45 protein-coding genes (1 of these 45 only partly in view) are annotated in these 57,671 nt (G+C 45.5%); 26 read left to right on the top strand and 19 right to left on the bottom strand.

The window, feature by feature from the left end:
• From AB4493_RS11145 to AB4493_RS11120, 6 genes are all read left to right on the top strand, one after another.
• A protein-coding gene (locus AB4493_RS11145; protein ID WP_017059411.1) for an ABC transporter ATP-binding protein crosses the window boundary here: on the top strand, positions 1-357 show its end. Its footprint begins 639 nt before the window's first position; the window shows 357 of its 996 coding nt (coding positions 640-996); the start codon falls outside the window, past its left edge; the stop codon is at positions 355-357.
• A gap of 98 nt (positions 358-455) precedes the next feature.
• Positions 456-2,177 carry a glycoside hydrolase family 9 protein gene (locus tag AB4493_RS11140; RefSeq protein ID WP_372154980.1) on the top strand — a complete coding sequence of 574 codons (1,722 nt, stop codon included), beginning with the start codon at positions 456-458 and terminating at the stop codon, positions 2,175-2,177.
• Positions 2,178-2,179: 2 nt separating this feature from the next.
• Complete coding sequence (locus tag AB4493_RS11135; protein ID WP_017066804.1) at positions 2,180-3,064, top strand: N-acetylglucosamine kinase; 885 nt, start codon at positions 2,180-2,182, stop codon at positions 3,062-3,064.
• Between the two features lie 12 nt (positions 3,065-3,076).
• The gene (locus AB4493_RS11130; protein ID WP_372154979.1) at positions 3,077-5,053 is read left to right on the top strand and encodes a beta-N-acetylhexosaminidase; all 1,977 of its coding nucleotides are present in this window, start codon (positions 3,077-3,079) and stop codon (positions 5,051-5,053) included.
• A gap of 127 nt (positions 5,054-5,180) precedes the next feature.
• Complete coding sequence (locus tag AB4493_RS11125) at positions 5,181-7,586, top strand: GH36-type glycosyl hydrolase domain-containing protein (RefSeq protein ID WP_102319895.1); 2,406 nt, start codon at positions 5,181-5,183, stop codon at positions 7,584-7,586.
• Positions 7,587-7,660: 74 nt separating this feature from the next.
• Positions 7,661-9,073 (top strand): phosphoglucomutase/phosphomannomutase family protein, encoded by a 1,413-nt coding sequence (locus AB4493_RS11120; protein ID WP_372154978.1) that lies wholly within the window; start codon positions 7,661-7,663, stop codon positions 9,071-9,073.
• Positions 9,074-9,223: 150 nt separating this feature from the next.
• Here the strand turns inward: AB4493_RS11120 and AB4493_RS11115 are convergent, their stop codons facing one another.
• The 6 genes from AB4493_RS11115 to AB4493_RS11090 all read right to left on the bottom strand — a co-directional run bounded on the left by AB4493_RS11115 (position 9,224) and on the right by AB4493_RS11090 (position 15,633).
• On the bottom strand, positions 9,224-10,252 hold the full coding sequence (locus tag AB4493_RS11115) for an ABC transporter ATP-binding protein (protein ID WP_372154977.1): 1,029 nt from the start codon (positions 10,250-10,252) through the stop codon (positions 9,224-9,226).
• Positions 10,252-11,877: an iron ABC transporter permease gene (locus AB4493_RS11110; RefSeq protein ID WP_017059418.1), complete on the bottom strand. Its 1,626-nt coding sequence runs from the start codon at positions 11,875-11,877 to the stop codon at positions 10,252-10,254. Before AB4493_RS11110 ends, AB4493_RS11115 begins: the two co-directional genes overlap by 1 nt.
• A gap of 244 nt (positions 11,878-12,121) precedes the next feature.
• Positions 12,122-13,135 (bottom strand): Fe(3+) ABC transporter substrate-binding protein, encoded by a 1,014-nt coding sequence (locus AB4493_RS11105; protein WP_171732443.1) that lies wholly within the window; start codon positions 13,133-13,135, stop codon positions 12,122-12,124.
• Positions 13,136-13,430: 295 nt separating this feature from the next.
• Positions 13,431-14,660, bottom strand: coding sequence for an ammonium transporter (locus AB4493_RS11100; RefSeq protein WP_017059420.1), 1,230 nt, complete (start codon positions 14,658-14,660; stop codon positions 13,431-13,433).
• A gap of 27 nt (positions 14,661-14,687) precedes the next feature.
• Positions 14,688-15,026: a P-II family nitrogen regulator gene (gene glnK / locus AB4493_RS11095; RefSeq protein WP_004738200.1), complete on the bottom strand. Its 339-nt coding sequence runs from the start codon at positions 15,024-15,026 to the stop codon at positions 14,688-14,690.
• A gap of 238 nt (positions 15,027-15,264) precedes the next feature.
• Positions 15,265-15,633: a YacL family protein gene (locus AB4493_RS11090; RefSeq protein WP_019824378.1), complete on the bottom strand. Its 369-nt coding sequence runs from the start codon at positions 15,631-15,633 to the stop codon at positions 15,265-15,267.
• 131 nt (positions 15,634-15,764) lie between these two features.
• Between AB4493_RS11090 and AB4493_RS11085 the strand changes: the two genes are divergently transcribed.
• The 3 genes from AB4493_RS11085 to AB4493_RS11075 all read left to right on the top strand — a co-directional run bounded on the left by AB4493_RS11085 (position 15,765) and on the right by AB4493_RS11075 (position 19,462).
• A complete protein-coding gene (locus AB4493_RS11085) occupies positions 15,765-16,919 on the top strand; it encodes a sugar diacid recognition domain-containing protein (RefSeq protein WP_017066809.1) in 1,155 nt (384 codons plus the stop codon).
• Between the two features lie 127 nt (positions 16,920-17,046).
• Positions 17,047-18,312 carry a GntP family permease gene (locus tag AB4493_RS11080; protein WP_017059423.1) on the top strand — a complete coding sequence of 422 codons (1,266 nt, stop codon included), beginning with the start codon at positions 17,047-17,049 and terminating at the stop codon, positions 18,310-18,312.
• A 16-nt stretch (positions 18,313-18,328) separates the two neighbouring features.
• Entirely contained in the window at positions 18,329-19,462 is a 1,134-nt protein-coding gene (locus tag AB4493_RS11075; RefSeq protein ID WP_102394604.1) for a glycerate kinase, read from the top strand.
• Positions 19,463-19,563: 101 nt separating this feature from the next.
• Here the strand turns inward: AB4493_RS11075 and acnB are convergent, their stop codons facing one another.
• From acnB to hrpB, 4 genes are all read right to left on the bottom strand, one after another.
• Positions 19,564-22,152: a bifunctional aconitate hydratase 2/2-methylisocitrate dehydratase gene (gene acnB, locus AB4493_RS11070; protein WP_017059425.1), complete on the bottom strand. Its 2,589-nt coding sequence runs from the start codon at positions 22,150-22,152 to the stop codon at positions 19,564-19,566.
• A 272-nt stretch (positions 22,153-22,424) separates the two neighbouring features.
• The gene (locus AB4493_RS11065; RefSeq protein ID WP_372154976.1) at positions 22,425-24,758 is read right to left on the bottom strand and encodes a patatin-like phospholipase family protein; all 2,334 of its coding nucleotides are present in this window, start codon (positions 24,756-24,758) and stop codon (positions 22,425-22,427) included.
• Between the two features lie 38 nt (positions 24,759-24,796).
• Positions 24,797-27,196, bottom strand: coding sequence for a penicillin-binding protein 1B (mrcB, locus tag AB4493_RS11060; RefSeq protein WP_372137592.1), 2,400 nt, complete (start codon positions 27,194-27,196; stop codon positions 24,797-24,799).
• Complete coding sequence (gene hrpB, locus AB4493_RS11055) at positions 27,193-29,691, bottom strand: ATP-dependent helicase HrpB (protein WP_372154975.1); 2,499 nt, start codon at positions 29,689-29,691, stop codon at positions 27,193-27,195. Before hrpB ends, mrcB begins: the two co-directional genes overlap by 4 nt.
• 34 nt (positions 29,692-29,725) lie before the next feature.
• Here hrpB and sfsA point away from each other — a divergent pair, with 34 nt between their 5' ends.
• The 7 genes from sfsA to panC all read left to right on the top strand — a co-directional run bounded on the left by sfsA (position 29,726) and on the right by panC (position 35,825).
• Positions 29,726-30,451 (top strand): DNA/RNA nuclease SfsA, encoded by a 726-nt coding sequence (sfsA, locus tag AB4493_RS11050; protein ID WP_017066814.1) that lies wholly within the window; start codon positions 29,726-29,728, stop codon positions 30,449-30,451.
• A 135-nt stretch (positions 30,452-30,586) separates the two neighbouring features.
• Positions 30,587-31,033 (top strand): RNA polymerase-binding protein DksA, encoded by a 447-nt coding sequence (gene dksA / locus AB4493_RS11045; RefSeq protein WP_004738189.1) that lies wholly within the window; start codon positions 30,587-30,589, stop codon positions 31,031-31,033.
• A 179-nt stretch (positions 31,034-31,212) separates the two neighbouring features.
• Positions 31,213-32,088, top strand: a complete 876-nt coding sequence (gene gluQRS, locus AB4493_RS11040; RefSeq protein WP_017059431.1) for a tRNA glutamyl-Q(34) synthetase GluQRS — start codon at positions 31,213-31,215, stop codon at positions 32,086-32,088.
• A gap of 183 nt (positions 32,089-32,271) precedes the next feature.
• A complete protein-coding gene (gene pcnB, locus AB4493_RS11035) occupies positions 32,272-33,627 on the top strand; it encodes a polynucleotide adenylyltransferase PcnB (protein WP_019819797.1) in 1,356 nt (451 codons plus the stop codon).
• Positions 33,624-34,109: a 2-amino-4-hydroxy-6-hydroxymethyldihydropteridine diphosphokinase gene (folK, locus tag AB4493_RS11030; RefSeq protein WP_004735459.1), complete on the top strand. Its 486-nt coding sequence runs from the start codon at positions 33,624-33,626 to the stop codon at positions 34,107-34,109. The genes pcnB and folK overlap by 4 nt, the downstream gene beginning before the upstream one ends.
• A gap of 22 nt (positions 34,110-34,131) precedes the next feature.
• Entirely contained in the window at positions 34,132-34,926 is a 795-nt protein-coding gene (panB, locus tag AB4493_RS11025) for a 3-methyl-2-oxobutanoate hydroxymethyltransferase (RefSeq protein ID WP_017059433.1), read from the top strand.
• Between the two features lie 8 nt (positions 34,927-34,934).
• Entirely contained in the window at positions 34,935-35,825 is an 891-nt protein-coding gene (gene panC, locus AB4493_RS11020; protein WP_017059434.1) for a pantoate--beta-alanine ligase, read from the top strand.
• Between the two features lie 85 nt (positions 35,826-35,910).
• Here the strand turns inward: panC and AB4493_RS11015 are convergent, their stop codons facing one another.
• The 3 genes from AB4493_RS11015 to AB4493_RS11005 form a co-directional block, all read right to left on the bottom strand.
• Positions 35,911-36,681, bottom strand: coding sequence for an ABC transporter permease (locus tag AB4493_RS11015; RefSeq protein ID WP_010435987.1), 771 nt, complete (start codon positions 36,679-36,681; stop codon positions 35,911-35,913).
• Position 36,682: 1 nt separating this feature from the next.
• Positions 36,683-37,600, bottom strand: coding sequence for an ABC transporter ATP-binding protein (locus AB4493_RS11010; RefSeq protein WP_017059435.1), 918 nt, complete (start codon positions 37,598-37,600; stop codon positions 36,683-36,685).
• 336 nt (positions 37,601-37,936) lie between these two features.
• A complete protein-coding gene (locus AB4493_RS11005; RefSeq protein WP_017063247.1) occupies positions 37,937-39,568 on the bottom strand; it encodes a SulP family inorganic anion transporter in 1,632 nt (543 codons plus the stop codon).
• Between the two features lie 286 nt (positions 39,569-39,854).
• Between AB4493_RS11005 and can the strand changes: the two genes are divergently transcribed.
• Positions 39,855-40,523 carry a carbonate dehydratase gene (gene can, locus AB4493_RS11000; RefSeq protein WP_017063246.1) on the top strand — a complete coding sequence of 223 codons (669 nt, stop codon included), beginning with the start codon at positions 39,855-39,857 and terminating at the stop codon, positions 40,521-40,523.
• A 74-nt stretch (positions 40,524-40,597) separates the two neighbouring features.
• Here can and hpt read toward each other — a convergent pair whose 3' ends face one another.
• The gene (gene hpt / locus AB4493_RS10995; protein WP_017059438.1) at positions 40,598-41,128 is read right to left on the bottom strand and encodes a hypoxanthine phosphoribosyltransferase; all 531 of its coding nucleotides are present in this window, start codon (positions 41,126-41,128) and stop codon (positions 40,598-40,600) included.
• 337 nt (positions 41,129-41,465) lie between these two features.
• Here hpt and AB4493_RS10990 point away from each other — a divergent pair, with 337 nt between their 5' ends.
• Positions 41,466-42,071: a LuxR/HapR/OpaR family quorum-sensing transcriptional regulator gene (locus AB4493_RS10990; protein ID WP_019824386.1), complete on the top strand. Its 606-nt coding sequence runs from the start codon at positions 41,466-41,468 to the stop codon at positions 42,069-42,071.
• 191 nt (positions 42,072-42,262) lie between these two features.
• Here the strand turns inward: AB4493_RS10990 and lpdA are convergent, their stop codons facing one another.
• The 5 genes from lpdA to ampD all read right to left on the bottom strand — a co-directional run bounded on the left by lpdA (position 42,263) and on the right by ampD (position 50,455).
• Positions 42,263-43,693, bottom strand: a complete 1,431-nt coding sequence (gene lpdA / locus AB4493_RS10985; protein WP_017059440.1) for a dihydrolipoyl dehydrogenase — start codon at positions 43,691-43,693, stop codon at positions 42,263-42,265.
• Positions 43,694-43,935: 242 nt separating this feature from the next.
• Positions 43,936-45,858 carry a pyruvate dehydrogenase complex dihydrolipoyllysine-residue acetyltransferase gene (gene aceF / locus AB4493_RS10980; RefSeq protein ID WP_372134658.1) on the bottom strand — a complete coding sequence of 641 codons (1,923 nt, stop codon included), beginning with the start codon at positions 45,856-45,858 and terminating at the stop codon, positions 43,936-43,938.
• A gap of 26 nt (positions 45,859-45,884) precedes the next feature.
• Positions 45,885-48,548: a pyruvate dehydrogenase (acetyl-transferring), homodimeric type gene (gene aceE, locus AB4493_RS10975; protein ID WP_017059442.1), complete on the bottom strand. Its 2,664-nt coding sequence runs from the start codon at positions 48,546-48,548 to the stop codon at positions 45,885-45,887.
• Positions 48,549-48,610: 62 nt separating this feature from the next.
• The gene (gene pdhR, locus AB4493_RS10970; protein ID WP_029225519.1) at positions 48,611-49,372 is read right to left on the bottom strand and encodes a pyruvate dehydrogenase complex transcriptional repressor PdhR; all 762 of its coding nucleotides are present in this window, start codon (positions 49,370-49,372) and stop codon (positions 48,611-48,613) included.
• A 483-nt stretch (positions 49,373-49,855) separates the two neighbouring features.
• A complete protein-coding gene (ampD, locus tag AB4493_RS10965) occupies positions 49,856-50,455 on the bottom strand; it encodes a 1,6-anhydro-N-acetylmuramyl-L-alanine amidase AmpD (protein WP_048664507.1) in 600 nt (199 codons plus the stop codon).
• 83 nt (positions 50,456-50,538) lie between these two features.
• Here ampD and nadC point away from each other — a divergent pair, with 83 nt between their 5' ends.
• From nadC to yacG, 8 genes are all read left to right on the top strand, one after another.
• Entirely contained in the window at positions 50,539-51,429 is an 891-nt protein-coding gene (nadC, locus tag AB4493_RS10960) for a carboxylating nicotinate-nucleotide diphosphorylase (RefSeq protein WP_017065901.1), read from the top strand.
• A gap of 254 nt (positions 51,430-51,683) precedes the next feature.
• Positions 51,684-52,118: a pilin gene (locus AB4493_RS10955; protein WP_017068877.1), complete on the top strand. Its 435-nt coding sequence runs from the start codon at positions 51,684-51,686 to the stop codon at positions 52,116-52,118.
• Positions 52,119-52,128: 10 nt separating this feature from the next.
• A complete protein-coding gene (gene pilB, locus AB4493_RS10950; RefSeq protein ID WP_372154974.1) occupies positions 52,129-53,808 on the top strand; it encodes a type IV-A pilus assembly ATPase PilB in 1,680 nt (559 codons plus the stop codon).
• Between the two features lie 15 nt (positions 53,809-53,823).
• Positions 53,824-55,053 (top strand): type II secretion system F family protein, encoded by a 1,230-nt coding sequence (locus tag AB4493_RS10945; RefSeq protein ID WP_372113383.1) that lies wholly within the window; start codon positions 53,824-53,826, stop codon positions 55,051-55,053.
• Positions 55,054-55,120: 67 nt separating this feature from the next.
• Entirely contained in the window at positions 55,121-55,990 is an 870-nt protein-coding gene (locus tag AB4493_RS10940; protein ID WP_372154973.1) for an A24 family peptidase, read from the top strand.
• Positions 55,991-55,992: 2 nt separating this feature from the next.
• Positions 55,993-56,607, top strand: coding sequence for a dephospho-CoA kinase (gene coaE / locus AB4493_RS10935; protein ID WP_372154971.1), 615 nt, complete (start codon positions 55,993-55,995; stop codon positions 56,605-56,607).
• 26 nt (positions 56,608-56,633) lie between these two features.
• Positions 56,634-57,374: a cell division protein ZapD gene (gene zapD / locus AB4493_RS10930; protein WP_017063237.1), complete on the top strand. Its 741-nt coding sequence runs from the start codon at positions 56,634-56,636 to the stop codon at positions 57,372-57,374.
• Between the two features lie 81 nt (positions 57,375-57,455).
• Positions 57,456-57,653, top strand: coding sequence for a DNA gyrase inhibitor YacG (yacG, locus tag AB4493_RS10925; RefSeq protein WP_004735515.1), 198 nt, complete (start codon positions 57,456-57,458; stop codon positions 57,651-57,653).
• Positions 57,654-57,671: the final 18 nt, after the last annotated feature.

Raw genomic sequence — 57,671 nt, 5'->3', positions numbered from 1 at the left:
CAAATGTCTCTGCTTTACATCACTCACGATATCGCAACCGCTCGTTACATCGCTGAAGACCTTTCGGTGATGTACGTGGGACACATGGTGGAATGGGGCGATACCGATGACGTGATTGCTAACCCTCAGCACCCATACACCCAATTGCTTGTTTCGGCCGTTCCAGATCCTAAGAAGTCGATCCACGAGCAACTTGCAGGCAACAAAGGTGAGATTCCTCTGTGGACACCAGTATCAGCAGGCTGCCCATTTGCAGGCAGATGTACTCACGCAATGGATAAGTGCAAAGAGCAGCTACCAGGGGTTACGCAGCTCGCTGATAACCACTTTGTGCGCTGTTACCTACACGAAAGCTAAGCAATAAAACCCAAGTTAGGGTCTTCGGACCCTAACTATTTATATCCAAAACATTCAAGTACCTAGCCAATAGAAACTAGGACTGTCGGAGAATATTGATGCTGTTATTGACCAACCATATTGGCTATGAGTCCACAGGCCCGAAGCAAGCTATCCTACAAACTAAGAAAGCTCGCCTATCAAGCACTACGGCTCTACTCGTCTGTGCTGACAACCATATGACTGTCGGAAATTTTGATGTGGTTAAACAAGGCCGCGTAGCAAATTGGCATCAAGGGCAATTCTTCACTATTGATTTCAGTTCAGTCACTGAATCTGGTCGCTACTACCTACGTTTTGACAACCTGCGTTCAGAAGTATTTGAGATTGGTAGCAACCTATTAATGAACCACACGTTTTCTGATGTGCTTCATTACTTTAAGTCACAACGCTGTGGCGGTATTTTCGACAAAAAAGATCGACAAGCACAAATTCTAGGTACCGACCGATACGTCGATGTCCACGGTGGATGGTATGACGCATCAGGTGATGTCAGTAAATATTTTAGCCACCTGTCTTATGGTAACTACCTAAACCCACAACAAATTCCGATGGTCGTTTGGAACATGCTAAAAAGCGTACGCTTGACTAGCCATAACCCAGACTTCCCGAAATTCTCCATGACTCGTCTAACGGAAGAGGCTCTGTTCGGTGCCGACTTCTTAGTGCGTATGCAAGACGCTGACGGATACTTCTATATGACGGTATTCGACAAATGGAGCAAAGATATCAACCAACGCGATATCTGCGCTTATGCGACTCAAGAAGGTCATAAATCAACGGACTTACAAGCGGGCTACCGACAAGGTGCAGGTGTTGCTATCGCAGCATTAGCCGCAGCTTCTGAGCTTGAAATCTCTGGCAGCTACTCGAGCCACACATACCTTGAAATGGCGGTTAAGGGTTACTGGCATCTAAAAGAGTACAACCTCCAGTATCTAAACGATGGTGAAGAGAACATCATCGATGAGTATTGCGCCCTACTCGCAGCCAATGAGCTGTATCGCGTAACACAAGACCAGCAATACCTATCAGAAGCAAGAACTTGGGCGACTCGTTTAATCTCTCGTCAGCAATCCGATGATTCATTTGAGCACTTCTGGTCGGCAAACTCTGATGGCTCTCGTCCATACTTTCACGCAGCTGAAGCCGGTCTTCCTGTGATTGCACTATGTGAATACATCGACAATGAAACCGATGCTGAATTAAAAGAACAGGCGCGCACAGTTGTTGAACAAGCTTGTCAGTTCGAAATCAACATCACCGACAAAGTCACCAACCCATTTGGCTATCCAAGACAATACGTTAAATCTGTCGATGGTGATAAACGTGATGCCTTCTTCGTCGCTCAACAGAACGAAACCGGTTACTGGTGGCAAGGCGAGAACGCACGCCTTGGCTCACTCGCAACCATGGCTTACCTAGTTCAACCGCACATTAAAGATAGCGAACTTCAAGATCGCTTAATCCAGCTTTCACAAAATAGCCTTGATTGGATCTTGGGCCTCAACCCATACCACATGTGCATGCTCGATGGTCATGGCCATAACAACCCAGACTACCTACCTCAGCTTGGGTTCTTCAATGCGAAAGGCGGTATCTGTAATGGCATCACAGCTGGTTTTGAAGATGAACAAGACATTGCGTTCAATCCACCAGCACAAAAAGATGACATGCTTCAAAACTGGCGCTGGGGTGAGCAATGGATCCCTCATGGTGCGTGGTTCTTATTAGCAACCGCTGCACAGTTCAACTTCTTAGCTCAGCGTAAGGAGCAATAATAATGACTCTTTACTACGTCGGTATTGATGGTGGTGGTACTTCTTGTCGTGCTCGTATTCGTGACGCTCAAGGCAAACTGATTGGTGAAGCGAAAAGTGGCAGTGGCAACATCCTTTTGGGTGTTGATGTTGCGATGAGCTCAATTATTGATGCCATCACAAAAGCGGCACAACAAGGGCAACTCAACTCAGACCATTTTTCAAATATGCATGTTGGCCTAGCGCTGGCTGGCGCTGAGCAAAAATCAGCATGGTTCGACTTCATGGCTCAACCACACCCTTTCGCAAGCATGACACTAAATACCGACGCTTATGGCGCTTGCATTGGTGCTCACAATGGCCAAGACGGCGCAATCATGATCGGTGGTACGGGTTCTTGCGGTATCTTCCTAAAAGACGGTGAGCAATATGTGGTTGGCGGTCGTGAATTTCCGATTTCAGATCAAGGCGGCGGCGCAGTCATGGGCTTACGTTTGATTCAACAAGTCTTGCTTGCAGAAGACGGTATTCGCAACAAAACCCCGCTGACTCTACATGTGATGAATCACTTTAATAATGATGTGGATGCCATTGTCGAATGGTCAAAAGGTGCTATTCCAAAGGATTACGGTCAATTCTCACCAGTTATTTTTCAACTCGCTAACGAAGGTGACGAACTGGCTATCGATATGCTCAAGCAAACCGCGGCTGATATCGAAATGTTTGTCTTAGCACTGCATCGAAAAGGCGCTGACAAGGTGTGCTTAATGGGAAGTATCGCTGAGCGTATTCTCAACTGGCTATCACCACCAGTACAACAATGGATCGTTAAACCTCAATTCGACGCTATTGAAGGCGCATTGATGTTTGCCGGAAAACCACAACACAACTTGTATCAACAGGCTTAGCAGGGAAGTTATATGAATTATCGCATCGACTTAGCTGTTCTTTCTGAACAAAAAAATAACTGCCGATTTGGCCTTACGGTACATAACTTAAGTGACCTCGACGTAAAAGATTGGTCTCTGCACTTTGCATTTGATCGTTTCATCCTTCCAGAGAGTTTATCGCAAGGAGAGCTGACTCAAGTTGGCAGCTTTTGCTCATTCACACCAAGTTCGTCAGTGTTAAAGGCCAACAACCATTACTACCTTGAATTCAGTATTCAAAGCGCACCATTCCGCTTCTATTCTGATGGCCTTAACGATGCCTTTATCCAGTCACATAATGATGGAGAAACATCGGTACTGCCTGTCGCGATATCACCCATAGTACTGGCTTCGCCATACCGTGAACGCAATCAAATACCTGAAGTTAACGCTGCTGAGATTGCATTGATTCCTCAGCCTAATCAGATCGAATTTCAGCAAGGTAGTTTCGCGCTAAGTAACTTCGCGCTAAGTAACTTCGCGCTAAATAACGACTGCAGAATTGAGGTTCAATCTCATCTTGCTGATAAGGCAGTCTCTTGGTTCCAGCAAGAGTTGCTCTCGACCTTTGAGCTGTCTCTTTCGACCGCGCTTTCAGCTGAACTTTCAAAAGACGAAAGCGGCAACATTCTATTTCGCAGCAACCCGACGTTAGATGAAGCCGAATACAAACTGACCATCACTGCACAACAGATTATTGCTGAATCAGGCAGCCAGTCGGGCTTTACACACGCTGTGGCAAGCTTGATTCAACTAGTTCAACAACTGGACGCAGAGAACTTCTCTCTACCATGTTGCAAGATAGCCGACCAACCGCGCTTTAAGTACCGCGGCATGATGTTGGACTGCGCTCGTCACTTCCACTCAGTAGAGCAAGTGAAGCGTTTAATCAATCAACTGGCGCACTACAAGTTCAACGTATTTCATTGGCACCTAACTGACGATGAAGGTTGGAGAATTGAGATAAAGAGCCTGCCACAGCTAACAGAAATTGGCGCTTGGCGTGGCCCTGATCATGCACTAGAGCCGCAATATACCCACATTGCGGAAAACTACGGCGGCTTCTACACGCAACAACAAATTCGTGAAGTCATTGAATATGCAGAGCAACGCAGCATCACGGTGATCCCAGAGATCGATATTCCGGGACACTGCCGTGCCGCAATCAAATCACTGCCTGACATGTTGGTAGAGCAAGCTGACACTACTCAATACAAAAGCATTCAGCACTACAACGACAACGTCCTAAACCCAGGTTTACCAGGCACTTACCAATTTCTAGATGCAGTTATTGAAGAAGTCGCAGAGCTGTTCCCGAGCGAATTAATTCACATGGGTGCAGACGAAGTGCCACCGGGAGTGTGGAGCAACAGCCCTGCTGCTCAAGCGTTGATGAAAGAACACCAGTACCAAGACAGCAAAGACCTACAAGGTCACCTATTCCGCTATGCCGAAAACAAGCTTAAGCAACTCGGCAAACGCATGGTCGGCTGGGAAGAAGCACAGCACGGCGACAAAGTGAGTAAAGAGACCATCATCTACTCATGGCTCAGTGAAGAAGCGGCTGTCAATTGCGCTCGCCAAGGCTTTGATGTGGTGTTGCAACCTGCACAGTTTACCTATCTCGACATGACCCAAGATTATGCACCGGAAGAACCGGGCGTAGATTGGGCTGCCGTTATCCCATTAGAACAAGCTTATACCTACGAAGCACTTGCTGAGATATCCGACACCGACCCAATTCGTAAGCGGATCCGCGGAATTCAGTGTGCTCTATGGTGTGAGATCGTCACCAACCAAAAGCGTATGGATTACATGGTATTCCCAAGAATTAGCGCTTTAGCTGAAGGATGTTGGACACATAAAAACAACCGAAACTGGCTAGATTACCTATCTCGCCTAAAGGGGCATCTGCCATTACTCGACAAACTCAATGTTGATTATCGCAACCCTTGGAAAGCTCAATAAAACAAACCAAAGCGACACTCATATCGAGTGGTTGCTGACTCAAATTAAGGTGCTCAGTTAGATACGACTCAGCATCACTATTTAAAAATTAGCTGCATAGATGCAGTTTGTTAAAAAGGAAATGACAATGAAATACGGCTATTTCGATAACGACAATCGCGAATACGTCATCACTCGCCCTGATGTACCAGCACCTTGGACAAACTACCTAGGTACTGAAAAGTTTTGTACCGTGATTTCGCACAATGCGGGCGGTTACTCGTTCTACAATTCTCCGGAATACAACCGTGTTACTAAGTTCCGTCCAAACGGCACCTTTGACCGCCCAGGACACTATGTTTACCTGCGTGATGATGAGACGGGTGATTACTGGTCTATCTCTTGGCAACCAGTGGCAAAGAGCCTAGATGAAGCGAACTACGAAGTTCGTCACGGCCTGTCATACTCAAAATTCAAATGTGAATACAGCGGCATTACCGCAACCAAGACGCTATTCGTACCTAAGGGTGAAGATGCAGAAGTTTGGGACGTTGTATTAAAGAACAACACTGACAAGCCACGTACTATCAGCACTTTCTCGTTTGTTGAGTTCTCTTTCAGCCATATTCAATCAGACAATCAAAACCATCAGATGTCTTTGTACTCTGCGGGCACGTCTTACCAAGAAGGTGTTCTGGAATACGACCTGTACTACAACACTAACGACTTTGAAGGCTTCTACTACCTAGCTTCAACTTTCTCACCAGACAGCTACGATGGCCAACGTGACAACTTCCTTGGTATGTACCGTGATGAAGCAAATCCAATTGCGGTTGAAAACGGTAAGTGTTCTAACAGCGCTCAAACTTGTTACAACCATTGTGGTTCTCTGCACAAGCAATTTACGATTCAACCCGGTGAAGAAGTTCGCTTTGCGTATGTACTCGGTATCGGTAAAGGCAACGGTGAACGCCTACGTGAGAAGTACCAAGACACAGCAAACGTAGACGCCGCTTTCCAAGGCATCAAAGATCACTGGGACGAGCGTTGCAACAAATTCCAAGTTAAGTCGCCAAACGAAGGCTTAGACACAATGATCAACACGTGGACGCTATACCAAGCGGAAACCTGTGTGGTTTGGTCACGCTTTGCATCATTCATCGAAGTTGGCGGTCGTACTGGTCTTGGTTACCGTGATACGGCTCAAGATGCTATTTCAGTACCCCATGCCAACCCACAAATGACCAAGAAACGTATTATCGACCTGCTTCGCGGCCAAGTGAAAGCGGGCTACGGTCTACACTTGTTCGATCCTGACTGGTTCGATCCAGAGAAAGCCGACGTTGAGCCATCAAAATCACCAACAGTTGTTCCAACACCGTCAGATGACGACAAGATCCACGGCATTGACGATACCTGTTCTGATGACCACCTATGGATCGTTCCGACCATTATCAAATACGTAATGGAAACCGGTGAGCACGACTTCTTTGATGAAGTGATCCCATACGCAGACGGTGGCGACGCGACAGTTTACGAACACATGAAAGCGGCACTGAACTTCTCTGCTGAATACGTGGGTCAAACGGGTATTTGTAAAGGCCTTCGTGCTGACTGGAATGACTGTTTGAACCTAGGTGGCGGTGAATCATCAATGGTTTCATTCCTACACTTCTGGGCGCTACAAGAATTCCTAGATCTTGCTAAGTTCCGTAATAACGATGCTGACGTTGCGAAATACACTGAAATGGCTGCTAACGTTCGCGAAGCATGTGAAACGCATCTTTGGGATGACGAAGGTGGCTGGTACATCCGTGGTCTGACTAAAAATGGCGACAAGATCGGTACAGCACAACAAGCTGAAGGTCGTGTACACCTTGAGTCAAACACGCTAGCCGTTCTATCTGGTGCTGTATCTCAAGAACGCGGTGAGAAAGCGATGGACGCTGTTGATGAGAACCTTTTCTCAGAATACGGCCTACACCTAAACTCTCCTTCATTTGCAACACCAAACGATGATATCGGTTTCGTAACTCGCGTTTACCAAGGCGTAAAAGAGAACGGCGCAATCTTCTCTCACCCTAACCCATGGGCCTGGGTAGCAGAAGCGAAACTAGGCCGTGGTGACCGTGCGATGAAATTCTACGACGCACTGAACCCATACAACCAAAACGACATGATTGAAACGCGTTACGCAGAACCATACTCGTACGTGCAGTTCATCATGGGTAAAGATCACCAAGACCACGGCCGTGCAAACCACCCTTGGTTAACCGGTACCTCTGGTTGGGCTTACTTCGCGGTAACCAACTTCATTCTTGGTGTTCGTACAGGCTTTGAAGGCTTAACGGTTGATCCTTGTATCCCGACTGATTGGCCAGAATTCGAGGTTACTCGTCAATGGCGTGGCGCGACTTATAACATCACAGTGCAAAACCCGAATGCAGTAAGCAAAGGCGTTGCCTCTATCACTATCAATGGTGAATCAGTTGAAGGCGCTATCCCAGTACAAGCAGAAGGCAGCGTGAACGATGTTGTCGTTGTTCTAGGCTAGTCACGCAATTTAACGAACAGCTCTTGTCTCAAGTCTTTACAGGCTTGAGACAATGAGACTAAAAGGATTTTCTAATGATTAAATTTGGTACAGGTGGCTGGCGCGCTTTCATTGGTGAGGAGTTCACTAGAGAAAACGTCCGTTTGGTAGCGCAAGCACTCGCTAACATCATCAACAACGAAGATGCAGCCAAGAATGGGTTTGTGATCGGCTATGACCGTCGTTTCCTTTCCGATAAAGCCGCATGTTGGTTTGCAGAAGTACTTGCGGCGAACAACATCAAAGTAAGCTTCATCGATAAGTTTGTTCCAACACCTATCGTGATGTTCCAAGCAAAAAAGATGGGATGCACCTACTCGGCGTGTATTACCGCCTCTCACAACCCAGCCGATTACAATGGCATCAAGGTATTCATTGAAGGTGGCCGTGATGCTGATGAGATCATCACAGAGAAGATCGAACAGCAAATCGCAACACTGACCAACGAAGATATTATTCGTGTCGATTTCGAGCAAGCGTTGAATGACAAAGAGATCGAAATCATCAACCCGATGAACGCCTTTGTTGATTCGATCATTAACTTCATCGATATCGAGTCGATCAAGAAAGCGAACCTACGCGTACTGATTGACCCAATGTTTGGTGTGGCGAAAAACGCTCTGCAAACGGTTCTTATCAACGGTCGTTGTGATGTCGACGTAATCAACGATGGTAAAAACCCAGACTTCGGTGGCCTAATGCCTTCTCCTAGCGCAGCAACGCTCTATCGCTTGAAGCACTTAGTTGCAGCAGAAGGCTATGACATTGGTATTGGTACTGATGGCGATGCCGACCGTTTGGGAATCATCGATGAGAAAGGTCACTTCATTCACCCTAACGAAGTACTACTCCTACTTTACTACTACTTGCTGGAATACAAAGGTTGGAAGGGCTCTGTCGTTCGTAACATCGCAACCACACATCTACTGGATAAAGTCGCGGCGGATCATGGTGAGAAGAGCTTTGAGGTTCCTGTAGGCTTTAAGCACATCAGCTCACAAATGGAGGCCGATGACTCTCTGATTGGCGGCGAAAGTTCGGGGGGTTTAACCATTCGTGGTCATATCAAAGGTAAGGATGGCGTATTTGCTTCAAGCTTACTGGTTGAGATGATCAGTGTGACAGGCAAGAAGCTGTCTGAATTACTTGATGAGATTTACTCTAAATATGGCTATGCCTACACCGCAGAAGGCGATTATAAGTTTAAACCTTCAGAGAAAGAAGCGCTCTACACTAAGATCTACGTCGAGAAGCAACTGCCTGAATTTGAATACGAAATTGAAAGAGTCAGCTATGAAGATGGTGCCAAGGTGTACTTCAAGAATGGCGGCTGGGTCATTGCTCGCTTCTCAGGAACAGAGCCGTTACTACGAATCTTCGCAGAAATGGAAGATAAAGACACTGCAGAACGTGTTCTTCAAAAAGTGAAAGACTTCCTCTCTCTATAGGCTTATAGAGTGCAGCAGTTTTGTATGGGACTTAACAAATCACTGCCTTGTTAAAGCCTATAAGTGAAGAACTCTTGCCCAGTACTTTGATTAAAGTGCTGGGCTTTTTTATCGCGATTCTTGTAACGATTAGTATCGCGTTATATCTCTTTAAAAAGCCAATACGCCTTTGGTATCGACTTTTACGTTGACCGGCATACCCACTTCAAGTGCTTCTGACGAGGTTGCTAATAACTTCTGACCATGCGCTTCGATTACATAACGACAGTGATCACCCATAAATTGCTGTTCTAGCACCGAAATAGCACTATCTTGCTCGTAACTTGCTTGGATATGCTGGGGCCTTAGCAGAAGCTCACATGTATTGCCGAACTCAATCTCCGTTTGCGGTTTGGCTTCAACCATACCCAAACTGGTTTCAAATTCATGCTCCGAAATACGCTGTGCATTGAGGTAGCTACCGCCACCCAAAAAGTCTGCAACAAACTTACTTGAAGGATGGAAATACAACTCAGATGCCGAACCATACTGCTCAATCACACCATGGTTCATTACTGCCATTTTATCTGCAAATGCGAACGCTTCTTCACGGCTGTGAGTTACGAAGATAGCTGTAACACCCTGCTTCTTAAAAATCTTGCGAATCTGAGAAATCAGCTCATGACGAACCTGAGTATCGATGTTTGAGAATGGTTCATCTAACAGTAGCAAGTCTGGCTTGTACGCCAAAGAACGAGCAATAGCGACACGCTGCTGTTGACCACCTGAAAGTTGATGTGGGTATCGTTCACCATACTCACCTAAGTGAACCAGCTCCAGCATCTCTTGAACTTTGTCTTTCTTTTGCTGCTCAGAAAGGTCTTTCAAGCCAAAGCCGACATTCTGGTTTACCGTCAGATGCGGAAACAGGGCGTAATCTTGGAAAATCATACCAATGTTACGCTGCTCTGGTGGCAACCAATTCTCGCCATCATCAATGGTTTGACAGTTCAAACTCATCACACCGCTACTTAATGGAAGTAAGCCTGCAATCGCCTTCAGTAAGGTCGTTTTACCGCAGCCACTCGCACCAAGAAGACAAACAATTTCACCATGCTCAACTTCTAACGAGAGCGCTTCCAAAATGGTTTGCGACTCATACTTACAAGTCAGATCTTTAATTGATAATGCACAACTCATTAGTTTTTCTGCTCCAAGGAACGGTTTACGATGATCAGAGGAATTAAACCCACCAACACCAATAATACAGCAGGCATCGCCGCCAATTCTAGGTGCTCATCTGAGGCATAGTTATAAACATAAGTCGCCAATGTCTCGAAGTTGAAAGGACGCAGCAGCAATGCCGCATTCAACTCTTTCATTGATTCGATAAACACCAGTAAGCCAGCGATCAATGCGCCACGTTTAATCAAAGGTAAATGAACACGGCGTAACATCTGATTGGTATTGCAACCCATGGTTTTTGAGGCCATATCCAATGAAGGGGATACTTTACTCAAGCTGCTTTCAATACTGCCAATTGCCACTGCAGAGAAACGTACGACCATGGCAAAAATTAGCGCGAACATGGAGCCAGAGAAGATCAAACCAGGTCGCCCCCACTCCATCACTTTCGCAATGTCATTGACCAAGTGATCCATGAACAAAACAGGTACCATCACCCCAATCGCTAACACGGTGCCTGGGACGGCATAGCCCATCGAAGCGAGGCGCATATAAGCCTGATTCTTCTTACTCGGGCTGACACGTTGATTAAAGTTAACAATCATCGCGATAATCACGCCAATAATCGCAGCAGCTACCGAAACGTAAAGGCTGTTGATGGCATATTCTCTGAATTCAGGGGTCCAGCTTTGAGCAAAATATTTGTAGGCGTAAATAATGAGCTGGCCAAGAGGGAATAAGAACGCAACGCAAACTAATCCCCAGCACCAGAATAGTGCCAGCCATTTTTTCCAACCAGAAAGGTCGTAACGAAAATCTTCGCGGCTGCTGAACTGATTCTGGAATAGCTTCTGCTTACGGCGACTGTATCGCTCTGAGCTCAACAGTAGGATCACGATAACCAGCATGATTGCCGATATTTTCGCAGCTGCCGTTAAGCTTGAGTAGCCTAGCCAAGTATCATAAACCGCAGTCGTTAAAGTATTTACCGCAAAGTAACTCACGGTACCAAAGTCACCGATGGTCTCCATAGCAACAAGCGATAAACCGACAGCCATTGATGGACGAACAAGTGGTAAGGAGATACGACGGAAGCTTTCCCAAGGAGAGCATTTTAGCAAACGAGCAGATTGTAATAAGGAGACGTTTTGCTCCATAAATGCCGCGCGGCACAGCAAATAAACATAAGGATAGAGAACGAGAGACAGAACAATAATAGCGCCGGATAAGGTTCTAATATCCGGGAACCAATACTCACCGGGTCCCCACCCAGTAAGATCTCGCAGTAGAACCTGAACAGGGCCGGCAAAGTCGAACCAATCGGTAAAGATATAGCCAACAATATAGCCTGGCATTGCTAATGGCAGGACGAGTGCCCACTGCAAAACACGCTCTCCCGGAACACGGCACATTGCCATAACCCAAGCCGACGGAATACCAAAAACTAAAGACAGGAACATGGTTCCTATGACTAAAACCACCGTATTGTAGGCATAGGTAGGCATCACTGTGGACATCAGATGAGAAAATAGCTCATCTGTTTCTCCAACAGCCGTCGTAAAAATCGCTAAGATCGGTAAGACCAGTAATACAGCAATAATGCCGCTACTGGTGTTCCATAAATAATTCTTTTCTTTCATCGCCTAACTACAACGAGGCTTAATGAAACACAAATGCATTTGCAAATACATCTCATATCCTTTTAATGGTGGGGTTATTTATACCCATATACTCTAATGACTTCAAGGTGAGATGCTAATAACTCAAGGGATCAACGGGGTGCTTTGTATCAAAAAGTGATTTTCCAATAACAAACAACCCCAAGTAGCCAAAATGGCGACTTGAGGTTGTCATTTTACTTAGGCCGAAGCCTACCGTAATAAATTATAGATCGAACTTAACTTCGTCTAATAGCTTGATTGCAGCCGCGTGGTGGTTTGCAATTTCGTCTAGAGAAATAGTATCCGCTTTGAACTCGCCCCATGAAGCAACAAGCTCAGAAGGTTTAACGTCTGCTTTCACTGGGTATTCGTAGTTCACTTCTGCGTACATGCTTTGTGCTGTGTCACCAGATAGGAATTCCATCAGCTTAACGGCATTCTCTTCATTTGGAGAGTATTTAGCCATTGCCATACCAGAGATGTTTACGTGAGTACCTGTAGTCTCTTGGTTAGGGAAGTTAATGTAAACAGAGTCAGCCCAAGCTTTTTGCTCTTTATCATTAACCATCTTACCTAGGTAGTAGCTGTTACCAAGAGCAACATCACATAGACCTTCTTTAATCGCTTTAACTTGTGCACGATCGTTACCTTGAGGCTTGCGTGCTAGGTTAGCTTTTACGCCTTCTAGCCACTCTTTCGTTTCAGCTTCACCTTTGTGAGCGATCATCGAAGATACTAGAGAAACATTGTATGGGTGCTTACCGCTACGCGTACAGATCTTACCTTTAAATTCAGGCTTAGTTAGATCTTCGTAAGTAAACTCCTCACCTAGACGACCAACACGGTCACGAGAAGAGTAAACGCTACGTGTACGTGTTGTTAGAGCGAACCACTCATTGTTTGTATCTTGGTATTGAGCAGGAATATTCTTTTCAAGAACTTCGCTTTCAACAGACTGAACTAAACCTTGTTTAGTTAGCTCAGATAGACGACTGATGTCTACAGTTAACACTACGTCTGCAGGGCTGTATTCGCCTTCTTGAGCTAACTTTTCTGCTAAACCTTTTTTAGCAAACTTAACGTTTACTTTAATGCCAGTCTCTTTTGTGAATTCCTTGAACATTGGTTCAACTAGGAAAGGTTGACGGTAAGAGTATACGTTTACTTCTTCCGCAGCCATTGCTGTCGGGGCAATTACACCACACGCTAGAGCTGAAAGTGTTAGCAGTTTCTTCATTGTAAAATCCTTTATATCGAAATGATAATGTCTATCAGTTGCGTTATTATATTCATCATTAACATAATTACAATGACGACCAACAAAAAATCCGTCTACTCAGACCATTCAAACTCTCACTTTTGTAACAAACCATTTCAACTTTGTGTCTTGTCGTTCCTCTTAAACAATGAGCCTAACTTCAACGTTCGTGTTTATATATTGTGCAACCGTAAATACAACAAAGCCCCGCAACAAGAGTTGCGGGGCTTTCTTTGTCCAACCTAACCCATTCAGATTAGGCGACGACTGTTGATTATTTTACTGATACAAACTCAGGGTAAGCGCCGACACCACAATCGTGCATGTCCATACCTTCAAGTTCTTCATCTTCCGTTACTCGGATACCGATTGTTGCTTTAAGCACCGCCCATACTGCTAGGCTAGCACCGAATACCCATGCAAAGATGACTGCTGCACCCATTAGCTGAGCACCAAACGTTGCATCAGCGTTGCTTAGTGGCACAGCCATTAGACCGAAGAAACCACATACACCGTGTACAGAGATAGCACCTACTGGATCATCAATCTTAGCTTTGTCTAGAGCGATGATGCTGAATACAACCAATGCACCAGATACCGAACCAATCGCTACAGCAAATAGAGGTGATGGTGATAGAGGGTCTGCAGTGATTGCTACTAGGCCAGCTAACGCGCCGTTAAGAATCATTGTTAGGTCTGCTTTACCCCAAGTTGTTTTACATACTAGTAGTGCTGCAATTGCGCCTGCTGCTGCTGCTGCGTTGGTGTTAAGGAAGATTTGACCTACTGCTGTTGCGTTCTCAAAATCCGAAACCATCAGTTGAGAACCGCCGTTGAAACCGAACCAACCGAACCAAAGGATAAATGTACCTAGCGTTGCAAGTGGCATGTTTGAACCAGGAATCGGGTAGATTTCACCGTTCTTACCGTATTTACCTTTACGAGCACCGAGTAGTAGAACACCAGCTAACGCTGCTGCTGCACCAGCCATGTGTACGATACCTGAACCTGCGAAGTCACTGAAACCCGCTTCTGATAGGAAACCACCGCCCCAAGTCCAATAACCTTCAACAGGGTAAATGAACGCTGTTAGTACTACAGAGAAGATTAGGAATGACCAAAGCTTCATACGCTCAGCAACCGCACCAGATACTACAGACATTGCTGTTGCAACGAATACTACCTGGAAGAAGAAGTCTGATTCTAGAGAGTGGTCTGCGCCTTCACCTTGTGTACCAATTAGAGTACCAAATGATGGCAACCAACCGCCTTCACCGTTGTCGACATACATGATGTTGTAACCAACCACTAAGAAAGCAGTACAAGCAATTGCGTACAAACAGATGTTCTTAGTTAAAATTTCTGTGGTGTTCTTTGAACGAACTAGGCCAGCTTCTAACATCGCGAAGCCTGCTGCCATCCACATTACCAACGCACCTGAAATGAGGAAGAAAAAAGTGTCTAGTGCGTAACGTAGTTCCGTTACTGTTGTTGTAAGTTCCATATTAAAGTCTCCAGTCCTTGTAATTCTTTAAAGTGCTTCAGCATCCATTTCACCAGTACGAATTCGTACGGCTTGGCTTAGGTCATACACAAAAATTTTGCCGTCGCCGATTTTTCCGGTGTGTGCCGCTTGGCTAATCGCTTCAACAACTCGGTCAACATTCTCAGCTTGGGTAGCAATCTCTAGCTTCACCTTTGGTAGGAAATCCACTTGGTACTCTGCACCACGATACAATTCAGTATGTCCCTTCTGACGACCAAAGCCTTTCACTTCAGAAACAGTCATACCTTCAATACCCACATCAGAGAGCGCTTCGCGTACATCGTCTAATTTGAATGGCTTAACAATGGCATTTATTAATTTCATATTCGTTCCTTAAATTCTTACTTAATCCGTTAATTCTCTTATTACAATCCAAGTAGCGTGCCAAAAAGTTAAGTGATTGATTTTAAATAAGATGAAGATAATAAGGTCGTAATAACGAAAAAGGCCGCACCAACATGGTGCGGCCTTTTCACTATCTTAATGCGTTGCACTATTGTTGCTCCAGTTTTGGGCAACGGAGCCTTCAAAGCTCTGAGTGACTAACAAATAGGTGTTAGGGCTAGTAACCTAAAAAATCCATCCAGCGTTCGATGAGCAGTTCGAAATCATCGATTCCGCAGCTTGCTTGGCTTTCACAGTTATAGAAGTCGAATTCACTGCCCTCTTCCATCTCTTGCTCATGCGCTAACACGTTTTCTTGAATCGTAACTTCATCTTCATTGATCGCAAGGCTAATCTCCTTGCCAAGCAACGTCACTTCATTGCTCAAGTCCTGTCGAGATTGCTCAATCAACGCCATCACATGATCTAATTTTTGCTTATCTTTACCGATCTCTTCTTGAAGCCAACGGCCAACAATCTCATGGCCCATGCTGCATTTCACATAGTATTCACCCATTAGAGTGTTTCTAGTAAATTCAAACTCCATAACTCAACCTATACTGCATTAATACTCAAGCGATACTATTTCTGAGTATACCATTGTCTTGTCAGAAACGAGCGTATTGACGAATTTATCGTTACGATCCAACCTACACAGTCAATGAAGAGGAGGGCTCTATGCAGTTGAACGAAATGATTGCCAAACAAATTGTCGAACGAACCATGAAGATCATCCCACACTCGATTAATGTGATGGATAATAAAGGTCGCATTATTGGATCCAGTGATCCTACTCGCTTATACCAAAAACATGAAGGAGCGGTACTTGCCATCACCGAATCACGAGTCGTTAATATTGACGAAGCCACTGCCGAACACCTAAAAGGGGTTAAGCCTGGAGTTAATTTACCGATTCTATTTCAGGATAATGTCATTGGGGCGATTGGGGTTTCTGGGACACTGCAGCAAGTTCATCATTTTGGTGAGCTGGTGAAGATGACCGCTGAGCTTATTGTTGAACAAGCTGTACTTATGTCTCAAGTAGAATGGAATAAGAGGCATCGTGAAGAATTGGTATTGCAATTAATCCGAGGTAGCACGCTTAATGACATGCAACTGCAATCCATCGCACAGCGTCTGGATCTCGACCTTGCACAACCGCGGATTGCCGCCATCGTCAAGGTGTTACCGATAGGAGACACTGCGCCTTCATTGGAAAACTTACAGCAATTAGTACATTTACTTGAATATCCCGAGCGCGATAATTTAGTCGGTATCTTGTCTGTTTCACAAAACGAAGTGGTGGTACTCAAGCCTATAACCCTGATAGGGAACAGCTGGTCCAAGGATGCAGAAGCCAAGCGCGTGAAATTGCTACTCAAAAGAATAAAGAAAGAAGCTAAGTTTCAAATCAAGATTGCGCTTGGGGATTACTTTACCGGACTTTCTGGTTTAGCACGCTCATATGATACCGCTGAGCTCACTATGCGCAGTGTCGGTAACCGCCCCGGAGACATGTTTTTCTATCAAGACTATCGACTGCCGGCCATTATGAGTAGCCTGTTACAAGATCCATGGATTCGTGAGCAACTGGAGCAGTCTTACCTACATCTTCAACAACAGGACAGTAAAGGGATACTGATCAAAACTTTGAAGACATATTTAAAGCAGAACTGTGATTCAGCTCTCACCTGTAACGAACTACATATCCATCGCAATACGCTACGCTATCGAACAGACAAGATAAACCAAATAACATCATTAAATATCAACAATATAGACGATCTATTTCAACTCTACATTGCAATAAATCTATTCCACTGGTCGAGCTAAAAAATGTGCAACTGCACAATTTAAAAGGACCGATTTGAGCACTTATTTGTAGAGAATGACAAAGACTTACCAACCCTATATCTTTATATTTGCCGAAAATGACACATCGTTATCTGGGAAATAGAACATGATTGAAGTTTCAACTCTTGGCGCACTTTCAGCATTGATTGTTGCTATCGCGCTCATTCTTAAAAAAGTGCCACCCACCTACGGCATGATCATCGGTGCTTTGGTTGGCGGCGTGGTTGGCGGCGTTTCTCTCACCGAAACCGTTGAGTTAATGATAGGTGGTGCCCAAGGGATCGTCACTTCAGTGATGCGAATTCTCGCCGCTGGTGTGTTGGCCGGCGTACTAATTGAATCAGGGGCGGCTACCTCGATTGCAGAATCCATCATCAAAAAAGTAGGCGAAACTCGCGCCTTACTTGCTCTTGCCATTGCGACCATGATTTTAACCGCTGTTGGCGTTTTCGTTGATGTGGCCGTTATCACGGTTTCTCCTATTGCACTGGCTATTGCTCGCCGCGCAGACCTTTCTAAAACCGCGATCCTTTTGGCGATGGTGGGCGGCGGTAAAGCAGGTAATGTCATGTCGCCTAACCCAAATGCCATTGCGGCGGCTGATGCGTTCAATGTTCCGTTAACCTCTGTGATGGCTGCAGGCGTGATTCCGGGTCTATTTGGGCTGCTTTTCGCCTACTTCTTGGCAAAGCGCCTCGTCAATAAAGGTTCAAAAGTAGCGGAAAGTGAAGTGGTCAAAGCGGATCAAAGTTCACTGCCAAGCTTTTCTTCTTCAATCGTTGCACCGTTAGTGGCTATTGCCTTACTCGCGCTGCGACCACTCGCTGATATCAATGTTGATCCTCTAATTGCATTACCCTTGGGTGGATTGCTGGGTGCACTGGCTATGGGTCGCTTCAAACAAGCCAATAGCTTTGCGGTTTCAGGCTTGTCACGTATGGCACCGGTTGCTGTAATGCTACTGGGCACAGGAACCATTGCAGGCATCATTGCTAACTCAGGACTAAAAGCTGATCTGATTGAAGTGCTGACGATGTCTGGGCTGCCTTCTTACTTACTTGCTCCGTTTTCTGGCGCACTGATGGCACTATCAACCGCATCGACAACTGCCGGAACAGTAGTGGCATCGAATGTATTTGCCAGCACCATTCTTGAGCTAGGTGTTCCAGCTCTCGCAGGCGCAGCAATGATCCACTCTGGTGCGACAGTACTTGACCATATGCCACATGGTAGCTTCTTCCATGCCACGGGTGGTGCGGTACATATGAGTATTCATGAACGTCTAAAACTCATCCCTTATGAGTCAGCGGTCGGTCTTGTTATCGCCTTCGTCTCAGTAATGATCTTCGGTGTATTTGGTCTGTTTGTTTAAGTTTAAAGGTATCAAAATGAAAATTGTAATTGCTCCTGACTCATATAAAGAAAGCCTATCAGCAATGGGCGTTGCTCAAGCGATTGAAGATGGCTTTAAACAGCTAATACCAAACGCCGAATACGTAAAATTACCAATGGCTGATGGTGGTGAAGGCACAGTACAATCTCTGGTGGATGCGACCAATGGCTATATCATCCAACATCCAGTGATTGGTCCATTAGGTGAAATTGTCGAAGGCTTCTACGGTATGTTCGGTGACGGTAAAACTGCCATTATTGAAATGGCGGCCGCTTCCGGCCTAGATTTAGTCTCTCCAGAACAACGTAATCCACTAAAAACCACTACCTATGGTACGGGTGAGTTGATCAAAGCCGTATTAGATAAAGGTGTTGAGCATATTATTATTGGCATTGGTGGTAGTGCGACCAATGATGGTGGCTTAGGAATGGCTCAAGCGCTAGGCATTCGTATGCTAGATGCAGAGGGTCACGAGCTGGTGTTTGGTGGTGGTGAACTGTCAAAACTGACAACCATTGATCTCACCAACCTCGACCCACGCCTACAAAACGTACGCTTAGAGGTCGCTTGTGATGTCGATAATCCATTATGCGGACCAAAAGGGGCATCACAGGTATTCGGTCCGCAAAAAGGCGCAACACCAGAAATGGTTGAGCTGTTAGATGCTAACCTTGCTCATTATGCCAGTATCATGAAAAACCAGTTAGGCGTCGATGTCATTGATCTCCCTGGTGCTGGCGCGGCAGGCGGTCTAGGCGCGGCACTTGTTGGCCTGTTAAATGCGGAGCTTCGCCCTGGTATTAACATCGTAATGGACGCCGTCAATTTAGATGAAATAGTCTCAGATGCTGATCTTGTGATTACAGGAGAGGGGCGCATTGATAGCCAAACCATTCATGGCAAAACACCGATTGGTGTCGCTCGCACAGCCAAAAAACATAAACTGCCTGTCATCGGTATTGCCGGCTGTCTAGCCAGTGATTGTGGTGTGGTTCATGAGCATGGTATCGACGCGGTATTTGCGGTAGTGAACCGTTCAGTAGACTTGCCGACAGCTTTGGCTGAAGCGGCTGAAAATATTGAACTTACTGCTCGCAATGTTGCAGCAATGTATACGATTAAGCACTAATCGAGCTCTCTGTAAGCTAAAAGCAATTTTCGCTGTATGCTAAAAGCAATTAAGGCCGCTATTCACAGCGGCCTTAATTATATTTACAACAAAATCAGACGTTACGCAGGCTCTTGGAAGATAACCGTGTCTGCTTTTTCCGTGTACTGACCCATTTTATGGAAGTTCAGGTAACGGTATGTATCAGCAGCGGTTGCATTAATCTTCTCAGCGTACTCTAAGTACTCTTCTTTCGTTGGGATGCGACCTAGAATCGCGCCAACAGCAGAAAGCTCAGCAGAAGCCAGATAAACGTTCGCGCCATTACCTAAGCGGTTCGGGAAGTTACGCGTTGACGTCGACATAACCGTCGAAGCATCAGCAACACGAGCTTGGTTACCCATACATAGTGAACAGCCAGGAGTTTCGATACGTACCCCAGCACGACCGAAGATGCCGTAGTAGCCTTCTTCTGTCAGTTGGTCTTTATCCATCTTCGTTGGCGGAGCCACCCATAGGCGAGTATTTAGCGAGCCGTTAAACTCTTCTAGCATCTTACCAGCGGCACGGAAGTGGCCGATGTTGGTCATACAAGAACCGATGAACACTTCTTGAATCTCTGTGCCTTGAACGTCAGATAGAAGACGAGCATCATCTGGATCGTTTGGTGCACATAGGATTGGTTGATCGATATCAGCAAGGTCAATCTCGATAACGTGCGCGTATTCCGCATCTGAATCAGCAGACAGCAACTCAGGGTTAGCTAGCCACTCTTCCATTGCTGTAATACGACGCTCAATCGTACGAACATCACCGTAACCTTCAGCGATCATCCACTTCAGCATCACGATGTTCGAGTTCAAGTACTCAGAGATAGACTCTTCAGAAAGCTTAACGGTACAACCTGCAGCAGAACGCTCAGCAGATGCATCAGAAAGCTCAAATGCTTGCTCAACAGATAAGTGCTCAACACCTTCAATTTCTAGTACACGACCAGAGAATTCGTTGATCTTACCGGCTTTCTCTACCGTTAGTAGGCCTTGCTTGATGCCGTAAAGAGGAATGGCATGTACTAGGTCACGTAGCGTGATACCCGGTTGCATTTCACCTTTAAAGCGAACCAAGATAGATTCAGGCATATCAAGAGGCATAACGCCTGTTGCTGCAGCAAATGCTACCAAGCCAGAACCCGCAGGGAATGAAATACCTAGAGGGAAACGAGTATGCGAGTCACCACCTGTACCTACAGTATCAGGAAGAAGCATACGGTTTAGCCATGAGTGGATAACGCCATCACCCGGACGAAGTGAAACACCCGCACGATTCATGATGAAATCAGGTAGCGTATGGTGAGTGTTTACATCGACTGGTTTAGGGTATGCCGATGTGTGACAGAAAGACTGCATTACAAGGTCTGCAGAGAAACCAAGACACGCCAGATCTTTAAGCTCATCACGAGTCATAGGACCGGTCGTATCTTGAGAACCGACTGTCGTCATTTTAGGTTCACAGTACTGACCAGCACGAACACCTTCAACGCCACATGCTTTACCAACCATCTTCTGAGCTAGCGTGTAGCCTTTATCAGATGCAGATGGATCGATTGGTTTAGCAAACAGATCCGTTTCAGCTAGACCTAGAGCGTCACGAGCACGACCCGTTAGACCACGACCGATGATCAGTGGAATACGGCCACCAGCACGCACTTCATCAAGAAGTACTTTGCTTAGCTCAAAGTTTGAGATCACAGAACCGTTCTTGTGAACAACACCTTCGTACGGGTAGATATCAATGATATCGCCCATGTTCATGTCTTGTACGTTCAGTTCAATGGGTAGTGCGCCTGAATCTTCCATTGTGTTGTAGAAGATTGGTGCAATTTTACCACCAAGACAAACACCGCCAGTACGCTTGTTTGGTACGAATGGGATATCTTCACCCATGAACCAAAGTACTGAGTTTGTTGCCGATTTACGTGAAGAACCTGTACCAACAACATCACCAACGTAAGCCAGTGGAATGCCATCTTTTTGCATTTCTTCAATTTGTTTGATTGGACCAACGCTACCCTGTTCATCAGGAGTAATGCCATCACGTTCCATCTTCAGCATCGCTTTCGCGTGTACTGGGATGTCAGGACGTGACCATGCATCAGGCGCTGGAGATAGGTCATCGGTGTTCGTTTCACCAGTGACTTTAAATACTTTTACTGTGATTTTTTCTGCTACTTTATCTTTCGCTGTAAACCATTCAGCATCAGCCCAAGATTGAAGTACTTGTTGTGCAGCAGCATTGCCAGCTTTCGCTTTCTCTTCTACGTCATAGAACGCATCGAACATCAGTAGAGTATGAGATAGCGCTTTAACAGCGATTGGAGCAAGCTCAGCATCGTCTAGTAGAGATACTAGAGATTCGATGTTGTAACCGCCTTGCATGGTACCAAGCAGTTCTGCAGCTTTTGCTTTGCTTACTAGTGGCGAAGCTACTTCACCTTTAGTGATAGCCGTAAGGAAGCCAGCTTTTACGTAAGCAGCTTCATCTACACCCGGTGGAATGCGATTTTCTAGTAGGTCAAGAATGATTTCTTCTTCACCTTGAGGTGGATTCTTCAGAAGTTCAACTAGGCCAGCTACCTGCTCAGCATCTAGTGGTTTTGGAACAACTCCTTCGGCAGCACGTTCTTCGACGTGTTTACGGTAGGCTTCAAGCACGACTTTTTTCCTCTCATTGCGGTTCACTTCTTCCCTTCATAATTGTTAGTAAAATAAAGAAGTGAACATCCTTGGAAACTTGGCTCTCCATTGCCATTTTTGTCATTCAATTTGTATTGATGAGCGGCGTCATAGAGGCCAAACTGTGGGCGGTAGAATAGCAAATTTAACGTTAAATTAAAATCTTATCATTTTGACCAACATAGCAAGTTAAGACGAAAGTCCCACTATTTTTGCCTAATTACGCACTTAAATGGCGACTCTGCGCATGATTATTTGTAGGACGTACCTACAATCAGATACACCGAATCGAAATTATCTTCGGTTCGGCCATAAGCTAAAATGATCGGCCCGATTGGAGAATCAACACCCGCGAAAACAGAACCCGCGGTGTACATTGGCGCTTCATCAATACTCAAATCATTGTTCGACCAAACACCACCATGCTCAATGGATGCGCCCACGTAGAATGGTGATTTAAAAAGGCCGAAGTCATTTTCAAACCACTTATAACGATAAATAAGGCTGGTGTAAGCCAAGTTCTGACCAATCATACTATTCCTTGGAATACCTGACAGGTTTAAGAAGCCACCAAGCTCTTTGGGATCAATAGGGAAAATCGAATTTTTGCTCTCTACAATACCGTAATCCAGCTTTGCGACTAAAGTATGCTTCTCAATACTCTTTGCTGCCATGAAATTGGCCGAAAACTCATAAACCGTATCACTCTCAGACGTTAAATCCGATTCACCAAGAGAGCTGTCATTATCAAAATCATCATGAGAAACGAGGTACTCTAAATCGACAAAGTAACCCTTGGTCGGTAAGCTGAAATTATCCAAAGTATCCAGTCGGTAACCCATGAAGCCACCAATACGCTTGTAGCCACCACTGCCCAATGAAGGTAACGAAGAAACCTCAACATCCCCATCTGTATAACGAACACCAAATGTCAGCTCCTGCCACAAGGTTGGTTGATAGCCTAATGCCAATTCACCGACATATTCACTATACGTCATAGGGAGATAATCTTTCGTTACGTCCAGTGTCGGTTCTTCAATATCATCAATATCTGCGGGTAGGTTTCTGTTCTCTTTGCTGTAAACAACCGATGCCGAAGTAAACAGCTTTTGACTCGAAAAGAATGGCGAGTAAAGTTCCGCTTCAATTCGCTTGTCCGTTCCCATCTCGATATTGGTTCTTAGCTCTGCACCATGCTTATTAATATCAGTAAAGTTGGCTGAGACACCGAGCGAGTATTGGCTTGTAGTAGAGAAATCATCTTCAAGAAAGAATCGAAAGTTGAGGTAGTTTGGCCCCCAAGATTTTTCGTTCACATCGACCAGCAGTTGCTCCTCGCCATCTACCGTGTCAAATTCATAAGTCACCAACTCGAATCTATCTAGCGCATAGAGGTCTTGTACTTTAGATTCAATTTCACTGGTCTTCAGAATCTCACCTGAATCAAGGTTTAAACGGTTTTCGATCAGCTTATCGGAATAGTGGGTATTGTTATTGATAACAACTCGGTCAACGACGGTCTTATCGCCGTGTTTTAGCTGTCTGCGTGCTTTTTGTTTGTCCTCGATATAATGCTGATAATCGGCATTTGAGAGCGATAGCTTAGAAAGTTCATCAGTATGCTGCTTTGCGGCTTCATAGCCCGCGAGGAAAGCCGATGGCATTTTATCAAATTCTGTCGTCTCCATTTCCCCAACATCTGGGCGCAGGAAGACATCATCGTCTGTTAAAGTTTCAGCTTGCTCTTGGGTGCTGCGTTGAACAAGATAATTAGAGAGTTGGTCAGCTGCGGCTAGAAAATTCGTGAAATCATCTTTGCCTTTGTAGTTGGTACTGATATCCACCGCAATGACGATGTCTGCACCCATCGCTCTGGCTACGTCGACGGGCATGTTATTGGTGACACCACCATCAACCAGCATTCGACCATCGAGGTCATAAGGGGGAAGCGCGCCGGGAACTGACATACTCGCCATCATGGCATCAACAAGGTGGCCATGATCGATGACCACCTCTTCAAGTTCGATAATGTCAGTTGCGACTGAACGGTATGGGATAGCAAGATGGTCGAAAGAATCGAATGAGGATAGATTACCCGTGGTCTCACGCAGAATACGCAACATATTCTGGCCTTGCACCACCCCTTTCCTTGCTTTGATTTCGCCCCAACCTAAGCCGAGATCGGTGTTCAGTTGGTAGCGGTCTTCATATTCTTTGTCACGTACGCGGCGATCACTACGGTTAACGCGATCACGATAACCGCGATTCCAATCAACCGTATAAATAAAGCTCTCGATCTCGTCTGCGCTCATCCCTGTCGCATAAAGACCACCAACGTATGAGCCCATACTGGTACCGGTAATGTAATCAACCGGGATTTGCATCTCTTCTAGAGCTTTAAGCACACCAATGTGAGCTGCACCTTTTGCCCCGCCACCAGCAAGAACGACAGCAACGGTTGGTCTTTTATGAGCTTGTTCAGCCTGCTGAGATTGATCAACCTGTGTCGCGGTGGATGCAAACAGCTGAAAACTGATCACAGTACCGACAATGCCTAAGCCACTCACTAACCAACGAGAAATCATTATGTTAACTGTCCTTGTCATTCTTTCTTGTTACGACTTTACCACTGAAAAAGCTTCTTTAGCCACTGTTTTGGTTGACTTTCACAACCCTTTTTAATGTTTCCACCCTCATCCCAAACTGGCAGTTTAACTGCACCATCACAATCAAACTCTAAAGCCCCTTGAGAAGTTCGAGTAAAGTTAGCGGTGACAATTCCTGTCGGCCAAGGCAGCAATAACTGCTCGGGTGTTCTCTGTTTGAGATAATCGGCATAAACACGTAACGCACCACTCGAACCAGTAAGCTTAGTCGGCTTATTATCATCACGTCCTAGCCAGATGGTCGTCACTTCACGGCCATCTACGCCCACGAACCAACTGTCTCGGCTGTCATTACTAGTGCCAGTTTTACCAGCTAACCCTGCCCATGCAAACTGACCTTGTAGGAAACGGCCCGTGCCTTCCGACACGCCACGTTTCATTGCATAGGTTGTAAGCCAAGCGGCTTGCTGGTCAACGCTTTGTGATACACGAGGGATCGACTGATACAGAACCTCGCCATCGTTATCAACAACTGAGCGAAGCGCAGACAAAGGTGCTATACGCCCAGAATTGGTAATGGTTTGATACATCTGCGCAACTTGGAACGGAGTCAGTGAGAACGAACCCAAAAACATCGACGGCACTGGGCGAATCTCATTTTTATCGACCCCCAGTTTTCCAATCGTATCCGAGACACTATCAATGCCTAATTGCATGCCTAAACGAACAGTAGGTACGTTGTAAGACTTAGAAAGCGCCACATACAAAGGCACATCGCCACGGAACTTACGATCGAAGTTTCTCGGGCTCCACACGCTACCTTTACTGCCTTTCAAGCTCAGTGGCGTGTCTTTCAATGTTGTCGCCAACGTGTACTTCTGAGGCTGCTCTAGTGCGGTTAAGTAAATTGCAGGCTTGACCAAAGAACCAATTGGGCGACTCGCGTTCAAGGCACGGTTAAAGCCATCGTAGCCAGTACGCTTACCACCGACCATCGCCCGGATTTCACCGGTATTTCTATCCACGGCAATAGCTGCTGCTTCCAGCTTATTACCTGCGGTTTTCGATAAATCAGGCACCTTACGAGCAATCGACTTCTCTAACTTGTCTTGAGATACCGGATCCAGAGAGGTAAAGACTCGAATCCCTTTTTTCGCCTCAAATCGATCGCCGACATACTTCTTAAGCTCAATGTTTACTTGTTGGAAATAAGCGGGCTGACGGCTAGCAATGCGTGGGTTGTCTTGAATATCCAAATCACGACTCGCCGCCTCTTCGTATTGTCGCGGAGTTAAGATGTCTTGTTGCATCAATAAGCGAAGAACCAGATCGCGTCGAGTCTTAGCACGCTCAGGATAGCGAACCGGATTGTAATACGACGGTCCTTTCACCATACCCACCAGCAGTGCTAGCTGATCGATGCGCAGCTCTTGAATAGGTTGACCAAAATACAAACGAGACGCTAAACCGAAGCCATGAATCGCTTGCCCACCATTCTGTCCAAGATAAACCTCATTTAAGTAAGCCTCTAGGATACGGTCTTTGCTGTAACGATGGTCTAAGATAAGTGCAATGTAGGCTTCACGAACCTTACGCCACAATGTACGTTCACTGGACAGGAACAGGTTTTTTGCCAACTGTTGTGTCAGCGTACTACCACCTTGTACCGTTCGCCCAGCTTTGACGTTAACGACCATTGCACGAGCGATGGCCAGTGGCGACACACCATCGTGTTGATAGAAGTTTCGGTCTTCGGTTGCCAGTAAGGCATCAACCATCACTTCTGGGAACTGATTGCGTTTTAAGAACAGGCGCTGCTCATCGTTACTTTTCTCAAGCATGCCAAGCATTTTCGGTTCAACACGCAGGTAGCCCATGTCGCCTTTCTTCTCCAGCGACTGAATGCGAGTTAATTCGTTACCATTGAAGTGCAGCATCACATGACGATCCGCTTCCGGTCCATCAACAAACTCGAACGGACGACGAATCATTTCAATCTTGGTCGAAGAAGAAGAGTATTCGCCTGGGTGACGAGGCGCGTTCACCTTACGGTAATTAAGTACATCGAGCTCATTCTTAACCTGAACCAAACTCACCGGAGTTCCCGGAGACAGGTCTAGCACTCGCGCATAAACCACGGTTGGCAAATCAAACAGCTGACCTTCAAAGCGCTGTTTGACCACAGAATCAAGATAAATACCGACGAACAACAGCAATGCCGCAAGCGCTAAGCCCGCTTTCCAAGAAATGCCCCATAGGATCTTCAACCAACCTCTTTTGCCAGATTTCTTAGCCTTAGGTTTGGTCTTTTTCGCAGCCGCTCTTGGTTTTCTTGGCTTGGCTTTGGTCGCTGGTGACTTCTTTGCTGGCGCTTTTTTAGGTGGTGCCTTTTTTGGCGTTAACATTTTGGTCATCATCGATTCAACTGTCGTTTGGTTTTAGTGGTTGCTACATGGTTAGCAGGGTCATCCGGCCAAGGATGTTTTGGGTAACGGCCCTTCATCTCTTTTTGTACTTCTTTGTACGCACCAGCCCAAAAGCCGGCTAAATCTTGAGTAATTTGCAGTGGTCGCTGTGCTGGAGAAAGTAGCTCAAGCACTACTTTTTTACGCCCTTGCGCGATCAATGGCGAGTCTTGTTCGCCAAAGACTTCCTGCATTCGCACTGAGATCACTGGTTCAGATTGATATTGATAACGAATGGCCTTCTTGCTGCCTGTTGGCATCAGATAGTGTGTTGGCAGCCATTGGTCGATTTCTTGATTCAAAGGCCAGCCAAGATAAGCCGACAATGCTTGCTCAATCGAAACACTAGCCAGCCCTTTTGCCGACTTAATGCCATTCAGATAGGGAGATAGCCACTCATCAAGGTGTTCAATCAAACTCGCATCGTCCATCGCTGGCCAATCATGCTCAGGCATCCAAAGTGCTGCACAGCGCACACGCTCAACCAACTGCTTAGCCGAAGCTGTCCAATTTAAGCGATCCAACCCACATCGAGCGACATAATTGAGCAGCGCTTGGCTCGCCTGATTCGCATCGGGATCAGGTAAAGCTTTGGTGCTGATAATCAACTTGCCCAGAGATACACGCTGCTCAGCAACTAAACGGCCACGTTTCTCATCCCAATCGGCGTAATCGGAACGCACAAACAGTTTTGGAAATTCAGCTTCTAACTGTGCGATATCAACCGCGGTGGCTAAGAAAATCTGACTGGCTCGCCCTGTGCTGCGCATCAAATCAATCACTACGATATAGTTATTGTTCGCCAGTGGATCATCATCACGAACCTCAGCACCGTGGCCATTCGCCAAAAGGAAAGCACTGCTGGTCGCGCTTCTCACTTGTGCAATCCGGTCTGGGAAAGCAAAACAAAGCACTAATGGTAGCAATGATTCGTCAGCTTGTGACAAATCTAAGTGATGATTGAGTTTGCTCGCGAGACTTTTCGCTCGCTGCATCACAACGCTATTTTTGGAATGTTTTCTTTGCTTAAGTCGATGCAAAGAGTGTTGAATATCCGTCACATTGCGCTCCGGCTCTTCCAGCAAAGCAGCAGCAACAATCGCGACATTCAACAGAGCAGGACTACCTTGCTGCGCTTTAACCAACATGCTGGCAATACGAGGCTCTAGACCTAAACGTTGGACCTGTTTTCCTAATGCCGTAAATTGACCATTATCGTCTAACAATTCAAGAGTCTGTAAGAGTTGCTTGGCTTGCCCGATAGAAGCTTTGGGTGGAACGTCTAACCATTGCAGTTCATCAGCACTCGCAGCGCCCCATTGCGTCAATTCAGACACCAGCGAAGACAAATCAGAATGAAGAATTTCAGGTTCTGGTATAGCTGGTTGCTGCATCAGCTGCGTTTCGCTGTACAAACGAACGCACAAGCCCTCTTCAATTCGTCCCGCACGGCCCGCTCGTTGTTCAGCTGAAGATTGCGAGATTTTCACTTGCTCAAGCTTAGTAATACCGGTTTTCAGATCGAACTTCGCCACACGTTCAAGCCCAGAATCAACCACCAATCGAATACCTTCAATCGTCAAAGAAGTCTCAGCAATATTGGTCGCTAACACCACCTTTCGACGCCCTTTCTCTGATGGCGCGATCGCTTTCTGCTGTTGAGAAAAGCTGAGTTGCCCATACAGAGGACACACATCGATATCATTGGCGAATTGTTCTAGTTGAGATTCCACCTGCTTAATCGCAGAAACGCCCGGCAAAAAGGCCAGAAGTGAGCCTGACTCTTTCTCCATCAGAGAGCGAATCACGTTAGCCATTTTAGGGGCTAGATATTCATTTGCGTTAAGAGGCTGATAACGGAAATCGACCGGAAAGGTGCGACCTTGTGATTCAACGTATTTGGCATTCGGCAGCAAAGTTTGCAGAGCTTGTTGATCTAAAGTTGCCGACATCACTACCACTTTCAGATCGTCACGCAACGCCTCTTGGATCTCTAAGCTAAACGCCAATGCGGTATCGGCGTGAATACTGCGCTCGTGAAATTCATCAAAGATCACCATATCAACCCCAGTTAATTCAGGGTCGGTTTGGATCATTCTTGTCATGATCCCTTCAGTAACAATCTCTAAGCGAGTCGCACTGCTGCTTTTAGATTCACCACGAACTCTAAAGCCAATGCTCTCTCCCACCTTTTCTCCCAATTGGCTCGCTAAGTAAGTAGCAATATTCCTTGCAGCCAAACGCCTCGGTTCAAGCATGATGATTTTGCCTTGAACGGCGTTGGTCTTAACTAACTGTAAAGGGAAGAATGTTGACTTACCCGCACCGGGAGCGGCCTTTAGAATAAGTTGAGTGTGTGTTTCTACGCCAGCGAGCAGATCTGGCATCACAGCTTCTATGGGCAGTTGTGGCAATGGGAGAACCTTGTGGTGTAATGTTGGCAACATTGTACATAAAAACCTACCTGTCTAAATAAGTAATATGCACTTCAATCCTCCATTAGAGCCAGCGACTCTTATTAAACGCTATAAACGCTTTCTCACTGACATCCAACTTCCAGACGGTAGCGAGCGCACTATCCACTGCGCTAACACTGGAGCGATGACAGGATGTGCGACTCCTGGCAATACGGTGTGGTACTCAACCTCCGATAATGCAAAGAGAAAGTACCCAAACAGCTGGGAGATCTCAGAAACAGACAAAGGTCATCGTATTTGTGTAAATACTGCGCGGGCAAACCAGCTAGCAGTGGAAGCAATTGAAAATGGGACTATAGTTGAACTCTTAGGTTATAACGCGTTACGAACCGAAGTGAAATATGGCAGTGAGAATAGTCGCATTGATATTCTGCTTGAAGATAACGAAAAGCCGCCTTGCTATATCGAAGTGAAAAGCGTCACTTTGCTCGACGAGCAAGAAACGTCAACTAAAGGGCAAGGTTTTTTCCCTGATGCGGTCACAACCAGAGGCCAAAAACATCTGCGTGAACTCACAGAAATGGTCGAATCTGGAAATAGAGCCGTACTTTTATTCACTGTTTTACATTCAGGTATTGAAAAAGTGTCTGCGGCACACCATATAGACGCCAAATATTCGTTATTACTAAAACAAGCACAAGACGCTGGAGTTGAAGTGCTTTGCTATAAAGCAGAGCTCAGCAGTACTCAAATACAACTAAAACAAGCTGTTGAATTTATCAATAGCTAAGCAAAGATGCTGAACTAATCACATTGATTGCAAGTTTGAATAAGAGTATTTGCCACCATTCGTTCTTTCTGCTATAGATACCCGCCTTAAAATTAGCTGCTTTGCAGTTGACTAGGTGTAAATAGGAGATGCTGTATGCCAGAATCTAAGAAAAAAGCGCTAGGCATCCTAGCCATCGCAGGTGTTGAACCGTACCAAGAGAAGCCAGGTGAAGAGTACATGTCACCTGAGCAAACGGAACATTTTACAAAAATTTTAGCAGCTTGGCGCAACCAGCTCAGGGAAGAAGTTGATCGTACTGTGCACCACATGCAGGACGAAGCAGCGAATTTCCCAGACCCAGTTGACCGTGCTTCTCAAGAAGAAGAATTCAGCTTAGAGTTACGTAACCGTGACCGTGAGCGTCGTCTTATCAAAAAAATTGAGAAGACATTAGACAAGATCGAAGAAGACGATTTCGGCTTCTGTGATTCTTGCGGTATCGAGATTGGCATTCGTCGCCTTGAAGCTCGTCCAACTGCTGATCTTTGTATTGACTGTAAAACACTTGCAGAGATCAAAGAAAAACAGATGCAAGGTTAATTCTTGCAGATGTAAAGAAAGGGAGCCTTGGCTCCCTTTTTTGTTTGTTATCCAAGCGAAGTATTTCACACGCTTGATAGTAAATAGCAGCTTTAAGCCTTAGTTCTAGGCATTAAAGCTCTTGTCAAACGTCTTAAGAATTGGCTACTGCGGTACCATTTAGATTAGGTTGTTCACTCATGAATTATATCGGGCGCTTTGCACCATCACCGTCAGGTCCTCTTCATTTTGGCTCACTTGTTGCTGCTCTTGGTAGCTACTTTCAAGCGAAATCTAACCAAGGAAAATGGTTAGTTCGTATGGAAGACCTCGACCCACCAAGAGAAATGGCCGGCGCTGCAGACCTCATTCTTAAGACGCTTGAGGCTTACCATCTATTTTGGGATGGTGAAGTCGTCTATCAAAGCCAACGTCATGACTTGTATCAAGCTCAAATCGATCAATGGGTTGCTGACAATCAAGCCTACTACTGCCAATGCACCCGCAAGCAGATAAAGGCTTTGGGCGGCTTTTACAATGGTCACTGTCGAGATGTAGGCCTAATCGATTCAGGTGAACAGGCGGTGCGCTTGTGCATGGACTTTCCAGTGGAGTCCTTTGATGATGTTCGCCACGGCACCATTCAAATCCCTAAAGCACTAGCTGAAGAAGATTTTATTATTAAACGCAGAGATGGATTGTTTGCCTATAACTTGGCCGTTGTTCTTGATGACATCGACCAAGGAGTAACAGAAGTCGTAAGAGGCGCAGACCTGATAGAACCAACAGGTCGACAAATCAGTTTGTATAAGACGCTCAAGCAAAAAACAGTGAGCTACTTGCACTTACCATTGGCAACCGATGGCTTGGGGAATAAACTGTCAAAACAGAACCATGCCACCGCGATAGATCTAGACAACCCAAAACCAACGTTACTCAACGCGATGCGATTCTTAGGTTTTGATATCCCGACGGCCCTTTATGAGGCTTCAATGGATGAGATTTTATTGTGGGGCTGCCAACAATGGAACGTCAGTCAGTTACCTGATAGTTTACAAAAAGAGCACTGTAATTAGCTCGAAACTCACGGCAAATAGCAAAAACGACACATAAAAATGCCATAACCAACCACTGTGGTTAAGCAGACGATGTTCTCAAATGGCTCGCGCTAAGCTATTATTAGCCGCAATTAAACTCTGCACTACCACTTTGGACTAAGAGAAAAACAAAGTTGGCGATACCTACTTTGTTCTAAACTAATGAATACAAACGACAATACCCCAAGCGAACAACGCGGATTCCACGAATTAGCTCTGAATATTTATACTCGTCAAGAGCACAATATTTCACGCAAGCAGATCAGCGACAACGCACTAAAAGTGCTATATCGTCTGAATGGTGCGGGTTTTGACGCATTTCTAGTCGGTGGTGGTGTACGCGATATCTTATTAGGCTCTCAGCCAAAAGATTTTGATATTGCGACCAACGCAACGCCAGAGCAAATCAAACACCTCTTCAGAAACTGTCGCCTTATCGGTCGCCGTTTCCGCTTGGCACATATCATGTTTGGTCGTGACATCATTGAAGTGGCAACTTTCCGTGGCCACCACCAAGAACCATCGAAAAACGTGTCTGCACAATCGAAAGAAGGCATGCTATTGCGCGATAACGTGTATGGCAGTGTTGATGAAGATGCAGAGCGTCGTGATTTCACAATCAATGCGATGTACTACAACATTGCAGACTACAGCATCCACGACTACGCGGGTGGTGTAGAAGATTTAGAAGATAAACTGATCCGCCTGATTGGCGATCCAGAAACGCGTTACCGTGAAGACCCAGTACGTATGCTACGTGCAATGCGCTTCGCCGCTAAACTGGATTTCGATATTGAAGAAGACACAGCTGACCCGATTGAAGAGTTAGCGCACCTTCTAAGAGATATCCCAGCAGCGCGTCTTTACGAAGAGTCTCTGAAATTGCTGCAATCAGGTCACGGTTTAGAAACCTACCACCTAATGCGCGAGTACAACCTCTTTCAGCAGATGTTCCCAGCTGTAGCGGAATACTTCACAGAAGATTACGACTCTCACACAGAGCAGATGCTTGATTTGGTTCTCGATTCAACCGATCTTCGCATCGAAGATGGTAAGCGAGTAAACCCAGCATTCATGTTCGCAGCGATGCTTTGGTACCCAATGAACAAGCTGGCAGACAAACTTGTCGCTGAACAGGGTATGGCGCACTACGACGCGATCATGGAAGCGAGTAACATCATTCTTGATCAGCAAGTAAAGTCTATTGCGATTCCTCGTCGTCACACCGCAACCATTCGCGAAGTTTGGCAACTGCAACTTCGACTGCCTCGTCGCAACGGTAAACGCGCTGTTCGTCTTATGGAGCTCAACAAGTTCCGTGCAGGCTACGATTTCCTAGAAATGCGTGGTGAGATTGAGGGTGGCGAAACTAAAGATCTTGCGAAATGGTGGGAGCGTTATCAAACAGCCGGTCGCAACATGCGTCAAGCGATGGCTAACGACGTTGCAGCACCATCAAAGTCAGGCCATCGTCGCCGTAAGACTTACCGAAACAAAAAGAGTAAGCAATCAGAATGATAACGGCTTACATTGCGGTCGGCAGCAACCTTGCCGACCCAGTTAGCCAAGCAAATTTGGCTATCGAAACGCTAAAAAGCCTACCGCGATCAACGTTTATTGCGACCTCTCAGCTATATAGTAGCACTCCAATGGGGCCGCAAAATCAACCGGACTACATCAACGCGGTAGTCGCTATCCAAACCGAATTAACGCCAATTGAACTGCTTGATTGCACTCAAAAGATCGAGTTAGAGCAAGGGCGCGTCCGTAAAGACGAGCGTTGGGGGCCAAGAACCTTGGACCTCGACATTGTGTTATACGGCAATGAGGTGATCGATTCAGAGCGCTTAATTGTTCCTCATTACGGAATGAAAGAACGAGAGTTTGTACTCTACCCGCTTGCTGAAATCGCACCAAGTTTACAACTCCCTGATGGGACTGAGCTGACAGAACTACTGAAAATAGTAGATAAGAACGGGCTCAATGTTTGGCAACAATAGCCAAGCGCATTAAGGAAAACCAATGAAAAAAGTAACCATTAACGACCTGATCAAATGCAAACGTGAAGGCCGTAAATTCGCGACTTCGACAGCTTATGATGCGAGCTTTGCTCAATTATTCGAAAGCCAAGAAATGCCAGTTCTGCTTGTCGGTGATTCACTGGGTATGGTTTTACAAGGCCATAACGATACATTACCAGTAACTGTTGAAGACATTGCTTACCATACTCGCTCAGTGCGTGCTGGTAGCCCGAACTGTCTTCTTATGGCTGACATGCCTTTCATGAGCTACGCAACGCCAGAACAAGCTTGTGAGAGCGCAGCGACTTTGATGCGTGCTGGTGCGAACATGGTAAAAATCGAAGGCGGAAGCTGGTTGGTTGATACTGTGAAAATGCTAACAGAACGCGCAGTACCAGTATGTGCGCACTTAGGCTTAACGCCTCAATCTGTGAACATCTTTGGTGGTTACAAGATTCAAGGTCGTGACGACGAGCAAGCCGACAAAATGGTTGCTGACGCGTTAGCACTGCAAAACGCAGGCGCTCAAATCGTTCTACTTGAATGTGTGCCAGCTTCATTGGCAAAACGAATTACAGAAGCTTGTGACGTACCGGTTATCGGTATCGGCGCAGGTAATGTTACCGATGGTCAGATCTTGGTTATGCATGACATGTTCGGTATTTCTGCGAACTACATGCCGAAGTTCTCTAAGAACTTCCTAGCAGAAACAGGTGATATGCGTAAGGCAGTAGCTCTATACAAAGAAGAAGTAGAGAGCGCGCGCTTCCCTGATGAAGCTCATACAATCGCTTAGGAGTAAGTATGCAAACTTTTGCTGAAATAGCGGCTCTTCGTGAGCAGATTAAACAGTTTAAGCGTGATGGACGTACGGTTGCTTTTGTACCGACAATGGGAAACCTGCATGAAGGCCACCTGACTCTGGTAAAGAAAGCTCGTGAACTGGCCGACATCGTTGTGGTAAGCATCTTTGTAAACCCAATGCAGTTTGACCGTGCAGACGACCTAAACAACTACCCTCGAACGTTAGAAGCAGATTTAAGCAAACTAACAGGTGAAGGGGTTGAGCTAGTATTTACACCAACGCCAGAGGTGATGTACCCAGATGGATTAGACAAGCAGACGTTTGTTGAGGTCCCTGGCATATCTCACATGCTTGAAGGTGCCTCTCGTCCAGGTCACTTCCGTGGTGTATCAACCATTGTCACTAAACTGTTTAATATCGTTCAGCCAGACTTTGCATGCTTCGGCGAGAAAGACTTTCAGCAACTTGCTGTTATTCGCCAGATGACCACTGATTTAGCATTAGACATTGAAGTTGTCGGCGTTGCGACCGTTCGTGAAATGGATGGTTTGGCAATGAGCTCTCGCAATAGCAACCTAACGATTGACGAGCGCCAACGAGCGCCCGTTTTAGCGCGTACTATGCGCTGGATCAGCAGCGCTATTCGTGGTGGTCGCGATGATTACGCATCAGTGATTGAAGATGCTACTGACCAGCTACGCGCTGCAGATCTTCAACCTGACGAAATCTTCATTTGTGATGCTAAAACTCTGCAAGCGATCACTTCAGAATCAACTCAAGCAGTGATTCTAATGTCGGCTTTCCTAGGTAAGACGCGTCTTATCGATAACCAAGTTCTCGATTTGGTAACGGAAACCAAAGAAGAAGTGAAAGAAGAAACGACTGAATAGTCGGCTTCTGCTCTTAACGCAAAACAAAAAAAGGTCGATGTTATATCGACCTTTTTCTTTACCTGTTACTTAGATGAACCAAAGGTTAGCTACGTAAGCCAATACCCTTTGTCACTAGGTAGTGTGCAATGCCATACAACAGCACGATAAACACACCTAGTACGCCAAACGACGTCACGATCCCCACATCAGACACACCCAAGAAGCCATATCTGAACGCGTTAACCATGTACACGATAGGGTTCAACTTCGATACACCTTGCCAGAATTCAGGCAATAGACTGATCGAGTAGAACACACCACCAAGGTACGTCAGCGGCGTTAAGATAAAGGTTGGGATAATAGAGATATCATCAAACGTGCGTGCGAATACCGCGTTAATCAAGCCACCCAAAGCGAATACTACCGACGTTAAAAATACCGTCGCAATGATCACGCCCCAATGGTCAACTTGTAAGTCGACAAAGAACAACGACACGAAGGTTACTATGGTACCCACTAACAAGCCACGAACCACACCACCCATTACGAAGCCGGCGATAATCACGTAGTTAGGAACAGGCGCTACAAGCAGCTCTTCAATGTTCTTCTGGAACTTGGCACTAAAGAACGATGAAGCAACGTTGGAATATGAGTTGGTGATCACCGACATCATGATCAGACCGGGAACAATGTATTCCATGTAGCTAAAGCCGTTCATTTCACCAATACGCGCACCAATCAGGTTACCGAAGATGATGAAGTAAAGCGTCATGGTAATCGCTGGCGGCACCAGAGTCTGCACCCAGATACGAGTAAAGCGATTGATCTCTTTGGTCAACAAACTGCAGAAAGCGGTCCAATATAGGCTGTACATATTATTTACTCCCCTCACGGACGATACTCACAAATAGCTCTTCTAGACGGTTTGCTTTGTTACGCATAGAGAGGACTTTAACCTGTTGCTCGCTCAATTGAGCAAAGATGGTATTCAAACCTAGGTTCTTGTCGATTTCGATTTCTAGCGAGCCATTGACCATCACTTGGCTATTCACGCCTTCAAGCTTAGGTTCAGTCGTGCCCTCTTCCAGATCCAGAATAAAGGTCTCAGCACTCAATTTGCCCAACAGCGCTTTCATTGTTGTGTTCTCAATCAGCTCACCGCGATTGATGATACCAATGTTGCGACACAGCATTTCTGCTTCTTCTAGGTAGTGCGTGGTCAAGATAATGGTAATGCCCTGCTTCTCATTGATCTCTTTTAGGAATTCCCACATTGAACGACGTAGTTCAATATCAACGCCTGCTGTCGGTTCATCAAGGATCAACAAATGAGGTTCATGCATCAATGCACGCGCGATCATCAAACGACGCTTCATACCACCAGACAAGTTACGCGCGCGTTCGCCACGCTTTTCCCACAGATCGAGTTGAGATAGGTACTTTTTCGCTCGCTCTTTCGCTAATGCTTTTGGCACGCCGTAATAACCCGCTTGTTGCAGCACGATCTGTTCAACGGTTTCAAACGGGTTAAAGTTAAACTCTTGAGGCACAAGGCCTAAGTTCTGCTTCGCCAATTCCAGATCGGTATCAATGTCGTAGCCGAACACTTTAACCTTGCCTGACGTTTTATTTACCAGTGAAGAGATAACACCAATGGTGGTTGATTTACCCGCACCATTGGGACCAAGTAGTGCGTAAAAGTCGCCTTTTTCTACTTGTAAACTAACGCCCTTAAGAGCCTCGAAGCCCCCAGCATAAGTTTTTCTTAATTGCTCAATTTCTAATGCATACATAGAGATAGACTGCCATTTGCTATAGATAAGATGTAGACGGCCGAGCTTGAGGAAGAGAGTAATGCTTAAAACGAACTAGCTGAAAGCTAACCCAAACTTGTTAACTCGGCCATTTTGCGAACAAGTTTATCGTTGATTGACGATGAATACAAATATCGTGTGAGAGTTTCTTTCGAAAACAAATAAGCGTCTTGGCTAGGTGAAGACTAAATCAACGTTCAATAAATATAAAAATGCCGCTAAGTGATTCACTTAACGGCATTAATGATCAGTCTTGAAGTGAGCGTCTATGGCTTATTCATATCAGGTCATTCATATCAGCTTATTACTGAAAAATTAAACTGACTCAAATTGATGCTCATCTCTGTCGACATAGCTTGTTGCTGCCGTCAGGGCTTCATATCTGAATCGATAAGTGTTGGATTCAGGTACTAGGTCAATCACGTGGAACTTCTCTAGTTGTTGACGAGTATTCTCATTAGGACACAGCAGATACACCTCACACTGCGCATCCAATGCATCTTTAATCGCATTCTCTAGCGCTAGGCCAACAGTGACATCAATCATAGGTACATCTGTCAGGTCTAGAATCATCGCTTCATAGTCAGAGATACTTGAGTGCTGACGTGAAATCGCCTTTGAAACGCTGAATATCATCGGCCCTGATAGGTAGAAGAATAGCACCTTACCATTGGCACTATCGAGTAACTGACGTTCGCTATCAGTCAATGGGATATCGTCTTCATCATCACCATCACTGATCGCCTTAACTTGTCTGGCTTGCTCTCGGCTTAATCTTTCAATAATCAGAATATTCGAGATAAACACACCCAGTCCAACGGCAATAATCAAGTCAACAAACACAGTCAATAGCATCACGCCGTACATCACGCCCATGCCGGCATAGCTAACCTTGTGCGCGCGCTGGATAAAGCTCCAATCTAGGATATTGAAACCAACATACATCGCGATACCAGCCAGCACTGCCATAGGAATCGGTTCTGTTAAACCACCTGCAACCAATACCACGAGCGCAAGTACTAAAGCTCGAATAACACCTGAAAGCGGAGAACGCGCTCCCACCTGAATATTGGTTACAGTCCCCATAGTGGCCCCCGCGCCAGGTAGTGCACCAAACAGGCCAGAGATCATATTGGCAATGCCTTGGCCACGAAGCTCTTTGTCTGAGTCATGCTCTTTACGAGTCAATGAATCTCCGATAACCGCGGTCAAAAGCGTATCAATACAACCTAATGTACCAAGCACCAAGGCATCGATAACCATAGTAGTAAACTGTTCAGCGCTGATCGTAGGGATAACGAGGGAAGGTAAACCAGCTGGGATTTCACCAATACGGCGAATAGAGTCGGTATCAAAAATAATGACGGACAAGAGCGTTACAGCCACTAACGCGACCAGTTGAGCAGGCACATACTTACGATACTTAGCGGGGAAGCCAAAAAGAATACCGAGTGTCAGAGCACCTAGAAATAGCTCACTCACTTTTAAGTTTGCTAGCGTATCAGGTAAAGCAGAGAGCGTGCCCATTACACCACCGGATGGAGCGGCATGCCCTAACAATGGAGACAGCTGCAAGATAATCAGAATAACGCCAATGCCCGACATGAATCCGGAGATCACGCTATATGGCATCAAAGTGACGTATTTTCCTAGCTTTAACGTACCAAGTAATATCTGGAATGCACCGGCCATCATCACGACAGTAAAGGTCATTGCCATACCCGTTTCAGGATATTTAGCAACCATACTCGTCATTACGGCAGTCATGATCACCGTCATCGGGCCGGTAGGTTCAGAAATCAAACTACTCGAACCGCCAAACAATGCTGCAAATAGGCCAACCATAATGGCGCCCCACAAGCCAGCTTCAGCTCCCGCGCCAGAAGCAACACCAAATGCCAATGCTAAAGGTAACGAGATGATGGCTGTAGTTACACCGCCAAACATATCCCCTTTGAGATTGATATCCGTAAAACGACTTCCAAACAAAACACACCTTCCTGATGATGAAATGACAAACCTTATCACTTTAGCAAATGTATCAAGTGTTCAGAAAGTGTTAATTCAATCACATTATTCATGTCTTATAACCGGATTATTGATAGTGGGCTAAGTTTATGATTTTCCGTACTAGAACACGTCAGATGAGTAAATTTTGACGCAGTTTTTACGAGATTGAATTTGTAACATTGTGTATAGTTAAGCATCTTAATTGAGGGATGTAAGAAGCAAGATGCCAGAAATAAAACAGCTTTTTGAGAACAATTCCAAATGGTCTGAAGAAATTCGCTCTGAAAGACCTGAGTATTTTACAACGCTTGAAGAGGGTCAAAGCCCTGGTTTTCTATGGATAGGTTGTTCAGATAGCCGAGTTCCAGCCGAGCGCCTGACTGGCTTATATTCTGGAGAACTGTTTGTTCACCGAAACGTGGCCAACCAAGTGGTTCATACAGACCTAAACTGTCTATCTGTTGTTCAGTACGCAGTAGATGTGCTTAAAGTGAAACACATTATTGTCTGTGGTCACTACGGTTGTGGCGGTGTTAACGCGGCGATTGATAACCCTAAACTTGGTCTTATCAACAACTGGTTACTGCACATCCGTGACAATTACCTAAAATACCGCAAGCAAATCGAGGGGCTTCCTCGTGAGCAATGGGGTGACAAGTTATGCGAAATTAACGTCGCAGAACAGGTTTATAACCTAGGTAACTCAACCATTATGCAAAATGCGTGGGAGCGTGGCCAAGACGTTGAAATCCATGGTGTGGTTTATGGTATTGGCGATGGCAAGCTACAGGACCTTGGCGTACGTTGCTCAAGTAACGATACTTTAGAGAACAGTCACTTAGATGCATTAAACAAGATCTTAACGACGCCTCTTCTTAGTCAACAAAGCTAACCCATTCCGTCATATATACAAAAAGCCCGCATCAAGCGGGCTTTTTAATGACTTCTAAACCACAAGCGTAATGATTACTCTTGAGGTACTACCTTACCGATGTACGGTAGGTGACGATATTTTTGTGCGTAGTCGATACCAACACCAACAACAAACTCGTCTGGGATCTCAAAACCAATCCATTTTGTATCGACAGTCACTTCACGGCGAGAAGGCTTGTCTAATAGCGTACAAATTTCGATAGACTTAGGACCACGTAGGCTCAGAATCTCTTTTACTTTAGTCAGCGTGTTACCTGTATCGATAATATCCTCTACAAGTAGAACGTCTTTACCTTGGATATCATCATCAAGATCTTTCAAAATACGAACATCACGTGAGCTTTCCATGCCGTTGCCGTAGCTAGACGCGGTCATGAAATCAACTTGGTGAGTTAAATCGATAGCACGAGCAAGATCTGCCATAAAGACAAAAGATCCACGCAATAAGCCAACTAAAACTAGATCTTCACTACCATTGTAGTGTTCCGTGATCTGTTTGCCTAGTTCGTTCACTCGATCCTGAACTTCTTGCTCAGAGATCATGACTTCAACTGTATGCTTCATACTGCTCTCATTCTATTTGGTGATTGCGACGAATGTTGACAGTTTCGTCAGTTGTGTCGCTCAATTTTGTGCGTAAGTCTAGCACTGCTCAAATACCCACACCACCTTATGGTTCGAATTTACTGTCAGATTCTCAACGAAATGTGCGCTGGTGCCTTATCCAATACTCGTCTCCTTTCACATCAATGCTGATCACGCTTTATGTATCAAGTTTGATGTAACTGTCTATAAAACAAGCTGAAAGGATTGACCATTCGCATATGCACCATTACACTCATCTTGGCTTAAATAATAATAAAATCATTAATATAAAAATTTCGTTGGCAAGGAAAATAAAATGGACTCAATATCTAAGAGACCTAGAACTAGGCTTTCACCTTTAAAAAGAAAACTTCAATTGATGGAAATCGCTCTTGAGGTATTCTCTCGCCGCGGTATCGGTCGTGGTGGACACGCTGATATTGCAGACATCGCTCAGGTGTCTGTCGCAACTGTATTTAACTACTTCCCTACCCGTGAAGATCTGGTTGATGAAGTACTAAATCACGTTGTACGCCAATTCTCTAACTTCCTTTCAGACAATATCGATCTGGATATTCACGCAAAACAAAACCTACATAATATTGCGACTGAAATGGTGACGTTAGTGGCTCAAGATAGCCATTGGTTAAATGTGTGGTTCGAATGGAGCGCTTCGACTCGTGATGAAGTATGGCCGCTATTCGTAACAACGAACCGCACTAACCAAATGTTAGTACAAAACATGTTTAGCAAAGCGATTGAACGTGGCGAAGTTTGTGACGATCACGATCCTAAACATCTAGCCAATCTATTCCACGGCATTTGCTACTCGCTATTCATCCAAGCAAAACGTGTAGAAACGCCAGAAGAGCTTTCAAGCTTAACGGATAGCTACTTGAACATGCTGTGCATTTATAAGTAGATTCGAGTAAATAATTTAAGGGTTGGCCTAATGGGCCAACCCTTTTTTGTAGAATGGAATGTCTCTTCGCATCCCGAAGCGCAGCGTACTCGCATCTCGGAGTGAAACGTTCCTGCTCTTTTCTTCAGACATAAAAAAACCGCTGACGAATCAGCGGCTTTTAAAAACATTAGCGAGTGGCTAAAGAAGGATTACTTCTTCTTTTTCACTGCTTTCTTGTTTGGAAGGTCAGTGATTGAACCTTCGAATACTTCCGCAGCTAGACCAACAGACTCGTGTAGAGTTGGGTGAGCGTGGATAGTAAGTGCGATATCTTCTGCATCACAACCCATTTCGATTGCTAGGCCGATTTCGCCAAGAAGTTCACCACCGTTAGTACCAACAACAGCACCACCGATTACGCGATGAGTATCTTTATCGAAGATCATCTTAGTAACGCCATCTGCACAGTCAGAAGCGATTGCACGACCAGAAGCAGCCCAAGGGAAAGTAGCAACTTCGTAATTGATGCCTTCCGCTTTCGCTTCTTTCTCAGTCTTACCTACCCAAGCAACTTCTGGCTCAGTGTACGCAATTGATGGGATTACTTTAGGGTCGAAGTAGTGCTTCTTACCAGAGATAACTTCAGCAGCTACGTGACCTTCATGCACACCTTTGTGAGCAAGCATTGGTTGACCAACAACGTCACCGATCGCGTGGATGTGAGGAACGTTAGTACGCATTTGCTTATCAACATTGATGAAACCACGCTCATCAACTTCGATACCCGCTTTTTCAGCGTCGATAAGTGCACCGTTTGGAACACGACCGATAGCAACAAGAACAGCATCGTAGCGTTCAGCTTCAGCTGGTGCTTTTTTGCCTTCCATTGAAACATAGATACCGTCTTCTTTTGCTTCAACAGCAGTCACTTTAGTTTCAAGCATTAGCTTGAACTTGTTCTTAATGCGCTTAGTGAAAACTTTAACGATGTCTTTATCCGCAGCAGGGATAACTTGATCGAACATCTCTACAACTTCAACTTTAGAACCTAGAGAGTGGTAAACCGTACCCATCTCAAGACCGATGATACCGCCGCCCATGATAAGCAGTTTTTCAGGTACTTCGTTTAGTTCTAGTGCATCCGTAGAATCCCAAATACGTGGGTCTTCATGTGGGATGAAAGGAAGTTTGATTGGGCGAGAACCCGCAGCAATGATTGCGTTGTCGAAGTTAACAGTTGTTGCTTCGCCTTCGCCTTCAACAAGAATGCTGTTAGGACCAGTGAACTTACCGAAACCGTTAACAACAGTAACGTTACGCATCTTAGCCATACCGCCAAGACCGCCAGTTAGTTGATCAACTACTTTTTCTTTCCAGATACGGATCTTGTTGATGTCCGTTTGTGGCTCGCCGAATACAACGCCGTGCTCTGCCATCGCTTTAGCTTCTTCGATTACTTTAGAAACGTGAAGAAGTGCTTTTGATGGAATACAACCAACGTTTAGACATACACCACCAAGAGTGCTGTAACGTTCAACTAGTACTGTTTCTAGACCTAAATCCGCACAACGGAATGCCGCTGAGTAACCAGCAGGACCTGAACCAAGTACAACAACTTGGGCTTTAATTTCTTTGCTCATTGTGACCTCTTGTAGTCATTATCCCTAACAGGCTGAGTAGATGTTCTTAAAATTATTGGGCTTTCAAACAGGAAACATTTTACAGAGATGTTAACAGTGTGAAAGTAGCTTTAAGTTAGCCTGTGAGCTAGACAACAATTCCCCATCAGATTATGAGAAATGCAGGAAACTGTTGTCTAAAAATAGTCTTTATATAAAGAATTAAGGTGACCCGAAAGTCACCTTAATAATTACTTTCTCAATTACAGTACTAGACGACGAATGTCAGATAGTGCGCTGTTTAGGAAAGTAATGAAGCGTGCACCTTCAGCACCATCGATCACACGGTGGTCGTATGATAGAGACAGTGGAAGCTGTAGACGTGGTTGGAACTCTTTACCATTCCAAACTGGCTTAATTTCAGACTTAGATACACCTAGGATACCTACTTCTGGAGCATTTACGATTGGAGTAAATGCAGTGCCGCCAATACCACCAAGGCTAGAGATTGTGAAACAACCGCCTTGCATGTCTGCCGCTGTTAGCTTACCAGAACGTGCTTTCTTAGAAACAGCCATTAGCTCTTCAGATAGCTCGTAAATGCCTTTCTTGTTCACGTCTTTGAAGACAGGAACAACTAGACCGTTTGGTGTATCAACAGCGATACCCACGTTTACGTACTTCTTAAGAATGATGCTTTCGCCATCTTCAGAAAGAGAAGAGTTAAACGCTGGGAATGCTTCTAGCGCTTTAGCAACAGCTTTCATGATGAACACAAGTGGAGTGATCTTCATGCCAGTGTCTTTCTTCGCTTCGATTGCGTTCTGTTCTTTACGGAATGCTTCTAGCTCAGTGATGTCTGCGTTGTCCCATTGTGTAACGTGAGGGATCATTACCCAGTTACGGTGCAGGTTAGCACCAGAGATCTTCTTAATCTTAGAAAGCTTCTGAACTTCAGTTTCGCCGAACTTGCTGAAGTCAACTTTTGGCCATGGTAGTAGACCAAGTGCAGAACCGTCGCCGCCTTTGCCAGATGCAGCTGCACCAGACTCAAGACGCTTAAGTGCATCTTTAACGTAAGACTGAACGTCTTCTTTAAGGATACGGCTCTTACGACCAGTACCTTTAACCTTAGAAAGGTTAACGCCGAATTCACGAGCTAGACGACGAACTACTGGAGAAGCGTGCGCGTAGTCACCGTTCTCTTGGAAGTCGCCAGCTGCTGGAGCCGCTGCAGGTGCTTCTGCTTTAGGAGCCGGTGCCGCCGCTGGAGCTGCTGCTTGTGCAGGTGCTGCAACAGGAGCAGGCGCTGCGCCTTCAACCGGAGTGCCGGCCACGACGAAAGTCATGATTAGAGAGCCAGTTGACACTTTGTCGCCAGCTGCAATCTTAATCTCTTTTACTGTACCAGCGAATGGTGCAGGAACTTCCATTGAAGCTTTGTCGCCTTCAACAGTAATTAGAGATTGCTCTTCTTCTACTGTATCGCCAACCGCTACCATGATTTCAGTAACTTCTACTTCGTCACCACCGATATCAGGAACGTTTACTTCTTTTTCAGCTGATGCTGCTGGAGCCGCTGCAACTGGTGCCGCCGCTGGAGCAGGAGCTGCTGCAACTGGAGCGCCAGAGCCCGCTACTTCACCTGTTTCTACAGAGAAAATCATTACTAGAGAACCAGTCGATACTGAGTCACCAGAAGCGATCTTGATTTCTTTAACGATACCAGCGAATGGTGCAGGAACTTCCATTGAAGCCTTGTCACCTTCAACAGTAAGAAGAGATTGTTCTTCTTCTACTGCGTCACCGATAGCAACCATGATTTCAGTTACTTCAACTTCATCACCGCCGATGTCAGGAACGTGAACTTCTTTAAGCTCAGCCGCCGCTGCAGGAGCAGCTGCAACTGGTGCCGCCGCTTCAACTGCTGGAGCAGCCGGTGCTGCTGCAGCACCTTCCGCTTCGAAGATCATGATAAGAGAACCAGTAGAAACAGAATCGCCTTCCGCTACTTTGATTTCTTTAACGATACCCGCTTGAGACGCAGGAACTTCCATTGAAGCTTTGTCGCCTTCAACAGTGATCAGTGACTGCTCTTCTTCAACCTTGTCGCCAACGTTTACAAGAATCTCAGTTACTTCAACCTCGTCAGCACCGATGTCTGGTACATTAATTTCGATTGTCATTGTATTTACCTACCTTAATGCCAGTCTTATGCGTATTGCGGGTTAGTTTTTTCAGTGTCGATATCGAATTTAGCAATTGCTTCAACAACTACAGATTTCTCGATGTCACCACGTTTAGCCAGTTCAGTTAGAGCTGCAACTACGATGTAGCCAGCGTTCACTTCGAAGTGACGACGTAGGTTTGCACGGCTGTCAGAACGGCCGAAACCATCTGTACCAAGTACTTTGTAAGACTCAGTTGGCATGTACGCACGTACTTGCTCAGCGTAGTTCTTCATGTAGTCAGTCACTGCGATTGCAGGTTCTTTACCAAGAACAGTCGTGATGTACGGTACTTTCTCTTCAGCTTCTGGGTGAAGCATGTTGTCACGCTCTACCGCTTGGCCGTCACGAGTTAGTTCGTTGAACGACGTTACTGAGAATACGTCAGATGCTACGCCGTACTCTTCGCTTAGAATTTCAGCCGCTTTACGCGCTTCGTTCATGATAGTACCAGAGCTCATTAGTTGAACTTTGCCCTTAGCACCAGCGTGAGATTCAAGCTTGTAGATACCTTTACGGATGCCTTCTTCAGCGCCTTCTGGCATTGCTGGCATTGCGTAGTTCTCGTTCATTACTGTTAGGTAGTAGTAAACGTTCTCTTGCTCAGGACCGTACATGCGACGGATACCGTCTTGCATGATTACCGCTAGCTCGTAAGCGAACGTTGGGTCGTAAGAGATACAGTTAGGGATAGTGTTCGCTTGGATGTGCGAGTGACCATCTTCGTGCTGTAGACCTTCACCGTTCAGTGTTGTACGACCTGCAGTAGCACCTAGTAGGAAGCCACGAGCTTGTTGGTCGCCTGCTAGCCATGCCATGTCACCAATACGTTGGAAACCGAACATTGAGTAGTAGATGTAGAACGGGATCATCGGTAGATCGTTTGTGCTGTATGAAGTTGCAGCAGCAACCCATGAAGCCATAGAACCTAGTTCGTTGATACCTTCTTGAAGAACTTGACCAGACGTTGCTTCTTTGTAGTAAGAAACGATGCCTTTATCTTCAGGTGTGTATTCTTGACCGTGTGGGTTGTAGATACCAACCTGACGGAATAGACCTTCCATACCGAATGTACGAGCTTCATCACAGATGATAGGAACGATGTTCTTACCAATGTTCTTATCTTTAAGAAGGATGTTTAGCGTACGTACATAAGCCATAGTTGTAGAGATATCACGCTTCTGTTCACCTAGTAGAGGTGCGAATGCGTCTAGCTCAGGAACCTTGAACTCTTGAGTAAACTTAGGAAGACGTGCAGGTGTGTAACCGTGTAGAGCGTTACGACGAGCGTGCATGTATTCGTACTCAGGCGTACCTTCTTCCAATTTCAGGTAAGGAAGTTCAGCGATCTTCTCATCTGAAAGGATGTCTTCTAGGCCTAGGCGATCACGTAGGTGTTGAACATGAGTCATGTCCATTTTCTTAACACCGTGTGCAATGTTCTTACCTTCAGCTGCATCACCCATGCCGTAACCTTTAACAGTCTTAGCTAGGATTACAGTTGGCTTACCGTTTGTCTCTTTAGCATTGTTGAATGCAGCAAACAGTTTAGAAGAATCGTGACCACCACGCTTAAGAGCGAAGATTTCGTCATCAGTCATGTCTGCAACTAGTGCAGCTGTTTCTGGGTACTTACCAAAGAAGTGCTCACGTACGTATGCGCCATCTTTAGATTTGAATGTTTGGTAGTCACCATCGATAGTTTCGTTCATTAGTTGAAGAAGCTTACCAGTAGTGTCTTTAGCTAGTAGAGAATCCCAGTTACTACCCCAGATAACTTTAACAACGTTCCAACCTGCACCTTTGAATAGGCCTTCAAGTTCTTGGATGATGCTACCGTTACCCATTACAGGGCCGTCTAGACGCTGTAGGTTACAGTTGATTAGGAAACATAGGTTGTCTAGCTTCTCACGCGCAGCGAAAGAGATAGCACCACGTGATTCTGGCTCATCCATCTCACCGTCACCTAGGAACGCGTATACGCGTTGCGCTGAAGTTTCTTTCAGGCCACGGCCGTCAAGGTACTTAAGGAAGCGCGCTTGGTAGATAGCAGAGATAGGGCCAAGACCCATAGATACTGTCGGGAACTGCCAGAACTCAGGCATCAGTTTCGGGTGCGGGTAAGAAGGGATACCTTTACCATCAACTTCTTGACGGAAGTTATCTAGCTGTTCTTCAGTTAGACGACCTTCAACGAATGCACGAGAGTAGATACCTGGAGAGATGTGACCTTGGTAGTAAACTAGATCGCCACCGTCTGTCTCGTTTGGAGCACGGAAGAAGTGGTTGAAACATACTTCGTAGAACGCTGCTGCTGACTGGTAAGAAGCCATGTGACCACCAAGGTCTAGGTCTTTCTTAGAAGCACGCAATACGATCATGATTGCGTTCCAGCGAATAATCGAACGAATACGACGCTCAAGAGTTACGTCACCAGGGTAAGCTGGCTCTTGTGCTGCTGGAATTGTGTTGATGTAGTTTGTGTTGATGCCTGTAGCCATATCAACACCATCTAAACGTGCTTTATCTAGAACTTGTTCTAGTAAAAACTGTGCACGTTCTACACCTTCTTCACGTACTACTGACTCAAGAGCTTCTAACCAATCTTGAGTTTCCAGAGCATCAACGTCATGCTTCATGTCAGACATGGCGATCTATCCTTTTTGTTAGTTGGATTCTACTAAACACGTAAAAAGCCGAAGTATTACGGCTATTTACCCTGTTGAATTCGACGTAGAGAACGTTCGCGGCGCGACTCTTCCTTCGTCAAATCCAGCAATGTTTCTTCGATGTAAGCTAAATGAGAGTGTGACATTTCACGTGCCTGTTCTGGCTGCCCTGAAACAATCGCATCTACAATGTTAGCTCGATGTATACTCACTTTCTCCACAACGTCTTTACGACGATGCAACAGCTTTAAATTTTCTAAGACATTTTGTTCGAGTAACGGAGCCAAGCTACGAACAATGTGCAATAACACCACATTGTGCGCTGCCTCTGTTAAAGCAATAAGAAAAGCCATCACTGCTGCAGATTCGGCTTCAATATCACCCTTATCTTGCGCACCGCGAATTTTTTCTTGACATGCTTGAATTCGAGCAAAGTCTTCATCAGTGCCACGCAATGCCGCGAAGTAAGCCGAAATCCCTTCCATCGCATGACGCGATTCCAACAAGTCTAGTTGGGTTTCAGAATGGGACGACAACAAATTAAGCAAAGGATCTGAAAAGCTTTTCCAGATATTTTCGCTAACAAACGTACCTCCACCTTGACGTCGAGTAAGCAAGCGTTTTGCTTCTAAACGTTGTATCGCTTCTCGGATCGAAGGACGAGACACATCGAACTGTTTCGCCAGTTCGCGCTCAGGCGGCAGCTGCTGCCCTGGAGCCAGTGTTCCTTCCACTATCAACCTTTCTAACTCTTGTTCGATAACATCGGAGAGTTTTGGCTGACGAATCCTTTGATAAGCCATAGTTTGTTGTTCTTCTTTTTCTTCGCTGACAATTGGTAATACCAATTTTAAGTTGGGCAGAAATTAACATAATTAAAACGCCACTGTCCAGCCTAAAATTGACCTGCATCATAGAATGCAGCATGAATTAACCATGATTTAACAAATGAAATTTAAAACAGCAACCAAATTGGTCTTACCATTTACAGGGGTAATACTTTTGGGGAGGTTTCGTGCTAGAAAGTTTCAGGATAAAAATGAATTGTTTCAGAAAGATTAGTGCCACTTGTTTAAAAATCGAACCAAGCGCACATTTAGGGTGGAAATTCTGTTCATAAACTTTAATAAATGGGTGTTTGATAAGCTCGTCACACTCTCAATTTATCGATGATCTTCTCTCCACCACTTTCTTTACATAGCAACAACAAAAATTCACAACTCATTATGCTAGGCGTTGACTATTCAACGCCCAACAGCGGTAAGGTCATAACCAAAAACTAAGACTTAAGCTTTTAGCTTTCCTTTAAACTTCTTCCAATCGAACACCAAGCCAGGGTCAGTTTTACGCAGAGGCGCTATATATTGATGGCCCGTGATGCGTTCGGTGGTGATTTGAGGAAAAGTGGATACAATCGTTTCTGTTAATTGGGCAAGCGCTTGATACTGCTGCTCGCTATACGCCACAAAGTCACTGCCCTCGAGTTCAATACCAATCGAATAATCATTACATCTGTCACGCCCTGCAAAGCTCGAATGGCCGGCATGCCAAGCTCGGTCTAAGAACGAAACGAACTGCACCACTTCGCCATCACGACGAATCAAGCAGTGCGCCGATACGCCCATTTGGTGAATCACCTTAAAAAATGGGTGTTCCGACGGGTCTAGCTTGCCTGTAAAAAACTGTTCGATGTAAGGCCCACCAAATTGCCCCGGAGGCAAACTAATGTTGTGAACCACCAGCAGAGAGATATCCTCGACACTAGGTCTAGCATCAAAATACGGGGAAGGAACATGCCGAGCGTTGTCGTACCATCCGTTGGAGCTGATCGTCATCTTGGTCTCACTTTCTTTTCTGCTAGCACAATAAGATGTGACCTTGCCCATAGAGCAGTCGCGCTAGCCTCTTTAATTTGAAGTTAAGCAAGAGTATCATTCCATTCCCACTCCCTTTCAAGATTAGATTTGCGATGAAAAACACACATAACAGCCACCAACGCCTTGACTACTTAAAAGAGCAACTGCCTCTAGAGATCACTCGTGCAGTCGCTGAGACCATCAAAGAAGATCTAGGTGGCACGTTAGATCCAGCGGCTGACATCACAGCAAGTCTAATCCCTGCAGACGCAATCAACAGCGCAACCATCATTACCCGTGAGCACGGTGTGTTCTGTGGTAAAGCGTGGGCTGATGAAGTGTTTAAGCAACTGGGCGGTGAAGTGACTATCGAGTGGAATGTAGAAGATGGCGACAAAGTTGAACCAAACCAAACGCTTTGCACGCTAACAGGCCCAGCACGCGCGCTATTAACGGGTGAGCGTAACGCAATGAACTTCATTCAAACGCTATCTGGCTGTGCGACGACTACGGCTATCTACGCAGACAAAATCAAACATACAGAGTGCCGCCTGTTAGACACTCGCAAAACGATTCCTGGCCTACGTAGTGCACTAAAATACGCAGTGGCTTGTGGTGGCGGTTTCAATCACCGTATCGGTGTTTTCGATGCCTACCTAATCAAAGAAAACCACATCATCGCTTGTGGTGGTATTGAGAAGGCTATCTCTACTGCAAAGGAGCTGAATCCAGGTAAACCAGTAGAAGTTGAAACCGAAAGCCTAGAAGAGCTAGAGCAAGCGATCAGCGCTGGCGCAGACATCATCATGCTAGACAACTTCACCACAGACATGATGCGTGAAGCCGTTAAAATCAACGCAGGACGAGCAGCACTAGAAAACTCTGGTAACGTGACTCTAGATACGATTGCAGAGTTCGCTGAAACAGGCGTTGATTACATCTCTGTAGGCGCGTTAACTAAGCACCTAAAAGCAATGGATTTATCAATGAGATTCAAAGCGTAATTGACTGAATAATAAATAATTTCTGTAAAGGCACTGTTGATGATAGTGCCTTTTTTTATTGCCTTAATTATCAGTATTTCAGGCAGTTATTTAAGTTGATCGCATAAATTTGTGCGCTATATGAAACACCACACTAATAAATACAAAACCACTCGCGACCACACCTGAACACCATTCCACTTCCCCATCTCGACTTCTATTCTCTCAATCAACCAGTGCTTGCGCTGAAACAAACTAAAGAATGGAATTAGACAATGAATAACAAAAACAAGAGAACGAATCAGAAAGGTTTTACGCTGATTGAATTGATGATTGTGGTGGCTGTGATAGGTGTTTTGGCCTCTATAGCAATTCCCCAATACCAAAACTATATTAAAAAGTCTGAAGCTGCAGCTGGACTAGCTACGCTAAAATCTTTGACCACAAATATTGATACTTTTGTAGCTGATACAGGTGGATTCCCTTCTGATACTGATCTCCCAACAATTGGAGCTGCAGCCGATATGAATAAGCTAGGTACAATTGCATTAGCTGATAGCGGTGCTTCCGGAGCTACTGCTACATTTACATTCGATGGTACAGCAAGTGCCTTAGGCAGCACTGAAAAAGTTACGTTAGCTAAAGACGCAACAACAGGATTATGGAGCTGCTCAGTTTCTGTTACAGGGCTCAACTTAAAAGGCTGTTAGCTAAGTGAATATGGCTCTCCCTACAATTCTCCGTCAGGCTGGCTTACTTAGCCTGACTCAAGAACGATCCGTGGCGGAACATGTACAAGCTTCGGGTGTCTCAGCACCCGAAGCTTTACTCGTTCTAGATTTCTTCACCGGCGACTCCTTAGCAAACAACATTAAAACCATCTTCGGCTTACCGTTATTACAACTTGCTAATGTTGATTACGAAGCCTTATGTGACCAATTAGGGCTTCGTGAACTAATTACCAAGTACCGTGCTATCCCGATTTCAGCCTCTAGCTCCACCCTAACTCTCGCCTCTGCCGATCCGACCGACTTGCAAGCTGAAGATGATTTTCGATTTGCGACAGGATTGCAGATCGAACTCGTTGTCGCTAACTACTCTGAATTAGAAGGCGCTATACGCAAGCTGTATGGCCGTTCTATTTCAGGGCAAGATTCCAAACGCAAAGAGATCACTCAAGATGAACTCGCCAATCTTGTTGAGGTGTCTGACGATGAGATAGCGTCGATTGAAGATCTCAGCCAAGACGATTCCCCTGTCAGCCGCTTTATCAATCAGATACTGGTCGATGCGGTGCGTAAAGGTGCATCAGATATTCATTTTGAACCTTACGAAGAGCACTATCGCGTGCGCCTGCGTTGTGATGGCATCCTTGTCGAGATCCAACAACCCGCCTCTCACTTAAGTCGTCGTCTATCAGCTCGCTTAAAGATCCTCGCCAAGCTTGATATCGCTGAACGTCGCTTACCTCAAGACGGTCGTATTAAGTTACGCTTGAACGACGAACTCGCGATAGATATGCGTGTATCAACTTTGCCGACCTTGTGGGGTGAAAAGATCGTTCTTCGACTGCTTGATAGCAGCGCGGCCAATCTAGATATCGATAAGTTAGGTTACAGCGAAGATCAAAAAGCACTCTACCTCAATGCCCTGAAACGCCCACAAGGGATGATCTTAATGACAGGCCCAACCGGCAGCGGAAAAACCGTCTCCCTATATACTGGCCTTCGAGTGCTCAACACAACTGAACGCAACATATCAACAGCCGAAGATCCGGTGGAAATTAACCTATGTGGTATCAATCAGGTACAAGTGACGCCTAAGATCGGCTTTGGATTTGCGGAAGCTCTGCGATCATTTTTACGACAAGACCCTGATGTGGTGATGGTTGGAGAGATCCGCGACTTGGAAACGGCAGAAATCGCGATCAAAGCATCGCAAACGGGTCACTTAGTACTTTCGACACTGCACACGAATTCCGCCGCAGAAACCGTCACCCGACTCGCACATATGGGTATAGAACCCTTTAACCTCGCTTCATCATTGAGTTTGATTATCGCCCAACGACTGGCAAGACGATTATGCAACCACTGCAAAGAAACTGACGATTCACCGGACATATTCCTGCGTCACTCCATTCCTAACAGCCAAACCATCTACAAAGCGAGTCCTCAAGGTTGCAATGAGTGTAACCAGGGTTATTCGGGGCGAGTGGGTATCTATGAAGTGATGCCGTTTAGCGATCAACTGAAAAGCAGCCTGATCGACAAACCGAACGCGTTGGCCATTGAAAACTTGGCTCGCCGAGAAGGCATGAGAACTCTGCAAGAGTCGGGGCTAGATAAATTGCTTGAAGGCACCACCAGCTATCAAGAGCTGCAACGTGTTCTGTACATATAAACCAATGGAGCACCAATGAGTAGCAAGTCCAAACAATCACAATTAAAAAGCTATCACTGGAAAGGCATTAACAGCTCAGGCAAGAAAGTGTCTGGGCAAACGTTAGCGCTCACCGAATTGGAAGTACGAGAAAAGCTCAAAGAACAGCATATTCAGATTAAGAAAATCAAAAAGAAAAGTATTTCAGCCGTCACTCGTTTAACCCATAGAGTAAAAGCCAAAGACATCACTATTTTGACTCGGCAGCTTGCTACCATGCTGGCCACTGGTGTGCCTATCGTACAAGCCATCAAGTTGGTGTCGGACAATCACCGCAAAGCTGAAATGAAATCGATTCTATCGCATATCTGCAAAGGTGTAGAAGCCGGAACGCCAATCTCAAAAGCAATGCGAACCGCAAGCCGTCACTTTGATGATCTGTATACCGACTTAGTCGCAACGGGCGAACTTTCCGGTAATCTCGCGCAAGTATTCGAACGCTTGGCAACTTATCGAGAAAAGAGTGAACAGCTAAAGTCTAAGGTTATAAAAGCACTTATTTACCCAGCGATGGTGGTCATTGTTGCACTGACTGTCTCTTACCTAATGCTGACCATGGTTATTCCCGAATTTGAATCGATGTTTTCAGGCTTTGGCGCCGATCTCCCTTGGTTTACTCAGCAGGTACTCTATCTGTCACATTGGATGCAGGCTTACAGTTTTTATACTGCTGTGGGCATTGGCTTGCTCGCGCTATTGGTCCATCAACTGTGCCAGCGCTCTTACTCGATTCGATTATCAGCCAGTCGTTTAGGATTACGCTTCCCAGTACTTGGGGGCGTGATGGCCAAAGCCTCTATTGCGAAATTCAGTCGAACCCTATCCACCAGTTTTAGTTCTGGTATCCCGATTCTAATGAGCCTTAAAACCACCGCAAAAACCGCAGGCAATTTGCATTATGAATCGGCGATCATTGAGGTTCATCGTGAAACAGCTGCAGGTATGCCAATGTATATCGCGATGCGTAATACCAATGCCTTCCCCGAAATGGTGTTACAGATGGTGATGATTGGCGAAGAGTCTGGCAACCTTGACGATATGCTTAATAAAGTGGCTTCGATTTACGAGTTTGAAGTAGACAACACCGTCGATAATCTGGGCAAGATCTTAGAGCCATTGATCATCGTGTTTTTAGGAACGGTTGTTGGAGGGCTTGTGGTTGCGATGTACTTACCGATCTTTAATCTTATGAGTGTGTTAGGATAGTTAAAAGCAACTAAACACCCATGAGTAGCAAACTTCTGCTCATATAGATCAAGTGGTAAAGGACACTATGGAAGTATTTCACTACTATCCTTGGCTATTCCCCGTATTAGCTTTCATTTTTAGCCTTCTTATTGGCAGCTTCCTCAACGTCGTCATACACCGTTTACCGATTGTGATGGAACGAGAATGGCAACAAGAGTGCTCGGAGTATTTCTCTCAATATAAAATTCCAGCGCCAGAGGGGAAGTTTAATCTCAGTATTCCTCGTTCAACCTGCCCGAAATGCAAAACCCAATTAAGAATCGTCGACAATATCCCAGTGTTAAGCTGGCTGTTCTTAAAGGGGAAGTGCCATAGCTGTGCTAACCCAATCAGTGCTCGCTACCCTTTAGTCGAACTGCTTACCGCAATCCTTTGTACCGCAGTCGCTAGTAATTTTGGTTTCAGTTATTACGCCATCGCTCTGATCTTTTTCACGTTTGCATTGATTACCGCAACCTTTATCGATCTCGATACCATGCTGCTCCCTGATCAAATCACCTTACCTTTAGTTTGGTCTGGTATCGCTTTAGCTCTGTTTAACGTCAGTCCAGTATCGCTTCAAGATTCAGTGATTGGTGCAATGGCTGGCTACCTAGCTTTATGGTCTGTTTATTGGCTGTTCAAATTGCTAACAGGTAAAGAAGGCATGGGTTACGGTGACTTCAAACTCCTAGCTGCACTTGGTGCATGGCTTGGTTGGCAACACCTACCGATGATCATCCTTTTATCTTCGCTGGTCGGCCTTGTGTTTGGTTTGATTCAACTTCGCCTGAAACAGCAAGGCATCGATAAAGCCTTCCCATTTGGTCCTTACCTCGCGATAGCTGGTTGGGTAAGCCTATTGTGGGGCAATGACATCATGGGTTGGTATTTCACTTCTGTGCTAGGGATTTAATCATGGCAATCATTATCGGATTAAGTGGTGGTATCGCCAGTGGCAAAACCACGGTAGCCAACCTATTCAATCAGCATTTCAATATTGATATTGTCGATGCTGATATCGTGGCACGCGAAGTAGTGGCATTGGGCAGCGAAGGCCTAAAACAGATCGCCGCTCATTTTGGCGAAGACATATTGCTTGAAGATGGCATGCTAAACCGAGCTAAACTGCGCGAAGTAATCTTCTCTGATCCCACCGAAAAACAATGGCTCAATGATCTTCTTCATCCCATGATCCGCGACAAAATTGACAGTGACCTGTCTAAAGTCACATCCCCTTATGCTTTATTAGTCGCACCGCTATTGGTTGAAAACCAAATGCAAGGCATGGCCGATCGCGTTTTAATCGTTGATGTGCCTACAGAAGTGCAAATAGAACGCACAATGAGTCGTGACAATGTTTCGAAGGAACAAGTTGCATCAATTTTAAAATCACAGGCTTCAAGAGAACAACGCTTAGCAGTTGCAGATGACGTGATTAAAAACCATACTAAAAACCAAGAACTTTTGCCTCAAATCACAGATTTACATCAAAAGTATCTGGCAATCAGTACAGTAGATGGGTCAGAATAGAACTATGTTGAATGAAGGTTTGCTCGATGATCACCCATAAATTTGAACATCCTCTAAATGAGAAAACACGCATCTACTTAAGAGTCGAATCACTCTTGAGGCAGCTACACTTGTCTTCTACATTTTCCGATGCTCAACAGTATCAACTCTTTTTCCGTTCCATCTTTGATCTGATTGAAATCTTCGAACAGATCCAACTCAAGAGCGAACTCGCAAAAGATATTGAGAAGCAACGTGTAACCTACAAAAGTTGGTTGGATGTTGAAGGTGTCGATCAAGAGATGCTGACATCACTACTTAATGACATTGGTAACATCTATCGTGATCTGATGCAGGCAGAGCGTTTTGGCCAGTCACTTAAAGAAGACCGCTTCCTAAGTGCAATTCGCCAACGCTTTAATCTTCCAGGTGGTTCATGCTGCTTTGATCTGCCCGCACTGCATTATTGGCTGCACCTTCCTCTCGATAAGAGAATGCGAGATGCCAAAGCTTGGATGGATAGCCTACAGCCTCTGTATGAAGCGCTAACACTGTGGTTGAAGCTCACCAGAGAGACGGGTCACTTCAAAGAGCAAATCGCTCGTGCTGGCTTCTTCCAGAGCGATGCCGATGAAGCGAATATCCTTCGTCTTTCTATTCCGATGCAATACGGTGCCTACCCGATGATCTCCGGTCACAAGAACCGCTTTGCTGTTAAGTTCATGAGCTTTGAAACTGGGCAAGCCTGTACTCAAGACATCGAATTTGAATTGGCAATCTGCACCTAATTAATTTCCTTTTATAGTTTGGCTTGAGTCCTCACTCGAGCCTAAACTCACTATTATTACACCTTCAAATTAAGAATCACTATGTCGAAGAAAATCACCATCGTTAAATGCCCTCAATGTAATGCTGACGTTGAATGGGGCGAACAAAGCCCGCACCGCCCGTTTTGCAGCAAGCAATGTCAGATGATTGATTTCGGTGAATGGGCAGACGAAGAGAACAGCATCGCTGGCGCACCAGATATGTCAGATAGCGATGGTTGGTCGGAAGATCCGCACTAAGCGAGTAGCGAGTAGCGA

The sequence above is a fragment of the Vibrio sp. 10N.222.55.A1 genome (assembly GCF_041473835.1).
GTDB classification, from domain to species: Bacteria; Pseudomonadota; Gammaproteobacteria; order Enterobacterales; family Vibrionaceae; genus Vibrio; species Vibrio crassostreae_C.
The sequence above is the reverse complement of the archived record's forward strand: the minus strand, read 5'-3'. Positions and strand labels throughout refer to the sequence as shown.

Bases quoted from the DNA above. Each gene is read 5' to 3' on its own strand.
- AB4493_RS11140 (WP_372154980.1), top strand. From the start codon at position 456: ATGCTGTTATTGACCAACCATATTGGCTATGAGTCCACAGGCCCGAAG.
- AB4493_RS11135 (WP_017066804.1), top strand. From the start codon at position 2,180: ATGACTCTTTACTACGTCGGTATTGATGGTGGTGGTACTTCTTGTCGT.
- AB4493_RS11130 (WP_372154979.1), top strand. From the start codon at position 3,077: ATGAATTATCGCATCGACTTAGCTGTTCTTTCTGAACAAAAAAATAAC.
- AB4493_RS11125 (WP_102319895.1), top strand. From the start codon at position 5,181: ATGAAATACGGCTATTTCGATAACGACAATCGCGAATACGTCATCACT.
- AB4493_RS11120 (WP_372154978.1), top strand. From the start codon at position 7,661: ATGATTAAATTTGGTACAGGTGGCTGGCGCGCTTTCATTGGTGAGGAG.
- AB4493_RS11115 (WP_372154977.1), bottom strand. From the start codon at position 10,252: ATGAGTTGTGCATTATCAATTAAAGATCTGACTTGTAAGTATGAGTCG.
- AB4493_RS11110 (WP_017059418.1), bottom strand. From the start codon at position 11,877: ATGAAAGAAAAGAATTATTTATGGAACACCAGTAGCGGCATTATTGCT.
- AB4493_RS11105 (WP_171732443.1), bottom strand. From the start codon at position 13,135: ATGAAGAAACTGCTAACACTTTCAGCTCTAGCGTGTGGTGTAATTGCC.
- AB4493_RS11100 (WP_017059420.1), bottom strand. From the start codon at position 14,660: ATGGAACTTACAACAACAGTAACGGAACTACGTTACGCACTAGACACT.
- glnK (WP_004738200.1), bottom strand. From the start codon at position 15,026: ATGAAATTAATAAATGCCATTGTTAAGCCATTCAAATTAGACGATGTA.
- AB4493_RS11090 (WP_019824378.1), bottom strand. From the start codon at position 15,633: ATGGAGTTTGAATTTACTAGAAACACTCTAATGGGTGAATACTATGTG.
- AB4493_RS11085 (WP_017066809.1), top strand. From the start codon at position 15,765: ATGCAGTTGAACGAAATGATTGCCAAACAAATTGTCGAACGAACCATG.
- AB4493_RS11080 (WP_017059423.1), top strand. From the start codon at position 17,047: ATGATTGAAGTTTCAACTCTTGGCGCACTTTCAGCATTGATTGTTGCT.
- AB4493_RS11075 (WP_102394604.1), top strand. From the start codon at position 18,329: ATGAAAATTGTAATTGCTCCTGACTCATATAAAGAAAGCCTATCAGCA.
- AB4493_RS11065 (WP_372154976.1), bottom strand. From the start codon at position 24,758: ATGATTTCTCGTTGGTTAGTGAGTGGCTTAGGCATTGTCGGTACTGTG.
- mrcB (WP_372137592.1), bottom strand. From the start codon at position 27,196: ATGATGACCAAAATGTTAACGCCAAAAAAGGCACCACCTAAAAAAGCG.
- hrpB (WP_372154975.1), bottom strand. From the start codon at position 29,691: ATGTTGCCAACATTACACCACAAGGTTCTCCCATTGCCACAACTGCCC.
- sfsA (WP_017066814.1), top strand. From the start codon at position 29,726: ATGCACTTCAATCCTCCATTAGAGCCAGCGACTCTTATTAAACGCTAT.
- dksA (WP_004738189.1), top strand. From the start codon at position 30,587: ATGCCAGAATCTAAGAAAAAAGCGCTAGGCATCCTAGCCATCGCAGGT.
- gluQRS (WP_017059431.1), top strand. From the start codon at position 31,213: ATGAATTATATCGGGCGCTTTGCACCATCACCGTCAGGTCCTCTTCAT.
- pcnB (WP_019819797.1), top strand. From the start codon at position 32,272: ATGAATACAAACGACAATACCCCAAGCGAACAACGCGGATTCCACGAA.
- folK (WP_004735459.1), top strand. From the start codon at position 33,624: ATGATAACGGCTTACATTGCGGTCGGCAGCAACCTTGCCGACCCAGTT.
- panB (WP_017059433.1), top strand. From the start codon at position 34,132: ATGAAAAAAGTAACCATTAACGACCTGATCAAATGCAAACGTGAAGGC.
- panC (WP_017059434.1), top strand. From the start codon at position 34,935: ATGCAAACTTTTGCTGAAATAGCGGCTCTTCGTGAGCAGATTAAACAG.
- AB4493_RS11015 (WP_010435987.1), bottom strand. From the start codon at position 36,681: ATGTACAGCCTATATTGGACCGCTTTCTGCAGTTTGTTGACCAAAGAG.
- AB4493_RS11010 (WP_017059435.1), bottom strand. From the start codon at position 37,600: ATGTATGCATTAGAAATTGAGCAATTAAGAAAAACTTATGCTGGGGGC.
- AB4493_RS11005 (WP_017063247.1), bottom strand. From the start codon at position 39,568: ATGTTTGGCGGTGTAACTACAGCCATCATCTCGTTACCTTTAGCATTG.
- can (WP_017063246.1), top strand. From the start codon at position 39,855: ATGCCAGAAATAAAACAGCTTTTTGAGAACAATTCCAAATGGTCTGAA.
- hpt (WP_017059438.1), bottom strand. From the start codon at position 41,128: ATGAAGCATACAGTTGAAGTCATGATCTCTGAGCAAGAAGTTCAGGAT.
- AB4493_RS10990 (WP_019824386.1), top strand. From the start codon at position 41,466: ATGGACTCAATATCTAAGAGACCTAGAACTAGGCTTTCACCTTTAAAA.
- lpdA (WP_017059440.1), bottom strand. From the start codon at position 43,693: ATGAGCAAAGAAATTAAAGCCCAAGTTGTTGTACTTGGTTCAGGTCCT.
- aceF (WP_372134658.1), bottom strand. From the start codon at position 45,858: ATGACAATCGAAATTAATGTACCAGACATCGGTGCTGACGAGGTTGAA.
- aceE (WP_017059442.1), bottom strand. From the start codon at position 48,548: ATGTCTGACATGAAGCATGACGTTGATGCTCTGGAAACTCAAGATTGG.
- pdhR (WP_029225519.1), bottom strand. From the start codon at position 49,372: ATGGCTTATCAAAGGATTCGTCAGCCAAAACTCTCCGATGTTATCGAA.
- ampD (WP_048664507.1), bottom strand. From the start codon at position 50,455: ATGGGCAAGGTCACATCTTATTGTGCTAGCAGAAAAGAAAGTGAGACC.
- nadC (WP_017065901.1), top strand. From the start codon at position 50,539: ATGAAAAACACACATAACAGCCACCAACGCCTTGACTACTTAAAAGAG.
- AB4493_RS10955 (WP_017068877.1), top strand. From the start codon at position 51,684: ATGAATAACAAAAACAAGAGAACGAATCAGAAAGGTTTTACGCTGATT.
- pilB (WP_372154974.1), top strand. From the start codon at position 52,129: ATGGCTCTCCCTACAATTCTCCGTCAGGCTGGCTTACTTAGCCTGACT.
- AB4493_RS10945 (WP_372113383.1), top strand. From the start codon at position 53,824: ATGAGTAGCAAGTCCAAACAATCACAATTAAAAAGCTATCACTGGAAA.
- AB4493_RS10940 (WP_372154973.1), top strand. From the start codon at position 55,121: ATGGAAGTATTTCACTACTATCCTTGGCTATTCCCCGTATTAGCTTTC.
- coaE (WP_372154971.1), top strand. From the start codon at position 55,993: ATGGCAATCATTATCGGATTAAGTGGTGGTATCGCCAGTGGCAAAACC.
- zapD (WP_017063237.1), top strand. From the start codon at position 56,634: ATGATCACCCATAAATTTGAACATCCTCTAAATGAGAAAACACGCATC.
- yacG (WP_004735515.1), top strand. From the start codon at position 57,456: ATGTCGAAGAAAATCACCATCGTTAAATGCCCTCAATGTAATGCTGAC.